The 57671-nt window shown below is 38.5% G+C and carries 52 protein-coding genes and 1 tRNA gene (2 of these 53 only partly in view); 22 read left to right on the top strand and 31 right to left on the bottom strand.

Going from position 1 to position 57671, the window contains the following annotated elements; translation table 11 throughout:
- Positions 1-1473 carry the 3' portion of an AAA family ATPase gene (locus tag WG906_RS04790; protein ID WP_339991385.1) on the top strand. It extends 861 nt beyond the left edge of the window, so the window shows 1473 of its 2334 coding nt (coding positions 862-2334); the start codon falls outside the window, past its left edge; the stop codon is at positions 1471-1473.
- A 525-nt stretch (positions 1474-1998) separates the two neighbouring features.
- Here the strand turns inward: WG906_RS04790 and WG906_RS04795 are convergent.
- The 9 genes from WG906_RS04795 to WG906_RS04835 form a co-directional block, all read right to left on the bottom strand.
- A complete protein-coding gene (locus WG906_RS04795) occupies positions 1999-5814 on the bottom strand; it encodes a hypothetical protein (RefSeq protein WP_339991386.1) in 3816 nt (1271 codons plus the stop codon).
- Positions 5815-5946: 132 nt separating this feature from the next.
- Positions 5947-6813, bottom strand: a complete 867-nt coding sequence (locus WG906_RS04800) for a DUF4238 domain-containing protein (protein WP_339991387.1) — start codon at positions 6811-6813, stop codon at positions 5947-5949.
- Between the two features lie 11 nt (positions 6814-6824).
- Entirely contained in the window at positions 6825-8078 is a 1254-nt protein-coding gene (locus tag WG906_RS04805; RefSeq protein WP_339991388.1) for a hypothetical protein, read from the bottom strand.
- A 375-nt stretch (positions 8079-8453) separates the two neighbouring features.
- Complete coding sequence (locus WG906_RS04810; RefSeq protein WP_339991389.1) at positions 8454-10304, bottom strand: FRG domain-containing protein; 1851 nt, start codon at positions 10302-10304, stop codon at positions 8454-8456.
- Positions 10305-10415: 111 nt separating this feature from the next.
- A complete protein-coding gene (locus WG906_RS04815) occupies positions 10416-12626 on the bottom strand; it encodes a hypothetical protein (RefSeq protein ID WP_339991390.1) in 2211 nt (736 codons plus the stop codon).
- Positions 12627-12980: 354 nt separating this feature from the next.
- Positions 12981-14186, bottom strand: a complete 1206-nt coding sequence (locus tag WG906_RS04820) for an SIR2 family protein (RefSeq protein WP_339991391.1) — start codon at positions 14184-14186, stop codon at positions 12981-12983.
- Positions 14183-14389: a hypothetical protein gene (locus tag WG906_RS04825; protein WP_339991392.1), complete on the bottom strand. Its 207-nt coding sequence runs from the start codon at positions 14387-14389 to the stop codon at positions 14183-14185. Before WG906_RS04825 ends, WG906_RS04820 begins: the two co-directional genes overlap by 4 nt.
- Before the next feature lie 927 nt (positions 14390-15316).
- Positions 15317-16408 (bottom strand): hypothetical protein, encoded by a 1092-nt coding sequence (locus WG906_RS04830; RefSeq protein WP_339991393.1) that lies wholly within the window; start codon positions 16406-16408, stop codon positions 15317-15319.
- Positions 16409-16421: 13 nt separating this feature from the next.
- Positions 16422-16697, bottom strand: a complete 276-nt coding sequence (locus tag WG906_RS04835) for a hypothetical protein (RefSeq protein ID WP_339991394.1) — start codon at positions 16695-16697, stop codon at positions 16422-16424.
- A gap of 170 nt (positions 16698-16867) precedes the next feature.
- On the opposite strand from WG906_RS04835, the gene WG906_RS04840 reads away from it, so the two are divergent.
- Complete coding sequence (locus WG906_RS04840) at positions 16868-17047, top strand: histone H1 (RefSeq protein ID WP_339991395.1); 180 nt, start codon at positions 16868-16870, stop codon at positions 17045-17047.
- Between the two features lie 62 nt (positions 17048-17109).
- On the opposite strand, the gene WG906_RS04845 is transcribed toward WG906_RS04840, so the two are convergent.
- From WG906_RS04845 to WG906_RS04860, 4 genes are all read right to left on the bottom strand, one after another.
- Positions 17110-18021, bottom strand: coding sequence for an RteC domain-containing protein (locus WG906_RS04845; RefSeq protein WP_339991396.1), 912 nt, complete (start codon positions 18019-18021; stop codon positions 17110-17112).
- 298 nt (positions 18022-18319) lie between these two features.
- Positions 18320-21184: an ATP-binding response regulator gene (locus WG906_RS04850; RefSeq protein WP_339991397.1), complete on the bottom strand. Its 2865-nt coding sequence runs from the start codon at positions 21182-21184 to the stop codon at positions 18320-18322.
- The gene (locus tag WG906_RS04855) at positions 21156-22139 is read right to left on the bottom strand and encodes an NAD-dependent epimerase/dehydratase family protein (protein WP_339991398.1); all 984 of its coding nucleotides are present in this window, start codon (positions 22137-22139) and stop codon (positions 21156-21158) included. Before WG906_RS04855 ends, WG906_RS04850 begins: the two co-directional genes overlap by 29 nt.
- Positions 22140-22338: 199 nt before the next feature.
- Positions 22339-22809: a JAB domain-containing protein gene (locus WG906_RS04860; RefSeq protein WP_339991399.1), complete on the bottom strand. Its 471-nt coding sequence runs from the start codon at positions 22807-22809 to the stop codon at positions 22339-22341.
- A 1013-nt stretch (positions 22810-23822) separates the two neighbouring features.
- On the opposite strand from WG906_RS04860, the gene WG906_RS04865 reads away from it, so the two are divergent.
- The 6 genes from WG906_RS04865 (at position 23823) to WG906_RS04890 (ending at position 28074) form a co-directional block, all read left to right on the top strand.
- Complete coding sequence (locus tag WG906_RS04865; RefSeq protein ID WP_339991400.1) at positions 23823-24110, top strand: hypothetical protein; 288 nt, start codon at positions 23823-23825, stop codon at positions 24108-24110.
- 226 nt (positions 24111-24336) lie between these two features.
- Positions 24337-24900 carry a recombinase family protein gene (locus WG906_RS04870; RefSeq protein ID WP_339991401.1) on the top strand — a complete coding sequence of 188 codons (564 nt, stop codon included), beginning with the start codon at positions 24337-24339 and terminating at the stop codon, positions 24898-24900.
- 107 nt (positions 24901-25007) lie between these two features.
- Positions 25008-25517, top strand: coding sequence for a Riean_0653 family protein (locus WG906_RS04875; protein ID WP_339991402.1), 510 nt, complete (start codon positions 25008-25010; stop codon positions 25515-25517).
- A 186-nt stretch (positions 25518-25703) separates the two neighbouring features.
- Positions 25704-26243 carry a hypothetical protein gene (locus tag WG906_RS04880; protein ID WP_339991403.1) on the top strand — a complete coding sequence of 180 codons (540 nt, stop codon included), beginning with the start codon at positions 25704-25706 and terminating at the stop codon, positions 26241-26243.
- Positions 26244-26517: 274 nt separating this feature from the next.
- On the top strand, positions 26518-27027 hold the full coding sequence (locus WG906_RS04885; RefSeq protein WP_339991404.1) for a Riean_0653 family protein: 510 nt from the start codon (positions 26518-26520) through the stop codon (positions 27025-27027).
- A gap of 186 nt (positions 27028-27213) precedes the next feature.
- Positions 27214-28074, top strand: a complete 861-nt coding sequence (locus tag WG906_RS04890; RefSeq protein WP_339991405.1) for an alpha/beta hydrolase — start codon at positions 27214-27216, stop codon at positions 28072-28074.
- Positions 28075-28433: 359 nt separating this feature from the next.
- On the opposite strand, the gene WG906_RS04895 is transcribed toward WG906_RS04890, so the two are convergent.
- The gene (locus WG906_RS04895; protein ID WP_339991406.1) at positions 28434-29753 is read right to left on the bottom strand and encodes a site-specific integrase; all 1320 of its coding nucleotides are present in this window, start codon (positions 29751-29753) and stop codon (positions 28434-28436) included.
- Between the two features lie 196 nt (positions 29754-29949).
- Positions 29950-30022 (bottom strand) — tRNA-Phe (locus WG906_RS04900).
- A 158-nt stretch (positions 30023-30180) separates the two neighbouring features.
- On the opposite strand from WG906_RS04900, the gene WG906_RS04905 reads away from it, so the two are divergent.
- The 3 genes from WG906_RS04905 (at position 30181) to WG906_RS04915 (ending at position 33172) form a co-directional block, all read left to right on the top strand.
- On the top strand, positions 30181-31488 hold the full coding sequence (locus WG906_RS04905; protein ID WP_339991407.1) for a 4Fe-4S dicluster domain-containing protein: 1308 nt from the start codon (positions 30181-30183) through the stop codon (positions 31486-31488).
- Positions 31489-31494: 6 nt separating this feature from the next.
- Positions 31495-32310, top strand: a complete 816-nt coding sequence (locus WG906_RS04910; protein ID WP_339991408.1) for a (Fe-S)-binding protein — start codon at positions 31495-31497, stop codon at positions 32308-32310.
- A 376-nt stretch (positions 32311-32686) separates the two neighbouring features.
- Positions 32687-33172 (top strand): ABC transporter ATPase, encoded by a 486-nt coding sequence (locus WG906_RS04915; RefSeq protein WP_339991409.1) that lies wholly within the window; start codon positions 32687-32689, stop codon positions 33170-33172.
- Between the two features lie 65 nt (positions 33173-33237).
- Here the strand turns inward: WG906_RS04915 and mtgA are convergent, their stop codons facing one another.
- The 4 genes from mtgA to rpsF form a co-directional block, all read right to left on the bottom strand.
- Positions 33238-33966: a monofunctional biosynthetic peptidoglycan transglycosylase gene (gene mtgA / locus WG906_RS04920; RefSeq protein ID WP_339991410.1), complete on the bottom strand. Its 729-nt coding sequence runs from the start codon at positions 33964-33966 to the stop codon at positions 33238-33240.
- 95 nt (positions 33967-34061) lie between these two features.
- Positions 34062-34505 carry a 50S ribosomal protein L9 gene (gene rplI / locus WG906_RS04925; protein WP_339991411.1) on the bottom strand — a complete coding sequence of 148 codons (444 nt, stop codon included), beginning with the start codon at positions 34503-34505 and terminating at the stop codon, positions 34062-34064.
- 13 nt (positions 34506-34518) lie between these two features.
- On the bottom strand, positions 34519-34782 hold the full coding sequence (rpsR, locus tag WG906_RS04930; protein WP_255905249.1) for a 30S ribosomal protein S18: 264 nt from the start codon (positions 34780-34782) through the stop codon (positions 34519-34521).
- Complete coding sequence (gene rpsF, locus WG906_RS04935) at positions 34782-35144, bottom strand: 30S ribosomal protein S6 (RefSeq protein ID WP_339991412.1); 363 nt, start codon at positions 35142-35144, stop codon at positions 34782-34784. Before rpsF ends, rpsR begins: the two co-directional genes overlap by 1 nt.
- Before the next feature lie 397 nt (positions 35145-35541).
- Between rpsF and WG906_RS04940 the strand changes: the two genes are divergently transcribed.
- Complete coding sequence (locus tag WG906_RS04940) at positions 35542-37350, top strand: DNA polymerase III subunit gamma/tau (protein WP_339991413.1); 1809 nt, start codon at positions 35542-35544, stop codon at positions 37348-37350.
- A gap of 59 nt (positions 37351-37409) precedes the next feature.
- Here the strand turns inward: WG906_RS04940 and WG906_RS04945 are convergent, their stop codons facing one another.
- Positions 37410-37868: a hypothetical protein gene (locus tag WG906_RS04945; protein WP_339991414.1), complete on the bottom strand. Its 459-nt coding sequence runs from the start codon at positions 37866-37868 to the stop codon at positions 37410-37412.
- 142 nt (positions 37869-38010) lie between these two features.
- Between WG906_RS04945 and WG906_RS04950 the strand changes: the two genes are divergently transcribed.
- The 3 genes from WG906_RS04950 (at position 38011) to WG906_RS04960 (ending at position 42766) form a co-directional block, all read left to right on the top strand.
- Complete coding sequence (locus WG906_RS04950) at positions 38011-39246, top strand: NADP-dependent isocitrate dehydrogenase (RefSeq protein ID WP_339991415.1); 1236 nt, start codon at positions 38011-38013, stop codon at positions 39244-39246.
- A 143-nt stretch (positions 39247-39389) separates the two neighbouring features.
- Positions 39390-40295, top strand: coding sequence for a prohibitin family protein (locus tag WG906_RS04955; protein WP_339991416.1), 906 nt, complete (start codon positions 39390-39392; stop codon positions 40293-40295).
- A gap of 86 nt (positions 40296-40381) precedes the next feature.
- Positions 40382-42766, top strand: a complete 2385-nt coding sequence (locus tag WG906_RS04960; protein ID WP_339991417.1) for a TonB-dependent receptor — start codon at positions 40382-40384, stop codon at positions 42764-42766.
- A gap of 91 nt (positions 42767-42857) precedes the next feature.
- On the opposite strand, the gene WG906_RS04965 is transcribed toward WG906_RS04960, so the two are convergent.
- A complete protein-coding gene (locus WG906_RS04965) occupies positions 42858-43094 on the bottom strand; it encodes a hypothetical protein (RefSeq protein WP_339991418.1) in 237 nt (78 codons plus the stop codon).
- A 517-nt stretch (positions 43095-43611) separates the two neighbouring features.
- On the opposite strand from WG906_RS04965, the gene WG906_RS04970 reads away from it, so the two are divergent.
- A complete protein-coding gene (locus tag WG906_RS04970) occupies positions 43612-44283 on the top strand; it encodes a hypothetical protein (protein WP_339991419.1) in 672 nt (223 codons plus the stop codon).
- 42 nt (positions 44284-44325) lie between these two features.
- On the opposite strand, the gene WG906_RS04975 is transcribed toward WG906_RS04970, so the two are convergent.
- The 3 genes from WG906_RS04975 to WG906_RS04985 form a co-directional block, all read right to left on the bottom strand.
- A complete protein-coding gene (locus WG906_RS04975; protein ID WP_339991420.1) occupies positions 44326-44577 on the bottom strand; it encodes a hypothetical protein in 252 nt (83 codons plus the stop codon).
- Between the two features lie 65 nt (positions 44578-44642).
- Entirely contained in the window at positions 44643-45062 is a 420-nt protein-coding gene (locus tag WG906_RS04980) for an SRPBCC family protein (RefSeq protein WP_339991421.1), read from the bottom strand.
- A gap of 154 nt (positions 45063-45216) precedes the next feature.
- Positions 45217-45987, bottom strand: coding sequence for an NYN domain-containing protein (locus WG906_RS04985; protein WP_339991422.1), 771 nt, complete (start codon positions 45985-45987; stop codon positions 45217-45219).
- Positions 45988-46135: 148 nt separating this feature from the next.
- Here WG906_RS04985 and WG906_RS04990 point away from each other — a divergent pair, with 148 nt between their 5' ends.
- Positions 46136-46591, top strand: coding sequence for a VOC family protein (locus tag WG906_RS04990; RefSeq protein ID WP_339991423.1), 456 nt, complete (start codon positions 46136-46138; stop codon positions 46589-46591).
- Between the two features lie 75 nt (positions 46592-46666).
- The gene (locus WG906_RS04995) at positions 46667-47122 is read left to right on the top strand and encodes an SRPBCC family protein (protein WP_339991424.1); all 456 of its coding nucleotides are present in this window, start codon (positions 46667-46669) and stop codon (positions 47120-47122) included.
- 284 nt (positions 47123-47406) lie between these two features.
- On the opposite strand, the gene WG906_RS05000 is transcribed toward WG906_RS04995, so the two are convergent.
- From WG906_RS05000 to WG906_RS05020, 5 genes are all read right to left on the bottom strand, one after another.
- Complete coding sequence (locus tag WG906_RS05000; protein ID WP_339991425.1) at positions 47407-48189, bottom strand: RMD1 family protein; 783 nt, start codon at positions 48187-48189, stop codon at positions 47407-47409.
- A gap of 660 nt (positions 48190-48849) precedes the next feature.
- Entirely contained in the window at positions 48850-49140 is a 291-nt protein-coding gene (locus WG906_RS05005) for a peptidoglycan recognition protein family protein (RefSeq protein ID WP_339991426.1), read from the bottom strand.
- A gap of 265 nt (positions 49141-49405) precedes the next feature.
- Entirely contained in the window at positions 49406-49858 is a 453-nt protein-coding gene (locus WG906_RS05010) for a DUF1569 domain-containing protein (protein WP_339991427.1), read from the bottom strand.
- Between the two features lie 425 nt (positions 49859-50283).
- Entirely contained in the window at positions 50284-50679 is a 396-nt protein-coding gene (locus WG906_RS05015) for a (deoxy)nucleoside triphosphate pyrophosphohydrolase (protein WP_339991428.1), read from the bottom strand.
- A gap of 7 nt (positions 50680-50686) precedes the next feature.
- Positions 50687-51298 (bottom strand): LURP-one-related/scramblase family protein, encoded by a 612-nt coding sequence (locus WG906_RS05020; protein ID WP_339991429.1) that lies wholly within the window; start codon positions 51296-51298, stop codon positions 50687-50689.
- Between the two features lie 133 nt (positions 51299-51431).
- Between WG906_RS05020 and WG906_RS05025 the strand changes: the two genes are divergently transcribed.
- On the top strand, positions 51432-52286 hold the full coding sequence (locus WG906_RS05025; RefSeq protein ID WP_339991430.1) for an N-acetylglucosamine kinase: 855 nt from the start codon (positions 51432-51434) through the stop codon (positions 52284-52286).
- 53 nt (positions 52287-52339) lie between these two features.
- Here WG906_RS05025 and WG906_RS05030 read toward each other — a convergent pair whose 3' ends face one another.
- Entirely contained in the window at positions 52340-53041 is a 702-nt protein-coding gene (locus tag WG906_RS05030; RefSeq protein ID WP_339991431.1) for an NUDIX hydrolase, read from the bottom strand.
- Positions 53042-53150: 109 nt separating this feature from the next.
- Between WG906_RS05030 and pfkA the strand changes: the two genes are divergently transcribed.
- From pfkA to gap, 3 genes are all read left to right on the top strand, one after another.
- Positions 53151-54134, top strand: a complete 984-nt coding sequence (pfkA, locus tag WG906_RS05035; RefSeq protein ID WP_339991432.1) for a 6-phosphofructokinase — start codon at positions 53151-53153, stop codon at positions 54132-54134.
- Entirely contained in the window at positions 54134-54982 is an 849-nt protein-coding gene (locus WG906_RS05040) for a hypothetical protein (RefSeq protein ID WP_339991433.1), read from the top strand. The genes pfkA and WG906_RS05040 overlap by 1 nt, the downstream gene beginning before the upstream one ends.
- A gap of 82 nt (positions 54983-55064) precedes the next feature.
- A complete protein-coding gene (gene gap / locus WG906_RS05045) occupies positions 55065-56063 on the top strand; it encodes a type I glyceraldehyde-3-phosphate dehydrogenase (protein WP_339991434.1) in 999 nt (332 codons plus the stop codon).
- A gap of 202 nt (positions 56064-56265) precedes the next feature.
- Here the strand turns inward: gap and glgB are convergent, their stop codons facing one another.
- Positions 56266-57671, bottom strand: the 3' portion of a protein-coding gene (gene glgB, locus WG906_RS05050) for a 1,4-alpha-glucan branching protein GlgB (protein WP_339991435.1). It continues 610 nt past the right edge of the window; only the last 1406 of its 2016 coding nucleotides appear in the window; the start codon falls outside the window, past its right edge — the gene reads right to left on this strand; it ends in the stop codon at positions 56266-56268.

A 57671-nucleotide genomic window follows, 5' to 3' on the forward strand; every position in this document is an offset into this window, starting at 1 on the left:
CTGTTTAACCGTAGGCTAGAATCGCTTATGCACAATACTGGATGGGAAAATTTTTTGAAATACTGGTACTTTCTAGAAGGGCGCGATGAGTTGGTTGATGCTGCAAAATTGTTTGGTGACGTTGATGGTCTGTACAAGGAAGTTGAGGAGATCACGGTGGAAAAAATTGATCGGGAAGAATTGAATATACCAGAGAACGTTACCAAAGTTTTACCGGAGGAATTGGTATCCAGATATCACAGTGCACTGGAAGATCTTGAATTTAAACTAAAGCAAGCAAACGGGCTTAAGAAGATCCTGGCTAGCTTGGAAGCATCACGTTCTGCTCTGATCAGAAACTTTGAAAATTACAGGGAGATTTTAGCAGATGGAGTTGATAACAACTGTCCGCTTTGCGGACAGAAATATGGTTTCCTCGAGGATGAAGATGCCGGTAGCTTGATGGCCAATATCGCTTTACAAACGATTGCACTTCAGGGGATTTTGGACGATAGTAACAATGATTTATCAAAAGCACTCCAGTCATTTCGTGAATCTGAAGTCGCTGAGTTGGAAGTACTATTGGACGCTTATATAAAAACCCACCTCATTGACATTAGCTTTGTGCGACAATTAGCCAGGCAAAAACCCGATGATCTTGAGTCTTTGAATAAATCGTTGATGGAAATTGATGTAGAGCCCACTCCTTTTTTGAACAAGGTTGCTTTGTCAAATGCTGAAATAGACCTGGAAGTTTTTCAGGCAGTCTTCACTAGTAAAATGATCCCGATTGAAGGCGGCGTCATTACTTCAGAAATTAAGGAAATCTACCTGCAACTATTTAACGGATCGGAGGATCTTTTTGAGGAGCTTAGCGAAGAGACGGTGGATCGGAAAATTGCTTATGTACAATGGCAACACAGCTTGTATAAGAACACGGTGATCCAGCAGCGAGAAAAAGGGATCGAACAATTGCAACAGCAGTATGACCAAGCCAGTAACTATGTCGAAAAAATGAAAGATTTGGAACAAGCATATTCTTCTGCATTGAGCATTTACCAGAAGAGCTTGATTAGGGACATCGAAATATTGTTTCATATTTACTCGGGACGGATTATACAAGATTTTCAGGGTGGATTGGGATTGTTCATTAAAGAGGATCGCGGTATCAAGTTTTTGACGGATTCTTCAAAGAGCTTTGACGCAGTTTTTACGATGAGTTCCGGACAAATAGCGGCACTCGTCATTTCTTTCACTTTGGCCTTAAATAAGAAATACTCTAGGAACAAGGTGCTTCTCATTGATGATCCTGTACAAACAATGGATGAACTAAATATTGCCGGTTTTGTCGAATTGTTAAGAAACGATTTTGGGGATCGACAAATATTCATTTCTACCCATGAGGATAAAATGTCAAACTATATGCGTTATAAATTTGAGAAGTTTGGCCTTAAATCAAGGCGAGTAAGTATGAAGAGCGCTCAACTAGGTTGATTAGAGTCACTTACGGGAAACTGAACACGTTAATAAAGCTTTAAAGTTTTTTCAGCTTACAATATGGTCCAGTTCCTGTTGTCGCCGGTATAAATGAGACTACCTACCATCTATAAAAATGGATTTAATACTTTTTTTGTCTTCGCATTTCCGTATCTGGACACATAGCGATGCAGAAGGGAAATCGATCCCCTAATTCGGTACAGGTCCCGGACTTTCTTTCTCCAGTTGCTTCTCGCTAACATCCGATGATTCTCTTTCATTCATTTTGGCTTTTGTATCGGCAAACGTAAACCGCTGCGGCAGGCAAGGCCGATCCCTATGGGTTTGGGCTAAAAAATCTTCACACCTTCGCTTTGCTTCCGGATAGTATTTTCGTAGCCTCAACGTCTTGCCTCGCCAAGCCCGCGCTCATTTTTTTTGCCTCTACCAAAAGCCAAAAGAGACGTGTGCCGAATTAGTTTAGTCATCCGTTGTTTGCACATGAACAGTGTTTAAAGCCCACTGACGAAAAGCAAAGGTTAATCATTCGTCGTCACGAAAATTATAACGCCTGTCATATGCAGCACTGCGCCTCGCATAGTCGATCCGCTGGTTCAGAAAGTCTAAGTGACCTAAGAAATTGCGTTTGGGTTCAAGAGTCTGGATGAGTTCTTTAAGACGTGTGTAAATTGCACTGTCCCTTTCCCCCGCTATGAAATCACCGCTATGTAATACCACACCTGAAGCCGTCCAATTAATCTTTTTGAAATCGTCCAAGGCAGGGTTTAGGCGTAGAAATTGCAACGCTAGATTGTCCTTCTGAGCCGATAGTTTATCATTGATGATTTTAAAACAGAACTTCATTTTTTCGCTGTTTTTAAAGTTTTTATCAATGTAGAGGGTGAAAAAATCTAGTTTGCGATTGTCAAAATCGGTAACGCCAGAAATTTGGTCAAAGAGATCTTCTATCGTGCTTTCTATACGCCAATGCGTATTACGTTTTTTAAAAAGATAGTCGACCGCCTTAGTGATTAACCTTAGAAAATTTTCTTGTTTCCAAAGTGAGCCGAGATGCCGTTGTTCCTGACGCCGGAATTTTTTGTCCTTAACAATCGAGGAAAGATACGTTTCAAAAAAGAACCGATCTTGTTTTAAGAGGAATATGAACTGCTTACATTCAAAGTCGAACATATCATGCGCGAAATCTTGGTACAGGTAAATTTCCCGAATTAACTTTGGTTCGTGCTTGAGAAGTTCGTAATGTGATATCAGAAAATCGTTCCTATCCAAAATAAAAGTACAAGCACCTAATTTAGAGCGAGTCAGCAGCGCGTTCAGGTGTTCGGGAAGGAAATTGCCGTTAAACCTCCTGAAATGTTGTTCATTCTTGAACTCTAGGTAAAGGCGGCCTTCAAGGTTAAGCAATATTGAAGAATAGCGGGCGTAATGTTTTTCGGTGATCAGTTCACGGGGAAGGATATCATATAAAGCCAATAATAGTACCTGGCGATAACTTACGTGCGAGTGTTCGATGAGTTGCTCCAGCGGGACGATTAATGCTGGATCAAAGTTTATAATGTTTTTGAACAGGCTCTCATAGCGGGTGGTTCGGACAAAACGTTCGTTTTGGACCGCCTGGGCCAAAAAAACAATAAACTCATTTGGGCTTGTTTCGAAAAAGTGGATAAAAAGAATATTGGTTGAAGATGCAATGTTATAAAAATCCCAATTGTCCGCATCCATACATTCCAGTAGAAACTCGAAAACACTGAGGAACTCCCCCGAAGTATGAAAAGGAAAAGTTGTTAGTAATTCCTTGTGTTTCAATTTGTCCAACCGCTTTTCAATCTTGTCCCAATCTCTACCCTCAAGTTCATATTCGTATCGTTCTTTATTACGAAGCATATTCCAATCCAACGCAGCGAACCACTTATATTTCCAATGATCTGTACATTGCTTTCCGAGTTTTAGCAACTCTTCTCCTATTAGTTTTCTACGTTTCATCTTATCACTAAAGCGCTGGATAAGCAGCAGGTGATCAAGCTGATCCGAATTCAGACAGTTGCTCAGGATAGAAACGGTATGTGGCTCGTCGAATAGAGCTATCTCCTGATTGAAATCCATCCAATAGCCGTCTAACACTGAACGTAAAACATGGACTGAAATCTTTGGATATAGAGGAAAATATATTTCCAATCTCTTCCAATAAAACGTTCGGATCTCCTTGATCTCCTCGGTAAGAACGATATCCACTTTGCCAAAGCGAATCTTGTTTTTTCCTGCAAAGCTGTTTGCCTGGAAATGTGTTTTCAAGAAATGTGGACATAATCGAAAAAACAGGTAATCTAAATGAATTTTTCCAGCCTGTAGCTCCTTTTGGAACAATTGATTGAATTGTGCTTCTCTGTATTGCCAATAGCCAGGATCGGGGTGACTAAAAGATAGTGATCCTTGTATGAGCCGAGCGGCCCGTTCGGCAAGCTCCGGCCGTTTTTCAAGCAGAAAGAACAATAATTCAGTTGCTGTGTCGAAATATGGGCTGACTGCTTCCTGAATTGTCCAAAGAAGATCAAAAAGATCGTCCTTTTCATCCTTGTTCAACACTTGGTCGCCTTGCATCAAAAGCTGTTTTTCCGAGTGTGCATATCCAATCTTATCCTGTAAGGCCAGCGATCGTTCTGGCAAAGGAACAATCTGTTGGTTTAGGTAGTGCAGTGCTTCTTCTGGTAAATAAAACCAAAACGTCTCTAAAAATTCGCGCCTATCCGCCTCCTTTGACCACGAAGCGTGGTATCTCTGGGTAACGAATGGCTTAATCAGGTTTTCCAGATTTTCATAACCGAAGGTATTTACCGCCTCTATCGCGGTATAACGAACGCGGCTTTTGTGCGAGGGAAAGAAATGATCCAGAACGATTCGGTAGTCCAGCACGCAATCAACTAAAAAACACTTAAAAAACAAGTAGGCTGCCAAAATCTGATCGTTGATTTTAACAATTGAGCGATCGGTGTATAGGTTGACGATTTCCTGTTTATCCAATTCATGAACGCATTGCCAAAATTCGTTGTCGGTTACACCGAACTTTGATAGGAGTGCAGAAGTTTCAGTATCCTCTCTGTCAATCAGTTTAAAGAATGAGAGGATTCCGAGAACACGTAAATTATCTAGCTGGAATAGAGTTTTATGCTCGATTTGGAAACGCTGAAAATATCTTTCATAGATATCAGATAAGTTATCCAACTCGCGTAAGGTTGCATCTTTTGCGGCGATAGCTGTCATAATAGCAAGCCTAGGATTACCATGTGCGACATCCAATATTCTACGGATAAATGCATGATGCCGGATGTCAAACGGGGGGGCTTGGATAATCTCTTTCAACTGGTCATCATTCAGCCCGGGAATGGTAATCTGGTTGTGGCCAATCTCCTTCAGTAACGGCAGTATCTCGGGTAGAGCATAATCTCGCACCGTCAGGATAATTTTCAGTGTTGAACGGCTTTCTTGGCAGAATGTCAATGCTTCCCGTAAGTGTGCAATGCTTTTGTTAGCATCATCAATATATAGCAGGTAGTCAGTGTCTTTTTGAATGAGTTTCCGAAGGTCACTAATCACTGGCAGATCTTTGTTACGGATGCAATAGCCTATTCGGCTGCCTCCTGCACCAAAGCGCTTAACAGCTTCGACAGCTATACGGCTTTTTCCTGTGCCCGCTTTGCCGCTCAAAACGGTGATTTGGCAGGTATTCAGTGATTGTTCAGTTCGTTCTAGTTCGCTTTCACGGTGAATAATTGGATTAGATAACGGCGTAGCCACACCGCCCTTTTCGTACTCACGTATAAATTCATCTAGTGGCAAGACTTGGTAGGTGTCTAATTCTATACCTAAATACTCTTTAGCCAAATAGGGATGGAAGCGGTAAATGCTGTGCGAAAGAGTGCTCAAATTAATGAGTTTGAGAGTTACCCGATGCTTACGTGCAAGCTCATACAGGGCTGGTTCTACTGACGGATCGGGGTTACTATTATAGCTGAGAATAATATGATCTACCTTTTGTAGAGGAATATGCGTCCTCTTTGAATCGAAACAGGCCTCGAGGTCTTCTCGCAACTTTTTCAGGAAATCACTTCGCTTCTTCGCATCCTGGGTAGTGTATTGAATGAAAATATAGTCACCGTTGGAAAGCTGAATACGGGTGTCAGGGGTACCGCCCCTAGACTTTTGCTTTCCCTCCGCTTGACCGATGGGATTGATCGAATCGAACTGCTCACCATGTTCATAAAAAAGATAATGATCAACCAGGCGATGGAACGCATCGTCGTTCATTGCTTTTATTTTGCTTTCGATTAATTCAATTGTCATAGGCTCACCTTCGGCGGTGTAATTTCGTCAGATTAAGCAAATTGCGCAACTGAAGTTGTTCACATTACCATATCACCGACAACTGCATTAGATGCAGCTTCTTATAACAATTAAACTTTACCCAAAGCATCGCTAGATAGTATGACTGAAGAAATACTGTCCAATAAATCTGACTTTCTTCATCTTTTCGATTGTTTCATGGAGAAACACTTCGTCCTTACAGGCGACTGTCTTATAAGCATAATTAACTAAATCGGAATTGATCTTAAACACCAACTCATCATCATTCTCATTAATTGTAACGATCCTTGTAGGCCTTTTGCCAATCGCTTCAGAACGTCCTAAAACAAACATCTTATCCGATACTGGGATGCCAAATTGCATAACCTTGCCAGTATCGAAATTTTGCCTCACAAGAAATGCAGTAGTATCAGGTAAAATAAAATGATCGGTCGATTTAATAACTACTATGGAAAATGTGATGGGATCCATGCTTTGCAATAACATGCTGGCTACATCGATGTAGCCCTTTAAGTTTTTATATATCACATCCGGATGCTCTAACTCATCCGGGACATGAGCACCTCGAATTTTAGCATCATTTGCAAGACTATTTAATGCATCGTCGAGGCCAGACTTGTAAAATGGATTGCGATATTCTCCCACCAAAGCCATTAAACCGAGAAAATTTAAATCTTCATAGGCTTTCTGAATTATCGATGGGGCATCTATAAAATCTATGACGACATTTAAATGCTTGGAAAAATTCTCTTCAAACATAACCCGGAGCTCTAGTTCCATCGATGTACGATCAATTGCAGTGTCCCACAATCTGTTATTTAGTTTTTTACAGCTGAAGATTTTTGAAATTCCCGGTCGCGTGTAGAAATTTCGGAGATTCTTGTCGTACAAATAAATCTTATTTGTATATGAATTGAAAAACTCCTTCAAATGACATTTTGAAACATAATGGTGATTCACTGGTTCGTGCTGTGCCATACTCTCGATTACTAGCTAATTGGGGTATCGTTCGCGATGAGCCAGTTTCTTGATATGCCTAAAATAGTGTCTAGGTTTTCCCCTGTATTTTCAATGATTTTACCTTCTTTAACATAGCTATATATCAACCCAAGTTGATTGAAATCGAATATATTTTCTGAGAATGGGTGTTCAAAAAGCCAATATTTGGCAGATGGTAAAGTATGCGGGAATACTTTCGATAGAAAAATTCCGCTTAAGTTTTTTAGCCTCGGGCCCTTCTCTCCTAAGAAAGCCCCGTTACGAGACCTTACCCATTTTTCATCTCGGTTATTAGGGTCTTCTGACCAAGACCACGCTAGATCTCCCCAAACCGCCTTCTGTACATCAAACTGACCAGAAACTTTATAGTCAATCAAATTTAGACAGATGATAAATGGCTTATCTAGTTCTCCATAGCGCTTGGCCTTAAGATCAATCGAGTCTTTAATAGAGTTACCGCTGCCTCCCCAAAAACTTTCAGAGGGGTACATCCCTATGGGCCTTACTAATTCATCAGTTTCAATAGGCACTACAGTGGGCATAGGCTTTACAACAACTCTGAGATCTTCGTTTTCGAAGGTTATTATAGGGATACCGTCAAATCCTAAGGTAGTTAGATCCTGGGTGATCTTTTCTGGGTCAAGCTTTTTCACCTCTGATTCGATATACTTTACCGCTGCCTTTGTATTTGGCTGTTTTTGCGTCTTTATCACAAATGAATCGACGTTTAGCAGGAAGTTGCTTAGTTTGATTTTACTAAACCCGTCATAAAACTCACCGATTTTTCTGTCCAGAGCCTCTTCTGTGGCAGATTTGTTCTTGACAATTTTGGCCTCTACATAGAACTCTAATTCGCCTTTTTTCACTAGGAAGTCGGGACGTTTTGGGGAATTGGGTAATTTAGGATGAACCGTTATGCTGAATTCTAGGCTTTTAAATAATTGAAAGATAAACAATTCATAAAAACTATCATCGAACTTATCTTTAAAGCCACTTTTGAATTCCTTCTTTTCATTTTCAGGATAGTCGTCGAACCAATGATTTAGCTTATCTCTGACGATGCCGATATCTATTCGGGCACTGCGCTGATAATAGTCATATGTCTTTTCATTATGCTTGGAAGAACCTAAGAATGTACGTTCTATATCGTCAAATAATTTCATTTCGCTATTCTGGTATTGAGTTGCGTCTTTGTATCGCCTGTATTTTCTCACTCCGTTTAGCGAGAGCCGATGAAGTAACATGGTCGTAAACCCACTTTTGTTTTTCGGTCAGAGAATCGTATCCCGAGGTTATGACCTGTTGAGCGACCCATAAGCAGGTGTTCCTTCTTCCAGTGAGCCCTCATCAATGAGGTCTTGTATAGCTTCATGAAGTTCGAAATCAATGTGGTCATTAAATCCCATAATCTTTTATTTATAGATTAAATATAGCAATAAAATAAATACATGAATGCTTGATGCCTAGCGCATTTCATTCATCATCTTACCATTACGGTTGTTCGACTTTTCTGGTAAATTGCTTAGAGAATTAAACTAAAGTCCGGATGAATTATTCAATAGTAATTAGCATCGCCAGTGCGGTTAAATGACATTAATTTATTAATTAAAACGTCCTCATCAATGAAATCGATTGACCTTGTTTGCCCCAATGTTTTGGAAAGCCCCTGCTTTTGCAAAATCTAGCATCAGCGAGTATGCTTTATCTTGACTTGGTGTTGGGAATAGGAAGTCGAAGTCAACAACTGTAGCATAATTTTCTGGCTTTAGACGAAATACACAAACAACCATTTCCGCTAATCGATTTTGATGTTCGTTATGTCCCCCTAAAAAAAATTTAGCATGCTGCCTCTCCGGCCTTAATGCAGTTATTCCAAGATCAACCAATTCTTCACAGGTATGCATTGACGCTTTAATCGTATCCGTGACAGCTTGACAAACAAATATTACCGGCCATTTTTCAGGATCAATATCCCAATCTGAAGAGGTTAATTTATTATACCAGGCAAAACTAGAATCATCATAATGATACTTATTCGTAGCAAACCAGGTAGCCACATCTAAACTGGTAGTAATATCTAGACCGTGGCTGGGTATACCATAATGCTGAGCTAAAGCAGTGAGTGCGTGGTCTAATTCTAATAGTGGGCTTTTCTCTTTTTCTTTCCATATCTCATAAGAGTTCGGCCATTTGTAAATTGGATTGAACTCAATTGATTCATTAATAAAGTACTTTAAAGCAAAATGCAGCTTGTCGTAATCAAATCTAAGGCGACTGGCAGCCGTTGGTAACGAGGGTTCTTTGCTACAAGATTCAGCAAACAACAGTTTCTTCACATTTTCGTGTCGCTCCACTGTATACATTGCTGTTTGTCCTCTAAAAAATATTTCATTTTGGTCGTAAATTGGAATCTCTTTTATTAACGACTCCATTTCCCTGATTGAGCCAACATCGATGATTGGGGCACAAAAATGTTTGCATCTTATTAGTTGTTTTACTCCGAGCTTTTTATAAAAGCTGTCATAATGATCACGTAATACGTTACGAGTTCCTAATAATCCTTGGTTAGCAATTTTTCTAGCAAAAAACGGTGTTCTATAATGTTTGTCGATTACTATTCCAGATAGTCTATCCTCCTCATGAATATCTGTCATAGAACGCCCTACCTCCGTCAGTCTTGGAAAATTAACGACATTCCATTCATCTATTTGAAGAGATCCGAATATAAAATATTGCGACGCCTGAGCTTGCATAAGCGGAGCTAGAAGACTGGCAGGAACGCCAATAATGCCGCTATTAGACAATTCTTTGGCTGAAACAGCATCATAACCTATCTGAAGAAGATACTTTTCATTAATAGCGTTTTCGCGTATTTGGGGGCTTGTTGCATAATGGCAAAAATATTGCATATTACTTGCACCACCTATCCAAGCCCCCAATGATGCTGCCGCAAAATGGAAAGCAGTCGGTGCCATGCGGGGGTATTCTGAGAAAACATCCGGTTTGACGCCAGATTTGTTCAATTCATCCACCCTTAGAATTAAGGCCTCATTAAAAAATAAAACCACATTAATGAATTGACCAAATATCATGTTATATGCAACTGGCCAATATGTAGCCTCCTCCCATCTCAGTTTTTCGTTTGATGCAACAGCAAAGGCAGGGTGAATTGCTTCAATCAATCCTTTTAATTCACCACTGCTGCTTACCTTATCTCGGAAATGAGGTGACATACTTAAAACTGTCAGAATTTCCTGTCCTGGTTCAATTTGATGAATTATTCCCCGGAGAGAGTTTATTAAGTATTTTTTTTTATCAGTCGGAACATTCAGAGCAATATCGATATATGAGTTTGGGATTTCTCCCTTCTTCATCTCAATTATATCCGCTAGGTTTTTTGTATCGATTGATAGAAACGGAAATTTCAAATCTTGAAATACCTTAAGAAATGTATCTTCTGATGAATGCATTAAATGATGCTTAGCATTACAAGTTATAAATAAAGACAAAATGTACCTAGACTTTCTTCAAAATCGACTAGGGACCAACGATAGCTAGTGCTTATTCTTTCCTGCGTCTGCCTAGTGATTTGCTATCTCAGGTAATCCGAGCATTGCGCCGAATAAAAATTTCGATTCCGCTATTTTTTGCGCACGCACTTCGACATGCGGCCAAGTAATTCCTCTTTGCACTTTATCCAAGATATCCTGACTGACCTTACCATCTTTATAGGCAAGCAGAACCACATCGGGGCGGATTTCGTTTCCAATCCAAATTAACTGTTTGATCTGTTTTTGATCAAAATCTGAGAAATTCATTTTTGCTTCTCCAACAATGAACTTGCCATCCTGAATAGCGACAATATCCAAGTCGGTTTTCTGGAAATCATCGTGGCTGACATAGATATCAAGGCTAGGCGAATACCCAAAAGCCGTAGTCATTTGATCACAGAAGGGGTCTCGCAGATGATCTAGAATTTTTAACACTACGTAATTGCCACCATAGGCTTTTTTTCGCTTCACCGGATCACTCATCAGATTGTTCAAAACCGTGTCATTAACTTTATAATAGAAGGTGCTTTCTGGTGGTGGTGAAATCCCGAAGGAACATCCCCTGCAAGTCATTCGGTGGCTGAGTTCCTTCAAAGAATACCACAGATTGGATCCGCAATTATAGCATTTGACCTTCAGACCGATGAAGATTGCCTCTACTTCAACAAAGCGGCTAACTGCATAAAGTATCGACTCCACATCTTTTTGGTAGAACTGACAGATAAAGGCATTCTTGTCCTGGACAACATATCCTTCTTCCTTATCTTCCCCTTTTAAACCAATTTCCTTGCTATAAAAATTATAAATACACTTCAGTTCATGCTGAAGGTCCTTGTATGAAAACAAACCATCTCCTTTATCAAGTTTGCCATACAAATTTGGTGTTATTGAATTAGTGATAGCGGTGTTTGGAGACTGATCATCCAACTGCCAAGCCTGTTTTATTTTTTGATATCTTCCAGTTCCGGTAAAAATCTCGAGCCAGAATTTATCCAGCACATAACGCTGAACAAACCACCAATCGTCACTAAATAGTTTCATGAAAGCAGATAAATATAGTCCGGCGCCACTCAATTTACATTGTAATAATCCAATGGGACGCTCTATGTTTCCTGCTACATCTCGAATCTGCACTCTCCTAAGGAGAACCTCTGCTACTGGGGGCAACCGTAAGTCTATTCCTCGTATAATGCTGTCTACGTGAAAGGTTAGCGCATTATATTTATTAACACGTGCCGGTATGTCACTAACGTTTCTTCGTAAAAGACTATAATATGGGAACCGGAATTCACTTAGGTCTGAGGAACCAGAATTGTTAATCCGGATATCTAGTTCAAATTGGCCGTGTAAGCGAATATGATCTCCAATGGGATATTCAGGAACAAAAATAAATCCCTCATTCCCTTGTAAAAGTGTTTTAATCCACGCCTGGTGAATACTTTGATCAACCTGAAAATATTTTTCAGGAAACTGCGCGTTGTCCAGTATTTTAAAACTGACACGAAAATTTTTCGGGTCGCTTTTAGACGTGATTGTCAAAAGCTCACCTGCAGTTAAGCTTCTGGAAGTTACGTATATATTGTTTTGCCCAGCATTGTGGGAAAGCACCTGATGGAAAAAGGGATCATTAGCCAATAATTCGAATTCAGCATTGGAAACAGCTATTTGTCTAAGTTTCATTGAGGGACTTTGATATAACCTCCGATTCCAGTAGTAAATAAGGTCATCAAAGCACTGGTCCTCATCATAGATAATAAGCTCGAATTGCTCCGCCTGCCATCTTTCCGGCCGCAAAATTTCGTTTCCTAAATAACACTCGCATAACAAGTTCTGCATAAATCCCGACTGAGACCACATTAGGGAAAGTGCCTTGTCAATGTTATCTGAGTAAATTCCGACCTTGCCTATTTCCTGCAGATACCCATCATCTTCAACATACAATTCACGTACACCAAAGTTCATTGATAGGAAATTTTTTAAAATATGATCAGGACAGTTAATAAAATATGGCAGGCTAACTTGACGTCGCTCGGCTAATTGATATTTGAAAAAGTGATCGATAAAGGCAAAAGGATTTACACCCGATAGGTTCAGAATTCCATTTTCAGGAATAACTGAATATGTTCTAGGATAAACTTTTAATCCGCATTTTTCGAGTTCCCTAGGATTCAACGATTTGCTGTGATATATTATATCTGGGTCGATCTGCTCTAACAAATCCATCCATTCTTTCTCGATCAAATTTCCACTTACAGGCACAATCGGATTATATGTCCCACCCCAGATCTTATAATTATCGCATATGATCTTTTTAATTTGAACAGTAGGAGTACTTTTATCTATTAAAAAAGCAATCCTTGTATTTCGAGTCTTGCTGAAAATATAAGTCTTAAGTTCGTCCATCTTTCCTTGAATTCAAGGGTTAAATTAATCAAAACTTTCAGCATTGTTAATTTGGCTAATGAGGGATGATAATCCAGCTGATTATATTATCTCTTGAATATTTCTTTCAGATACAAAGTAAGTTGAATTAGTTACGGAAAATTTCAGCTTGGACAAGTTGGTTTCGCAGCGGTATCGGATGTAAAAAACGCCCTATCGTTCAAAGAGCATATCTACATTGAAATCGCTAGTGAAGAACTCTTTATATACTTTGATGTGAGTTGAAGGAATACCATAATCGTAAATAAATCGCTCAACTATTGTGTCTGGCGTGGGGTTTAGAATCACTACTTTGGGGAAACTGTGACGTTTTACGAAAGCTTTTTTGAATAACAAATCGGTCTGTTTGTCTGTAATCGGAAAAGAATAACCGATGATGAAGATTGTGTCTGCCTGTGATAGACTTTCTTCAGATTTCTTCCATAACGAATTATACAACGTGCCGAAGTAGCTGTAATCCTTATGCTTAACAGGTGGAATAATTAATGGCATGGAGTCTAAACCCTTGTCTACTGAAGTTGGTTCCGGCATAGTTTCCGGTGTTAGGGTAATTCGTGTAAGCAGATAACCCTCCGGTAACGGCTTTCCATCGACTGGTAGATTGGGTGGATAATAACCATAGGAATAATCAGAATAGCCGCTCATATAGCGCCCTTTGTAACAAGCATAAGGCTCTACATTCGACTCATAAACATACAACTCATTTATATCAGTATTTTGAATCGAATTCATCTTGCCATCTTCAGCAATAATGTAGCTCGTGAGCCAATTTGTCGAGCCATGCAGTTTAAGTAATAGCGGTGCAGTGCTTTCTTGGTCAGTGCTTTTGTTCCATTCATTTCGAAAAATAAGTTTGGGTTTGACAAAATATCCGGATTCCGGCGTCCAATCTGTGCTCTCTCTTAAAGCGCGATCCATCAAAGTATCCCAATTAAATGTAATGACCACATCATTCACTTTCAAATTGCTGCATAAATTAAGGTGGGCATTTGATACGGGGCCATTTTGAATCTCATTAATAACCGAAGCAAATAAGAATGACAGTTGTGTATAGGCCGAAATAATCACGACATCGTCAGGCTCAGCATCCCCGGATCTCGACAAGGCATCAATCAGTTTTTCTTGAATTTCACTGTGCAGGACTTCAATATCTCCATTGAAATCCGGGAAATTTTCAAATTCGATGCTATGAAAAGTCTTTAAATAATTAAGTATCATTCCAATAAGAACCCACGGGTTTTTCGAGATTTCCAGATGACGAAACGTTTTAAAGAAATCGTTTGCTATCGGCATTCGTTGTCTAGTAACGGAAGCGTCATAGCTTTTCGAGGCGCCTGCGCCGAGTATAAGTACATTCATGAGCTAGGATATTCTTTACTACTCCGTTCAAATCTATCGGGAGCCACCAATATACCCAATCGTTTCTGATCCTCTTTGGTTTGTCTTTCTAGTTCCTCATTCCATCCGCTGCAATCGAAGTATAAAAGATCTTCCGAAAAGTTTTCAGGTTCAACACCGGATTCCATCGCTACACCTATAACATGCTTGGCCTCAGGGTACATCAACCGGACAATATAACAAGTTATCTCCAGATAATTTCCTCTTACTGAACGTACTCAACATAACTGGCATCAAAAAGGTTTTACACGTCAAATACAAAATAGAAGGATTAGATAATGTTGTTGGAATGCAGTTATTATGATAATGGAGTTGTTTAAACTGTTGGAAAATCACCAATTGAACTCGTTGAATTGTGTTGGACGAATTGATAGCGCAAATTGCTAGGGGAGCGCAAATCAGTAAAGCCACGTTCATCCTCAAAAACATTCTTTCACTCTCGCTTATATCCACAGTGATCGGCTTTTTTCTAAAGTCCCAAACCCAAGTTTAGAAATGCTTGAGATAATAGCAGTCATATGGCTATAGTCGGACCCTTTATGGAGTAAGAAACAATTGGAAGCTTTAATACTTCTACTAAATAAAACTTGAGCTTATTAAGATACCGGGTTCAAAAGACACAGTGTAGAATTGGCATTTAAAATGTTAAAAAACACCAGTTACCACTATCCTCTAAATATTGAAAAATCATGAAAGTAAATGTTAATCCGCGCTACGGCATGAGACAAAATTCAAGGTATTTTTTTCCACCTAGAAACTTAGATGATTTTTTTCTTTCAGTCAGTCTGACACTTTATTAAGAATTATTTATATTATAATATTAATCGAAATATCGGACATCCAACCTTGATAACAATCCCCAGAACACACTTTCTAAATCAAAATACCGGACATCTAATCGATAAAATCAAACTTCCGGACATTGGCATCGAAATACCGGACGACTATATCAAATTACCGGACATGTAAATCAAATTACTGGACATACTTATCAAAATACTGGACATGTAAATCAAAAAGTAGGACATCAATATCGAGTTACCGGACATGTGACCCTTCCTAAAAAAACTTGACAGATTTTGGGTTAAAAACTAGATTTTACTTACAGGATCTGTTAAAGCCGTTAAAAAGTTTCCGGAGCGAATTAGATTAGCAGCCAAGGCGGTAGATATGCTTTTATGAAATGCAGCATAATACGCATTTACAAGGACCTGTGCTTTTAAAGCAGTATCAAAATGGGAATTTGCAAGCCAGCTCTGAAATGGATCTTTATCTGTTACCAGTTGTTCATTGATGGCCTGCTTATTAAAAACACTATACAAGCCTTCCAATAAACGACAATAAAAACTATGCTCTTTAAGAAGCAATTGCTTATTGGAACTTTCAGGAAACCTTAAGTTGACTATATAGCCTTCTCTTCCTTCAGAATTCAGATAATCATACTTAAACGGAAACTTTCCGTCTTTTTGAATAAAATCTAGGAGACGTGACAGGTTTTGTTTTTTATGATAGGGTTTGGAATCATTTATATTAGCCAGGTAGCAAAGCCTGTCGAGGGGAACGGAGGTTTGACCAAACGACGTATTCACCGATAATAAGACATGATTTAATTTTGAAAGATAAAGCAATAATCGTTTACGGCCTTCTCCTCCCCTTCCCTTACCCACCAATTTATACGACTCAGCATTAACCGTATAATAGCGATATAAAAACCCGTTTAGAAGTTCATCAGACAAGCGGACATCATACACCTTTTGCTCTTTGGATTTCCGGTCGAAGTTTAGTTTTAGATCTTTTAATATTGGAAAGTTTTGCATCTGAATTACCTGCCCGTTCCCTTTCACTTCATACCTGGATGAGAAAATAATATTCTTCTCCAACATCGAATACAGGGCGAAATCCATCACCGTATTGAAAACATAGCCTTCAATTTCAGGAGCCTTTTTAACAGCTGATACAAAATCAGGATGAATAACTGCAAGTTCTTGCCGTCTTCTGCCTGTAGCTGTACAAAACTCTTGCAGGGTAAACCGGGTGTAGCCGAAAAGATCTGTTTTAAGTTTAGCAGAAATAAAGATGATGAAATCCTGCACTATCCCCGACTGGCTTCCGAAAGATCGCTCAATATCCTTGATATTATCAGCCACCGCACGGTCTATTCTGCTTATAAGTGGATTATTCATAAGAAGGTGGCATTTATAAGTAGCGGAGGAGGTAGATGGATCTGGATATAACTTCAACTTCCAAACGTTCTATCCGCCAGGCAGCGGAGTTATTTCCGTCTTTTCGGGGAGTAAGCAGTCCATTTTCGATCCAGTGCTCGATATTGGCACGTCCAAATTGCCGGCAGGCTTCTGACTTTTTTAGATAGGGCTTCAGCTTGCCTGTTTTTACTAATGCCCTTATAGCTCCTAATTCTGCAGCTTGTTCGATAATAAGCTGCAGAAGAAATGTAGAGATTTCAATATTCATTGGTATTCTTCTAATAGGTTAATCATTTCTGATATAAAACAAAAATGGAAACCCAGGCAGAAATCTATTAGGTGGAATAACGGTGCACCCTGGTATTTTTAAATCAGTGATCCCTCTACGTTTTTGAAATATTTTATAACTTATGCGACATAAATGGCGTAAAAAGCATCATGAAAATTTTTAATCAAATAAAAGACCTTATTGCATCTGTAGAACAGGATGCTGACAAATTTTACAACAGTGGAAATTCTGCTGCCGGAACCAGAGTTAGAAAAGCCATGCAGGAGATCAAAAACCTGGCATCGGAAGCAAGAAAAGAGGTGACTGAAATTAAGAATAAAGCAAAATAAGATTTTTGTCATCTTCTATAAGTTGAAATCCCAGGCCTGCACCTGGGATTTCTTTTTTTAAGCTAACTTTTCACCCCGATTTCATTGTCTATCCTTTCAAGAACAGATTCCTTCATTCGATCAATAAACTTGGTATAACTGCTCCGTTTTCTTTGTGATATTTCAGTCCAGCGCCGATGAGCCCTGCCAATGTTGACTTTAAATGCGTCTTCTAACCATTTGATTATTTCAGAAATACTCGCATTTCCGTTATTTAGTTGCCCGGTTAACCAGATTCCATAAGCAACCTCCACTAAGTTTATTGAATCACCAGTCCATTGTAAAGAGTTGACATTTCTTTCTTTCGCAGCAATGTTGAATCTATTGGGCGTTTGGAGCACCAATATTTCCTGGATAATCATAGCCTGCAATCTTTCATACGCTGCAAATTTAGCAAAGAGGTAATCAAGAGGTGTTGAAAATCCAGGATCATTGTCTTGTACTTCATGCATAAAATTTGTTGTGAGGCTTGTGCTTCTGAGAAAATATAAATGATCAAGTTCAACAAATCCGGAGCGATAATAATGATAATAAAACGAATTTAAATTAAAAAACCGTTCAAGATATTTTAACTCCGCCTGGTAATAGGTTATAACAGTTTCAGGAGTTCCCTTAGGCTTATTAAATTCTATCTGGTATTTTTCAAATTCAAATATCTTATCGGAATATAAAGCTGGTTTAATTTTTTTGAAAAAATAGATTTCTTCTGTCTGATCAGTAAAAGGTTGCTTTTTAATTCTATTATTAAGTTCCTTTAGATTCTTCTGTATAAGGTCTACTGAAGACTTTAATAGTTCAAGAGGGTCAGAAATCTCCGTGTTAATTTTGCTCAATTGGCTTTTTTGCTGCTCCAGCAGTTGATCATAGGATTGATTAAGCATGTTTCTATAGGTTTGATTAGTCTGCCTGGCCTGTTCACTGGCGACAACTTTCACTCAGCAGATGTGACAAAATTGCTCAGGCGAGAATGAAATATAAATACGTAAGTCCTATGAATTGCCTACGTAAATTGACGTATTTACTTTTTCGGATAATAAATCCAGCGAAGTGTTGAATTAAAATCCTATTAATTCACGTACGTGATTAGTAGTATGTGCATACGTAAAATGACGTATTCAGTGTCTTTTAGACTAACTACAACAGCACGTTTTCAACTTTCGTCAGAATCTCTACAACAATTACTTTGGCAAATCAATACGTATTTACTTTGCAACTCAATCGAGAAGATCAGACCTATTTCCCCTTTATTTTTTTCACTAGCTCCATTCTATTTCCAACTTCAGTCTTTTGAAAGATATTGTGAATATGTGTAGAGACCGTCCTGTCCGATATAAATAATTTCTCCGCTATTGATTTATTACTCATTCCATCGAGAATACAGTAAATTATCTCCGACTCCCTGTCGGTGAAACGATACTGTCTACAGGCGAGCTCAAAGCTTGGCGAATCCTTGAGTTGGACGTGCTTATCGTTAAAATCATTTTGCTTTAAACTAGAGACGGCAAAATTTGCAATTAATTTCTGCTGATTCTCTATTGTATCAAGAAGCGATTTGATTTTCATTTGTAACTCTTCATACGAAAAAGGCTTTTGAATCCAGTCGATAGCGCCTAATCTCAAACCTTTCAGCTTTTCCGGGTGAGTTGCCTTTGCTGTAAGAAATATAATGGGAATATGGTTGAAGGATTTAGTTTCAGATAAAATTCGGGCGAACTCAAAACCATCCATTTTATCCATCATAATATCCGAAACGATTAAATCGGGCTTTGAGCTTCCATTTTGCAAAAGCCTTAAAGCTTCAGCTCCGTTGAAAGCATAATAGACATTATAAAGAATGCATAATTTCTTATAGAGATAATGCAACATTGCCTTATTGTCTTCAACCAAAAGAATAGTAGGTCGGCCCTCCGAATGAGGCACTTCCAAAAATGATGGATTCTCAATATTGTATATAGACAGATCCGACTTTGGTGTTTCAGCAACGAATTCATCCTTATTCAAACGATGAGCATTTAGGGTAATGCTGATTGTTGTACCGCTTTTTTTGTCCGGGTTACTTTCAACTTTTATGGTCCCGTTTAAGCTGTCTGTTACCTTCTTTACAATTGGAAGGCCCAATCCCATACCCTGTAAATTTGTAGTTTCATGATTAATTTGAAAATAAGGCTCGAATACTTTTTTCTGCAAGTGTACTGGAATTCCTTTTCCCGAATCAGAAATTGTGAAAACAATCTTATCGCCAGCTGTCAAGAGTATCACTTTAATACTTCCTTCTTCACTGCTAAACTTGACTGAATTTTCGAGCAGATTATTTACGATCCTATTTATAGCATTCGGATCTGCTTTAATTAAGACATCGGACTCAATTTCTGCTTCACACTTTAACTTTTGTTTCTGGCAATAATGCTCGAACAACATCAAACTTTCCTGTAGAATGGTACTGAAATTACAAATCTGATCATGTTTGTAGACGCCAATTCCTTTATTAAACCTTTCAATATCAAACAAGCTAATTATATCTTTTGTCAGCTTATTCACGGCAGTTTTAATAATATTTAGTTCATGAACTGATCCATAAGTATTGATATACTCCTCCAGATAATTATTTACTAATGTGAGGGGCGTTTTAGTCTCGTGAACCAGATTTATAAAATTGGTACGTTGTTGTTCATTCAATTGCTCTAATTGGTGAGTCCTTTCCTTAACCTTTTCGGTAAGGTTTGCGTTCAATTCATTAATTTGTTCGTTGCTGATCTGTAATTGCTTTACAAGTTTCTCTGCTTGTTCCGCACGGGAGATTGCATTCCGCTGTTGCTGCATCATCGAATCAAAAAGCTTTATTCGCTGCAACTGGTCGCTTCTATTTGTTTTCGAAAAGAGCAATATTTGCTCCCAAAAGCCCCACAGGTTTTTCACCTCTGTTTTGTCGACGTAATTTATCCCGAACAGGTTATAAGGGGCATTAAAGAATTCCCCTTTTTCAACGACAATACCTGATTGGGGATTTATGGTATCATAGAAACTATAACTATCAAACAACGTTTCATCTACTCTATAAACAATTATGCCCTTTCTACTTTTAAGTGTTCCATCTAATTGATCCTGAGATAAAGTTTGAAGTTCTACCGGATCTGAATAATCATATATGTCCGTACTTTTAGGGAACTGGTATCCTGCCAATAACCGTCCCGTTAATCTAGAAAAGGCAGAAAAGTCACTATTTTTATTCTTTTTTCTTAACAGAACCCTGTGAGCGATCAATTTATTATTTACATAGATTGGAGCTTCTAGGCCCTCACCAACATTAACCTGCAATCCCAAATAGGCATAATCTTTCTTAAGTACATCAACAAGATTAAACTGATAGAAATATGGCTTGATTTCTCCAAATACACCTCTATTTTTTTTAGCAACTAATCCTGCAATGATTCCAAACACTAAAAATTCGTGATCAAGATGAATATCGTTGTGTAATGAGAAGTTGTTAACGTACTTAGTCTGAATCAATGTTTCGCTACCCCTTTCTCTGTTGAAGGTTCCTACAGGTCGCATAATCATGTCATAGTTCATCTTTCTGATTTCCAGATGCATTAACTCCAGACAGGAACGGATATTTACCAGGCTGAGCCTGAGATTTGCAGTATTGAGAACTGTATTATTTAAAAGATAGGTGTATTTACTAATATTGTATAAAGTTCTTGGATTGCGATTTCCAAGAAGCTCTCTAGCCTTTTCGCAACATAGGTTAAACGCACCAATATCTACCCAACGTGAACCATTTCTAAGGAAGGGCTTTGTATATATCTTATTATACTCTTCCAGGGCAGCATAGATCTCCTCATCCAGTCCATTGCTTTCTGCAGCTACAGAATCGCAAATATTAATGATGTTGATACTATTGGTCTGCCTGTTTCTTTTCAGCTTCCTAATGTATATGTCTTTGGTAATATCCAGCTCATCTTCATTAATATCATGAATATCCCTTACTATGGTAAAATCTTCTTCTTTGCTTATTCCAGCATCAGGTAACTTATAATCTTTATGGTTTTTATAGCTCTTTCTTATAAATTCAAGGATTTCTTCGTCGGTAATGATCATATAAAAGGATATTTTTCACAGAATGTTCAAACGGAGAGATCGTATAATTTAGATGTTCTATGGCTTTTGAGGAATTTAAAAAGGTATACCGGTTTCCAGTGAGATAATTATCACGTGTTAAAATGGATATGTTGAAAACGGGATTTAGGAAGTTATCATTGACCAGACTTAGTGCGCTTAGAAAAGGTTTTTTAACCAAACGGGTCCGTCTGTAATCCAATTCATTAAAACAATCAAAAACTGCTGAAAATGCAAGGTTATTCCCACCTAAGTTAAAGATATATTGAGAAGGACTTTTGATTAATAGGTCGATGGCAGATACGTAAGCCTTCGCCACTTCTTCTATCTGAGCAAAACTTGCCCCTCCCCTTAAATCGGCTATAAAACCCTTTTTATAGAAATTATATAAATTGGTTAATGTCGATATCAATGTACTTGGGCGCAGAATAACGTAAGGAATTTTAGATGCAATTATTAATTGATCTGCTTCAAATTTGGACTGTGCATAATTACCCCGATACACATTTTGTTCATCAAATTCCTCACTAAAACAAATAGGAACCACTGAACTGCCATAGGCAATTGCTGAACCAGTATGAATAAGTGGTTTATTGAATCGTTCGCAGCTGGTAATTAAATTCCGCACTCCTTGAACATTTACCGATTGCAGATTGCGAGCATCCTCTGCACGGTAAGAAACCATTCCACTACAATTTAAAATGATATCTGCCCATTGAATTGATGGATTAATATCATCAAATAATAAATCTCCGTGATATTTAATTAGATTTTGGTGCGCTGCTGTTCCATTTGCTTTTCGCACTAACAATCGAACCTCTAATGTGTCATTATGAGTTATTAATTCGTTTAAAACGCCTTTTCCTAATTTACCTGTTGAACCGATAAGAAGCACTTTCGTTTTTGAAGTCGTTTTACTTTCTATTTCATTAATCATAGGTTGAAATCTGTGTAGATGTCAGATATCGTTTAATGGTAGATTAAACAGGCGCAAAGAAAGTAAATTTCTTTAAAATAGGGAATAATAAATTTTAAGTCGCTAACTCGGAGAATTAAACACCGGAGAGATCTATTTAATCATCTTACACGAGATACAAAACAAAACATCAGACTTAAAACCTTAGTAAAAAAAAGGGCTATAAAAGCCCTTCATCTGCAAAGGATAAATAAGATTCTGAACTAATTATAATGTGATCCAGTACTGAGATATCTAACAAATCTCCTCCGGCTTTTATTTTTCTTGTAAGGCTAATATCAGCTTGACTCGGCTTTAAGTTACCCGATGGATGGTTGTGAGCGAGGATTACACTTGCTGCACAGGCTTTTAATGCTGTACCAAAAATCAGCTTCGAATCAGCTACTGTGCCTGCCATTCCACCTGAGGATACTTCATAAATACCTAGAACTCTATTTGCTCTATTTAATAAAAGAACTTTAAACTGTTCCAGTAATTCCAATTTATTAATATCCCAGCTTGCAGCGAGAATGTTAAAGCAGTCTTTAGAACTTGAAATGGTTGGTCTTTCGGATGCTTTAAATTTTGGCCGGTAAGACACGTTAATTTCTGATACTTGGAATATTGAAATCTGATTTTGAAGCTTTTCCATAATTAGCTGTTTTAAAGGTTAAAAAATTAATTATGGTGCTCCAAAGGCTCAGGGCAATCAAGGGCAAAAGGAAAAGGAATAAATAGACATGAGGGAATGCTTGCGGGTTTATGCCGGAAGCTTTTGCCCGCTACAGCAGCCCTTGGCCTAACTTTGTGCCGATAATTTTGAATGTTTTTTAATTTAGATAATCATGCCCTTCTTCCGTCTTGATGTAAGCAATATCACTTACTCATAATTGTCCGAGCGGCTGATTTCCCACTGTGATCAAATCAGGATACTTTTCAATCCAGTGTTTTAATAGGCAGTTTTTAAATAACTATGCTTGGGGTTTATTAATAGTTATTCTGCACCCAGGAACTCAAATATCACATTTCTGCGACCTTAATCTGCAATTCCTGTAATTCCTGTTTCATTAAATAATTGAGCTTTCGCGTACCTAAATGGCTCATTTTACTCGGAACCGCATCATGATATCTTTGACCATGTGATCGTGGAAAAACAAAATATACAATAAGTAATCTTTAAAAAAGACCATTTAAGGTATGAACAGAGCTGTTGTCTCCCTTAAATAAGGTTCAATCAATTGTACGTTTTCAAATTAGAAGCTGATTCACATCATTTCAATAAACCAATCATCCTTTTCATAGTCAATTAACAATTTATAACGTCACTCATAGTGTTAGCCTTAGTATAAAATACGAGCAGACTTTAGTATAAAAATATTAATATTACAAAATGGACCTGTTCAAGTTTCCCTTTTTGGCAGATGTTTGGGGCACATTTTCCGATATAGCAATCTTACTTGCTACAATTATAACCGCACGCTATTTATATCTTACCTTAAAATCACAAAAAGACGTTCAAAGGCTTCAAGTTACCGTAAATTCTCTGATACTCTGAAACCGGTTTTCAAATATGAAATAGTAACAAGGAGCGTGGCGTTAGTTAATAGTGAGTCGACAACAACTGCAGTTCTCTTAAGAATAATAAACATAAGCAAACATAAAGCTATGAAAGTAAGGGCTGGTTTCACTAAAGTTGAAAATTTAAGTGATTTTCACGGGAGTGAATTACCCCATTTATATCCTGGTACTCATCTAGCAATAGCGTTTACTGTTACTTCAAACCACAAGGATTTGCTCGACGAAAATAATGTGGTAAAAATACAAGTCACATATAGCGATACATTTAAAGCAACCTACCTTCAGAAAGTAGAATACATAGATGCACTTTTTGATTATCAAGGAGCCTTGAATTCACAAGACCCAATCTTATTAGACGAAACTGTAGTAGTATAAAAAATATTAAATCTTTTCTTTTTCGCGTTTTACCAGATTTACGAAGTCAGCCAGAAGTAACCTCTAAAGGTTTACCTCTTTGATGATTCATTTAAAGGAAGGTATTTTTAGAATTAGAAAATTCGGTGATTTGAGTCTACCGATCTTAACATAAGTGTCTTCTAAAACCGTCTTATTAATCTATGTTTCATTATCTTTATTGGAAACGTTTTTTTGCAAATCTTAAATGAAGATTGGATACGCCAGGGTTAGTACCCAAGACCAGAACTTAACGCTGCAAATTGACGCACTTAAAAGTGCAGGGTGCGAGCTCATTTTTGAAGAGAAGATTTCCGGAAAGTCTAAAGAACGACCTCAATTAGAAAAGATGATTCACAAGCTTCGAAAAGGGGATGTTGTAGTCGTATGGAAACTTGACCGACTTGGACGATCTCTTCGCGATCTTATTGATTTAGTCTCAGGGTTTAAAGATCAGGATGTAGAGTTTGTTAGTATACAGGATAGCATTAATACAGCTACAGCAACCGGCCGATTTACCTTTAATATTTTTGCATCCCTTGCAGAGTTCGAACGGGAAATAATCAGTGAGCGAACAAAAGCGGGTTTGACAGCAGCTCGATCCAGAGGACGAGCGGGCGGGCGACCAAAGGGGTTAAGCAAAGCATCGATGAGTAAGGCAAAAGCAGTTAAAATTCTCTACGACAAAAAAGAAAAGTCAGTGGATGAGATAGCGAAGGATTTAGGGATAAGCAGGGCGACGTGCTATAGGTATCTGGATCTTGCGAAATGAAGGAACCGCAAAAGTATTTAATGGGTGCATAACATCAAGATTTTTTTTAGGCAAGTATGACTAACTGCACGGCTTCTTAGTATTTACAAACCCTTAAATTTTGAAATATGAAACAGATAATATTTTTAATAATAGCCACATCCGTTGTTTTAAATATACAAGGATGTAAAAAGGATGATAAACCCAGTCAAATTGGTGCAGATATAATGACTGCAAAAATTGATGGAATCGAATGGAAAGCACAGCATTGTTGGAGTTGTGTAGAAGGGGGAAAAGGATTACGAACAGTTTATCTCCCTGAGGAAGGAAAATTTAATGTCTTAGGTCAAATGGTGAAAAACGATATTAATATTACCATGACAATAGACATGTCTGGGGTTAAGGACGTCGGAACGTATGAATTGGGAGCAAACACAGGCAGCCAAAATTACGCTAAAGTTTTTAACGATAAGTTAGATAGATTGTATTATACAACAAACCCAGCAAGTGGATCAGTAACCATAACTAAGTTAAGTATATCTGAAAAAATTATTTCTGGGACCTTTGAGTTGACAGCCTCAGATCTATCTTCAAATGGTATTAATGTAACACATGGAGTCTTTGATCTCAAATTTTGAAGACTTGTTTTCGTTTTTTAGAAATTGTGACTTTTTAAATTAATGTAAGCAGTCTCAATTCGGCGAAGACTTACTTGGACTCCTAATTTGTTTGACTCTTGAATAACCTAGAACTTAAAGAAACTTTTTTTATCTTAGGCTTAACATTGATATTAAAGCATGAGAGCATTTTCCTTGTTTTTAAGTTTGCTTCTAGTCATTACCTGTTTATCATTCGAACGCGCGGATGATCTTTTATCGGTTACAAATGCTGGATTCGAAGGGGTTAGAGATACAGTTCTTGCCCCGCCGGTAAATTGGAAGAAAAATGGTATGGATAGCATCGTCTGGGGAACTGATGAGGATAATAAGCATTCTGGAAAGCGATCATTAATAATTCGAACACCTCCTAACGCGACATCACCGCAATATTGTTCTTTTAACCAGCGGCTTCCAATTAGGGTTCTCAAGCCAACTCGCTTTGTCGTTACTGCTTATATCAAAACAGAACTTCAGGCTGGCAACATAGGGCTATGGGCACATGCAAGAAACAAGTGGGATCGTAAAACAGGTTTTGAGGAAGTGAAGGTTAATAAAGTACGTACCGGTTGGACTAAGTATTCTCTGTCAATCATCCTCGACAATGAAACCTCCGATCTTTACCTTGGTGGATATATAGACGGCCGTGGTACGGTATGGTACGACGACTTTGTCATTGAGCAAAGGGACGAGATTATAGCAAACTGAATTTAAAACTCAAGAACCCATTTTCTTGCACACTCCCGAATCGCCTTCTTTTGTAACGAGGATGCGGCGACCTTTGGGAATCTCCACGTTTAACTAAGCTTTGTACAGGGCGACTGTCAAGTGCTTTCTTTCCGCCATTTTCGCAGAGCCTTAACCGCTAGTCTCAGAAAACGATCAGTTAGCGAACAAAAGCAGGTTTGACAGCAGCTCATTCTAGAGGGCGATACTTAACCAGGGAACTTTTATTAACAACTTTATTAACAACTAACCCGTTATGAAAACATTCTCCTATATATTATTCGTATCCTTAGTTCTTTTCTCATCTTTTAATTGCAAAAAAGATGATTTACCAAAACCTACACAAACCGGGGCAAATATCATGGCAGCCAAAGTAAACGGAAAAACATGGGAAAAGAAAGCTTGCTGGAGTTGCACAGGTGGTGGAGACGGATTAATTGTAGATTATGATGACAGCGATTTTTTTGCTGTTACAGGAGAAAATCCAGATCAAGAATTACAAATCGGGTTGGCGATTAAATCATTAAAAAGCACAGGTACTTATCAATTAACTAGTAAAAACTTAAATTTTGCTAGACTATTCAAAAGTAATGAAGGAAAATATTATTATACATCTATTAATAATACAGGCATAGTTACCATTACCAAACTAGATCTTACAAAAAAAATTATTTCCGGAACATTTGAACTTACTGCTGAAGATGAAAATAACCCAACTAATACCATTAGAGTTACAGGTGGAAGGTTTGATGTCACTTTTTTTTAAATTAAATGTAGCAGTTCGTTCCATTACCATTAGTTGTTAGTCTCAAAAAACGATAGGTTCCGCTAAAGAAAAGATATATTGATACCTTGGTATAATGATATCATTCTCAAGAAACGATCGCCGACTTAATAAAAAAGAGCTATTATTGAAAAGTATTAACACTACTATCTTATACTTTTAAATAAGATGAAACACCTAAAGAGTCTTCTTCAAACAGCAAGAACATTACCTAAAGATAATAACCTAGAATATCAAGATATTCTTTGGAAAGTAATTTGTTATTCTCCGAAAATGCCCGTCCGCCTTCAGCAGCAACAACTATTAGATGAGGCTGAAAAACAAGTACTGCATGTATTTGATCCTCATTTCGCTAAAAAAAAACTAACAATAAATACTTTCCGCTGGGGTAAAGGAAGTAGGAAAGTGCTCCTTACCCACGGCTGGGGATCAAAAGCAATTGATTTTTCTGATTTAATAAAACGTCTAAAATCTATTCCCGAACTAGAAATAATAGCTTTTGACGCTCCTGGTAACGGTAGCTCTGACGGAGAACTCTCTAATCTTCTACTGTATATTGAGTCAGTAAAAGAAATCATCCTTGCCTTTGGAGCTCCCAATATTTTTATTGGACATTCACTCGGTGCAATGGCCAACATAATTGCCGCTCAAGAAGTATCTATTAAACCTCAGCTACTCCTTAGTATCGCCCCCATCATTAGGCTCAAAGAAAATTTTCAAGCTACGCTCAGCTTGGTGGAAGCTCCTTTAACAGCTCAAGAAGAGTTTTTTTCTGAATTTGAGAAATTGTTTAACACCCCTACTTCCTATTTCAATCTGGTAGAATTGTATCAACCATCTTCCGATGTTAAAAACATAGTTTTCTATGATCCGGGGGATGTCATCCATCCCAATAAATACCTTCAGGAACTTTTAAATTGCAATCGTGAAATTATTAGTAAAAGTTACCCTAATGTAGGGCATGATAAAATAATTAAGGATAATGAGGTTATCAACGATATAGAAGAGGCTTTGCTTGAAGCTTCATAGTAAGGATCTATATCTTAATGTTGTCTCACAAAACGATGGATTGGAAGTAAAACCACGCTATTTCGTTATCTTAGACATGCAGGAGTAAGCATTAACGGATAGGTAAAAAATCTAGTTACACAAAACTGACTAGTCCTGAAAAAAAAATTGACACATTAATTTGATAATTTGGACTAAAATTTCGACCTCGGAGGCAAGAGATTTCGAGGTTTTTTTGTTCCATTTTTGACTTTAACTTGTTGTGGATGTGTTGCATTGGCGTTAATAAATGACAACTTATATGCGGCCTAATAAGCATCTGGTGAATAACCATAGACAATGATGGCCTTCTTCTGTCTTTATATAAGTTACATAAGTTCTTAAACAACTCGTAAAAATCCTCGCTCGCTTTTCATAGTCGAATTAGGTATTTCTCGCTCTACACATTCACTATCTAATAACCTTAAAACTTTAGCCTGAACCTCATCAACTATGCTCCAGTCTCTGGAGATATAAATATCTGTCACCTTATTTGCTGAATCAACATGGTTTAGAGCCAGGGCAACATCATCCTTACTGAATCTGCACTTATTTCTCGCTAAGTCCCCAAAAGCATGTCGGGCATCATAAAACTCTAAATTCTCTATTCCCGCTTTTTCAGCAATCTTTGCCATACCGATGCTTAACGCTCTATCTAAAGAATTATGGTTGCAATATTTACTCTGTAAGGTCCCAGTATATTTCTCAAGCAAAGGCCTTATCTCCTTTGATATAGATATGCTAATGAATGCTTTATCCTTTCTTCTCCCCCGTGTTTTGGCGCGGTTATAGCTTATTCTATCCTCGTTTATGCATTCAGAACTAAGTTCCCATAAATCTCGTGCATTCATGCCACATAAATAAAAACTAAGCATAAATAAATCCCTGGCTTGCTCCTCCCTGCTTTCAGGAATAACTTTGCAGTCGCGAATATCTATCAATTGCTGAACATTCAATTTACGTTTTTCTGAAGCTGGTGCATCCTTTACCTTATACTTCTTAAACGGATAATGTTTTACAACAACCTCGCCCTTATCTTCGTCGTTATAATGATCTCTTACATTATTAAAAAGGATTCTTAAATCTCTCATATGATTATGAAGGCCCGTTTCAGTCAGTCCCTGCATTTCTCTTTCTACCGGATTTCCGAACTGATTAAATCTTGAGATAGTACGTGAACCCTTTAAATACTTCTCATATGACCTAAGCATATTTGCAGAGATTTCCGTTACTGGTATAATTTCACTGTTAAAATAATCTTTGAGACTATTTAAAACAGTTACCATGTTAGCCGCACTTGCCAATCGCTTCTCAGCCTTAAGTTCCTTAACCTTATTTTCACCAAACTCTATGAGGTTAATCTCTTCCGCCTCTTTTTGCTCCCCTGAAATTAGCCATTTCGCAAGGCCGTCAGCATCAAAACATGAAACCCGTTTTCCTAATTGACTAATCCGGCATCGATACTCATCAAGCACTGGATTCATGAGCTGTATTATTATGGGGTCCTTAATTGTCCCATTGGTTTTTACTTGCTTGCTGGTTACCCAATGTTCCGTCGGAATATACTTTGGCTTATCCTTATGCCAAATTCGAATATTTACATTATAGGTTCCATCCTTCTTTTTATTACTTTTTAAAATTACCGCTGATATTGTAGCCATAAGTAGTATAAAGTTTAATTCAATGAAAAATGATCAGAATTCATTAAGGTTTTCATTAAGGTTTCTTGATAAATTTAGCAGAAATACCTGTAAAACTCAAACAGGGCGCTAAGGGTGAACCCCTGGGCAGGTATAGAAAAAGTGCTTTTAAAGCACAAAAAAAGCCTGATTTAATGAAAAATCAGGCTTTTTGAAGTGGTACCAGCTGGAATCGAACCAGCGACACAAGGATTTTCAGTCCTTTGCTCTACCAACTGAGCTATGGTACCAGCCCCTTTGGGACTGCAAATGTAGCGTCTTTTTTCATTTATAAAAACATTTTTTAAAATAATCCTATATTACTTTTAACCTGTATTTTTTTCTAATTTATACCCGTTAAATTCGCTACTCTTTATAACAGCAAAATTTGGCTAAATATTTGCCTGACATGATCGCACAAGCACTTTTTCTAATTTTATTACTTTCGGCAATTATACTTTTTACAAAAAATGTAAAAAAAATAATCCGGAATATAAATCTTGGACGGCCTTTAAACAGGTCTGATAATCCTTCTTTACGGTGGAAAACTATGCTCAAGGTTGCCTTCGGACAGACAAAAATGGCAGCCAGACCCATTCCCGCTCTTTTACACTTCTTTGTTTATGCAGGCTTTATCATAATAAACATCGAGGTGCTGGAAATCATAATAGATGGTATTTTCGGTACTCATAGAATCTTTGCCGATCCACTGGGCCCCTTTTACAGTTTCCTGATAGCATCCTTCGAATGGTTGGCCCTGAGTGTTCTGCTTGCTTGTATCTTGTTCCTCATCAGAAGAAACCTATTAAAGGTTAAGCGTTTCTTTGGTATTGAAATGACATCATGGCCCCGGTCAGATGCCAATTACATCTTATATTTCGAGATCATCTTAATGTCGGCGTTTTTATTAATGAATGCATCCGATTATAAACTTCAGCAATTTCTTACATCTGCACACCTAAACGCATCGGCATTTCCCATAAGTTCTGTTATAACCGGAATTTTACCTTCAAACATCGATAGTCTTATTTTATCAGAACGCTTTTTCTGGTGGCTCCACATTGCCGGAATTTTTATATTCCTCAATTACCTGCCTTACTCCAAGCACTTTCATATTATCATGGCCTTTCCTAATACGTATTACTCAAAGTTAGAGCCCCGCGCCGAAATGAATAATATGGCAGTTGTTACCAATGAAGTTAAAGCTATGCTTGATCCTTCCTACCAGGTATCAGAAACGAATCATACAGGGAGTTTTGGAGCCCGAGACGTGCAGGATTTACCATGGAAAAGCCTGATGGATGCCTATACCTGTACAGAATGCGGAAGATGCACGTCCGAATGTCCGGCAAATATTACAGGTAAGTTATTATCTCCACGGAAAATTGTAATGGATACCCGCGACAGGCTGACTGAAGTTGGTAATAACCTCGATAAACATGGAAAGGATTACTCAGATGGAAAAAGCCTCTTAGACGATTACATTTCACGGGAAGAGCTTTGGGCATGCACCACTTGCCAGGCCTGCATTAAAGCTTGTCCGGTAAATATTGACCCGATGTCGATTATACTCGATCTAAGAAGATATATCGTTATGGAGGAGTCGAAGGCCCCTTCTAGTATTAATAATATGCTCAGCAATATCGAAAATAACGCTGCTCCCTGGAAATATTCGGCATCCGACCGTTTTAACTGGGCGCAAAACAAAAACATATAAACTACTATGGATATAAATCCAACTGAAACAGCTAATACATTGGTGATTCCTACTATGGCAGAGATGGCTGCAGGCGGAAATCAGCCGGAGATTTTATTTTGGGTAGGGTGTGCAGGAAGTTTTGATGACCGCGCGCAACGCATCACACGTTCAATCTGTAAGATACTTCAGCATGTAGGTATAAACTATGCGGTGTTAGGCACCGAAGAATCGTGCACAGGAGATCCGGCCAAGCGGGCTGGCAATGAATTCTTATTCCAAATGCAGGCCATTTCGAATATTGAAGTATTGAACGCCTACAACATCAGCAAAATTGTAACAGGATGCCCCCATTGTTTTAATACCATTAAAAATGAATATCCGGGCTTGGGGGGTAACTATGAGGTGATTCATCATACCCAGTTAATACAGCAGTTAATTGATGAAGGTAAGTTAAAGGCAGCCGACGGCGAGAGTTTTAAAGGGAAGAAAATAACCTTTCATGATCCGTGCTACCTTGGCAGGGGAAATAAAGTTTATGAGGCCCCCAGACGGGCTTTGGAAATCCTGGATGCAGATCTTGTAGAAATGAAACGCTGCAAAGTAAACGGATTATGTTGCGGAGCCGGAGGAGCACAATTATTTAAAGAGCCAGAACGCGGAACAAAAGATATTAATGTAGAAAGAATTGAAGAGGCAATTGAAACAAAAGCAAGCATAGTTGCGGCAGCCTGCCCTTTTTGTATGACCATGCTTCGCGACGGAGTAAAGCACCTCGAAAAAGAGCAGGAAATTGAAGTACTCGACATTGCAGAAATAACAGTGAGAGCAAATGGGTTATGAACCATTTGAAAAAGAAGAGCTTAGCTTTTAATACTTCTTTTGTAAACGAATTTCAAAAAGCCAGGCATTAACTTAAAAAACTCTACGGCAAATAATTTGAAGTTTGTCATTATAGGTGTGTTGTGTGGCTTCAAATGTATGCTCAAAAAACTAATAAAACAATACCCAAACGCATCTATATTTAAGAATTGCATAATAAATCTGATGTTTAAACATCAATAATATATCTTCAACTCCCCCTGCATTAACTCCATATTTAATTCAGAACCAGTGGGGGAGACATAGATCATTATTTAACCAAAAAGGTTTTTACATACTTAAACATTTTTGGTTGCTTATTAACCCATACGAATTTAAGAATTCGTAAATTTGATTTATGGAAATCTCGAAAAACTCCAGAGTTTGGATATATCAGTCTAACCGTCCTTTTTCTTTAACTGAAGAACATGGCGTTAAAGAAAAACTAAATGACTTTACAAGCCAGTGGCAGGCTCATGGAAATGCGCTTACGGCTAAAGCAGAAATCCGCTACAACAGATTTGTAATTTTAATGGTAGATGAACAACAGGCAGGCGCGACAGGCTGCTCTATTGACAAGTCTGTAAATCTGATGAAACATATTGAAGAAGAATTGGATATCAACCTTTTCGACAGGTTTAATATCGCTTATCGTGATGAAAATGGAATCAAGTCCTGTAGCCGGGAAGAATTTGAAAAATTGATTACTGAAGGTAAAGTAACAGAAGACACCATTGTCTTTAACAACCTTGTTCAAACTCTTGCAGAACTTGAACAAAACTGGGAAGTACCTTTAAAAAACAGCTGGCATGCACGAGTATTTGGCAGTCTGATAAACGCCTGAACTAATCCGGTTTTCCTTTTTTAATTTTGACTTTTTAATTTTGGCTTCTAAATTTTTAATTATTATTAGTCAAATTTTAAATACCTGATCCTTCTCATATTTCGAAGAATGAGGTATTGCTTGTGATAAATATAAGCGGTAGGTTTTGTCGGCTTCCAGCGCCTCGGATTCGGCAATACTGCTATCAGGAGAGCTGCCTGTGCTTTACTTAACTGAGTGGCAGGCTTATGATAATAATATTGAGTCGCTGCTTCGGCCCCATAGATCCCATCACCCATTTCAATCACATTCAGGTACACTTCCATAATGCGCTTTTTGCTCCAGAGCAATTCAATTAAGACAGTAAAATACGCTTCAAATCCTTTTCTGATCCACGATCTGCCAGGCCACAAAAAAACATTTTTGGCAGTTTGCTGACTGATAGTACTTCCTCCACGCATGGGTTTACCGGCCTGGTTCTTTTCATAGGCCTTTTGTATCGACTCGGTATCAAAGCCCCAGTGCTCTAAAAAGTGCGCGTCTTCGCCGGCCATGGCAGCGTACTTTAAATTAGAGGACAATTCATCAAAATCTCTCCATTTCTTTTCGAGCTTCCAGTCTTTCCCGTTTGCCTTTCGCTCAAATCCACGTTGCACCATTAACCAGGTAACGGGGGGATTAATAAAGCGACACAGTAAAACCCAGACGATAGTAATTGCAAAAAACCAGATTAAGGCTCTTTTTACTATACTGAAAAATTTAGAAAAATTAAATGAAGATGATTTTCGGACCGACTTGCTTCTTTTACGCGCCATTTGCACAAAAATAAAAAAGACGCTCGTTATGGAGCGCCTTCTTTTGATTTAGTATTTACCGGATAAATTGATTAATCCGATAAGTAAAATTAGTATTATTCAGCGACTACTTCAAAAGGAACCTGAACTTTAACTTCTTTATGTAAGTTAAGATTAGCGATATACTCGCCAACAAATTTAGGTTCAGTTTCAAAAGTAATTCTTCTGCGATCTACTTCAAATCCTTCTTTCTTCAATGCATCAGCAACCTGAATTGTGTTTACAGCACCAAAGATTTTACCACTTTCGCCGGCTTTAGCGCCAACTGTAAGTTTAACACCTTCTAAACGGGCAGCAATTGCAAGAGCATCATTTTTGATCTTATCTTGTTTAAACTGTGCTTGCTTAAGGTTTTCTGCCAATACTTTTTTAGCGGAAGATGTAGCTAGAGTAGCAAAGCCTTGCGGGATAAGGTAATTTCTGCCATAACCTGGCTTTACAATTACTACATCATCCTTCTCACCAAGGTTTTTAATATCCTGTTTTAAAATAATTTCCATTTCGCTTACCTCCCTATTTTAATGAATCAGTTACATAAGGTAATATACCAATATGACGGGCACGCTTAACAGCCTGAGCTACTTTACGCTGGAACTTTAATGAGGTTCCTGTAAGACGACGAGGTAAAACTTTACCCTGATCGTTGATAAACTTTAAAAGAAAGTTAGCGTCTTTGTAATCAATATACTTGATTCCGTTTTTCTTAAAACGGCAATATTTTTTACGGTTATCCTCTACTTTAGGGGCAGTAACGTATTTTATTTGATCTCTTGCCATTATCCTGCAACCTCCTCAGTTTGTTTTTTCTTATTGAAAGCTCCGCTACGTTTTTTCTCGCTGTAAGCAATTGCATGCTTATCAAGAGCAACGGTTAAGAAACGCATGATACGCTCATCACGTCTGTATTCAATCTCCAGTTTATTAATTAATTCACCCGGAGCCTTAAATTCAGTTAGGTGATAGTATCCTGTCGTTTTCTTTTGGATAGGATACGCTAGTTTCTTCAAACCCCAATTATCTTCATTGATAATTTCGGCTCCGTTATCAGATAAAATACTGCGGAATTTAGCTATTGCTTCTTTCGCAGCTTCATCAGACAACAACGGGGTAAGAACGATTAGTGTTTCGTACTGTTGCATTTTCTAATTTTTTGTTAATTATTACCCTTTTTAAGGGGAGGCAAATGTAGCAATAATAATTATTACAACAAAGCATTTTATCAAAAGCATTTCTGTGCTAATCAGCCCTTTGATACATACATTTCATAAATAATATTCGGCTGATGATCTGTTTAAACTCTGTGCAAATAAATAAAGCGCCCGGAGGGGGGCGCTTTCAAACCTAACCTAAACTAAATTACCTGATTGATAGAATAATTAAAACCTAATCCTTATACTTTATATAATATAAATAGGTTACAAGTATCCAAACTTATTTTCTTGTCTAATACCTTATTTTTTAACCTGATAAAGTAAAAAGCTCAATAATCTCAAATCCATTTTTATAATCTCACATCTTCTCTTTATTTTAGAGGCGATGGATAATTTCATAGTGTCGGCGAGAAAGTACAGGCCCTCAACGTTCGAAAGCGTTGTAGGTCAGCAACATATCACAAACACCCTAAAAAATGCCATCAAAAACAATCAGCTTGCACAGGCATTTTTATTCTGCGGGCCCCGTGGTGTTGGTAAAACAACATGCGCCAGAATCCTGGCAAAAACGATTAACTGCCAGAATTTATCGCCCCAGGTGGAAGCCTGCGGAGAATGTGATTCCTGCCGTTCATTTCAGAATGGAAACTCATTCAGTATTCATGAATTAGACGCTGCGTCTAATAATTCGGTAGATGATATCCGCAGTTTAATTGAACAGGTTAGGATACCACCCCAAACCGGCAAATACAAGATCTATATTATAGATGAGGTGCACATGCTTTCTCAGGCGGCGTTTAACGCCTTTTTAAAAACCCTGGAAGAACCTCCCTCCTATGCTATCTTTATTTTAGCAACAACAGAAAAGCATAAAATTTTACCCACTATTCTTTCAAGGTGTCAGATTTTCGACTTTAACAGGATACGGGTTGAAGACATGGCCAGTCACCTGGCCTTAATTGCAAAGAAAGAAAGTGTAGAATACGACAACGACGGCTTACACCTGATAGCTCAAAAAGCAGATGGTGGCTTACGCGATGCCCTTTCAATGTTCGATCAGATAGTAAGCTTTTCGAACAGAAATGTAAGCTATAAGGCGGTAATTGACAATTTAAACATCCTCGATTACGATTATTATTTTAGTATAACTGACAGCTTGCTTCAGGAAGACATTGCTAAAACACTACTGACGTTTGATGAAATTCTGGCGAATGGCTTCGATGGAAATAATTTCATCAATGGTTTAGCCGCCCATTTCAGAAATATACTGGTAGGTAAAGATTCCTCAACCTTAAAATTACTTGAAGTAAGTGAAGGTATCCGCCAAAAATATTTAGAGCAATCTAAAGCAGCCTCATCTTCCTTTTTACTGTCTGCTTTAAATATTGCCAATCAGTGCGATCTCAATTATAAAAACAGTAAAAACCAACGGCTGCAGGTCGAGCTTTCGCTGATAAAAATCTGCCACATACCATCAGCGTTAAACCTTTCAGCTTCTGCAAACGCAGAGGGATTAAAAAAAAAACCTGATTCCGCAATAAAAGCCGGATCCGGAGTTCAAATTCCGGAACCCGAAAAGACGAGACAAGCGCCTGAACTTCAGGCAGAAATGGTCCATCTACCTGCAGAAACAGCCCCTCTACCACTGGCTTCTGCACCTTCAATAGATAAAGTTTCTCCGCAACTTCCGGTTCCGGCAGAAAAACCCAAAATATCTGTAAAGTCTTTAAAGTCGACTCCATCAATCATTCCCAATTTAAATGATTTAAGCGGTCCGGTTAATATCGCAGAAGAGGATACTCCTAAGTATGTATCCGGCGACAGCCGCATGCCGTTCAGCTCTGATGATTTTTTAAAACTCTGGAATACCTATGCAGCCGAAATAAAAAAAGCGGGCAAAATTAATATGTTCACCATCATGACCGCCAATCCGCCAAGGGTGCTTGACGATTTTAAAATTGAACTGGTAATTGACAACCGAATTCAGGAAGAACTTTTAATAATTGAAAAGATAGATTTGCTGAATTTCCTGAGGGTTAAGCTCGAAAACTTCGGCATAGACATTTTAACCCGTCAGGCAGAGCAAAACGAAAAGAAAAAGCTATACACATCTCACGAAAAATACCAGTATATGCTGGCTAAAAACCCAAAACTTGAAGAGTTTCGAAGAAAGTTCAACCTGGATGTGAACTAAGAGAGATATTAAGAAAGCAGAAAGCTGATTCCACCTATCGCTTTCTGCCCGTTCCTTATTTATTTCAAAAATGTATTATCGTCTTCACCCGGGGTATGCTTAGGATAACCCTCTTCATCCAAATCATCACGGTTATCTTCCGGAGTCATCGATAATTCTTCATCCAGAGGATCGAGCTGAACTATTTTTCCGCTATCTATATGCATGCCAAATTCGTCGGTTTCCGGAACTTCGGAAGCATCGTCATTTGCCCGGTGATATTCATCATTTGCTGTAATATTAGCCTCATCAAAGTCCGAGTCAGAATCGCTTCCGTTTCTTACTGAAGTGGTATAAGGATCCGGATGATCATAATCCTCATCCTCACTCTTTACATCAAGTTCAAAACTATCTTTTTCAGGGTCATAGGATAAATCTTCCTTATCTGAAGTCGCACCTATTTCCTCATTCACTTGGTTTTCATCATCCGGATCGTCATCATTAAAGCCGGGGTATGATTTATTTCTTGGATCTGTCATTTGTTTTCTATTTTATTATAAAAGGAACGGGGAAGGTAAATGTTTGTCAAATCTTAGCTTTTCAACAAGCTGAAAGTGTTCTTAATACAAAATTTATATCTTTGCGGCTTCACAAATTAATTACCATACAAAAAATCATACAATGTCTGTACAAAAAATCAAAGTAGCTAATCCGGTAGTCGAGCTGGATGGGGATGAAATGACCCGTATCATCTGGAAATTTATTAAAGACAAACTGATTCTTCCATACCTTGAAGTAGATATTAAATACTACGATTTAGGTATCGAATATCGTGATGAAACCAATGACCAGGTTACTATTGATGCAGCTAATGCGATAAAACAATATGGTGTGGGTATTAAATGCGCCACTATTACTCCTGACGAAGCTCGTGTAGAGGAATTTGGCTTAAAACAAATGTGGAAATCGCCTAACGGAACAATCCGTAATATCCTTGATGGTACGGTTTTTCGCGAGCCGATTGTAATGAGTAATGTACCTCGTTTGGTTCCAAACTGGACAGCTCCTATCTGCATCGGACGTCACGCGTTTGGTGATCAGTACCGCGCTACCGATTTCGTAACTAAAGGTAAAGGTAAATTAACTATAAAATTCACTCCGGAAGATGGTGGCGAGGAGCAATCATTTGAAGTGTATAACTTTAAAGGTGACGGTGTTGCTATGGCAATGTATAATACTGATGAATCCATCATCGGGTTTGCACGCTCTTGCTTTAACCAGGCCCTGATGAAAAAATGGCCTTTATATCTTTCAACAAAAAACACTATCCTTAAAAAATACGATGGCCGTTTCAAAGATATCTTCGAAGATATCTACCAAAAAGAATTTAAAGCTAAATTCGATGCGGAAGGCTTAATTTACGAGCACCGTTTAATAGATGACATGGTTGCTTCGGCGCTGAAATGGAACGGAAACTTTGTTTGGGCGTGTAAAAACTATGATGGCGACGTTCAATCGGATACTGTAGCCCAGGGATTTGGTTCATTGGGATTAATGACTTCTACGTTGGTTACTCCGGATGGAAAAACCATGGAAGCGGAAGCTGCACATGGTACAGTAACCCGCCACTTCAGAGAGCATCAAAAAGGTCGTCCAACTTCTACTAATCCAATTGCATCGATCTTTGCATGGACCAGGGGATTAGAGTTCCGTGGGATATTAGATAACAACCAGGAGCTTATTGACTTTTGTCAGAAATTAGAGCAGGTGTGTATCGAAACCGTAGAAAGCGGAAAAATGACAAAAGATCTTGCTATTACTTCTAAACCAAAAGTAGAGCATGGCACTGATTATTTGTATACTGAAGAATTCTTAGATGCGATCGATCAGAATTTAAAAGCGAAATTAGGTTATTAAAAAACCTTTTAATATTTAGAGAGGCTGCTTCCCCAGGGAGGCAGCCTCTTTTTTTATATAGCAAAGCCGGGTAGGGGCTCCCTTAATACATCTTGTTTAAGCTCGCAATTAAACGCTATATTTAAACCAAACTAAATCACAGCATGTTTTTAATCATTCTTGGAACCCTTATTTTCATTGCCGGCTTTATCTTATCACAGCAGAACAGTCCTTCTGTGCGCTACGCTTCTGTAATACGGATAATCGGTGTATTGGTAATACTTGCAGGGGCTTTAACCTCCATGTTTAAAGTAATAGAAGCCGGCCAGGTTGGTGTGAAAACGGTTTTTGGAAAAGTTGATAACGATGTACTGTACAGCGGATTAAACATCATAAACCCCATTGCCAAGGTTACTTCCTTCGATGTTAAAACTCAAAACTACACGATGTCCGGAATGCATGACGAAAGTATTAAGGAGGGTGATGATGCCCTGAGGGTGCTTTCTGCCGATGGATTGGAAGTGATCATCGACCTCTCCGTTTTATTCAGAGTAAAAGCAAGTTCCACCCCCTACATTCTTCGCGAAATAGGAACAGACTATTTAGAAAAAATTGTTCGTCCTGTCTCACGAACAGCTATCAGAGACAATGCGGTGGCCTATGATGCGGTGGCCTTATACTCAAGCAAGCGCGATGAATTCCAGGATAAAATTTTCGAAACTATTAATAAGAGTTTCGAAAAAAGAGGTTTGGAACTGGAGCAACTACTGGTAAGAAATATCACTCTTCCTGCCTCAGTAAAAGCAAGTATCGAATCTAAAATAAATGCTGAACAGGACGCTCAAAAAATGACCTTTGTACTTCAGAAAGAACGCCAGGAGGCAGAGCGCAAGCGGGTTGAAGCGCAGGGAATCGCAGATTATCAGAAAATCTTGTCGACAGGATTAAGCGACAGGCAATTACAGTATGAAAGTATACTGGCACAAAAAGAAATTGCCAAATCTCCTAATTCTAAAGTTATTATAATGGGTAACAGTAAGGGAACTCCTATTATTTTAGGAGGTAACTAGCCAATAAAAAATTTTAATTCAAATGCCTTGCAACTTTTCATTATAGATTTCATCTAAATATGGACACTATGTAAAAGCCGTGCAAAATGAAATCTATCCTTAACCTTCTCATAAGCCTTACGTTCTGTTACTCATTAAACGGGCAAACTATTTCCGGAAAAGTAAGCGATGAAAAGCAAAAACCTGCCGAATTCGCTTCCGTACTTCTACTGAAACACTCAGATTCTTCCTTAGTCAAATCAGCGCTTAGTGATAGTAAAGGTGAATATTCATTCAGCAATATTTCCAATGGCCGGTATATTCTTGCAATCTCGATGATTGGCTATAAAAAGGAGTCCAAAATACTAGATGTTTCTGCATCCTTAATCACTGTACCTCCTGTTATACTCAAATCGGAAGGAAGTCTGCTTAAAGAAGTTAGTGTGACTGCAAAACGTCCATTTCTCGAACAAAGGCCGGATAAACTGGTAGTGAATGTAGACGGAAGTGCCGCCGCCGCAGGCTCTACAGCATTAGAAGTTTTACAGAAAGTTCCTGGTTTAATTGTTTCAAACGATAAAATAACTATGGTAGGAAAAGGCAGTCCTACTATCTTAATTGATGGAAGGGCTTCCCAATACACGGATATTACCCAGGTGTTGAAAGATGTGAGCGCCGCTAATATTGATAAAATTGAAGTAATCGGTAATCCGGGCGCCAAATACGATGCAGCCGGAGGCGCTGTAATAAATATCATACTGAAACGTAATGCCAACCTCGGAACCAATGGCAGTATAAGCCTGGCGGGAGGAGTGGGTTTATACAGTAAAGATGAAAGCCGGTTAGACCGCAATTTTTATCGTTTAAATCCCTCACTTAGCTTAAATCACCGAAAAGGCATAATCAATTCATTTGGGAGTTACAGCTTTTTCCACCGCAACCAGTACGACCGGGGAACATTCAGCAGAATTATTGACGGGAAACAGCTGGTGCAGGAGAATTATTCACCTAATGATGCCGACAGTCATAATTTCAGACTTGGAGCAGACTTTTATACTGATAAAAAAAACACATTCGGGCTCATCGTCAGGGGCTTTATACGCGATGGACTGAGAGAAGCAGGAAATAACACCAATGAATTAAACGGAGAAGGAGGACCCTTACTAAGCACCTTCAAGACACTAAACAATACAAAAAGCAAACGCAACAATTTCTCTGGGAATGTAAACTGGAAGCACAGTTTCGACACACTTGGAACCGACTTGAATATTGATTTTGATTATTCCAATTTCAGCATAAGGAACAATAGCGTTATCACGACGACAGAAGGAGCCAATAATTATACGAATACTCAATTAATTGACAATCCGGTTCAATTAGCAGTATTAAAATTAGATTATTCAAGAACTTTCGGAAAAAATACTTCGCTGGAAGCCGGAGGGAAATCAAGCATGGCAACGATTGATAATTTCCTTACCTACACAAAAAGCGGCATAGTGGATCCGGACAGAACAACCGATTTTAAATACCTTGAGAATGTAAATGCCGTCTATACCTCTCTTCAGCAAAAATTAAAAAAATGGGAAGTCAAAGGTGGTTTACGTGCTGAGCAAACTGTTGCCAGTGGCGAACAACGGTCGGTTAAAGTGCTCGACAGAAATTACATTCAACTTTTCCCTTCTCTGTTTATTACCAGGGTTATTACTTCAAAGTTTTCTACAATAATGCAATACAGCCGAAGAGTAAACAGGCCGAGTTTTCAGCAACAGAATCCTTTCATAGAATACATTGATTCTCTAACATACACACAAGGAAACCCAACTTTGAAGCCAGAAACTGCAGACCAGTACAAGTTATCATTAACCTACCAAAGTCAGCCTTTTTTCGCCCTTAGTTATAACAAAAAGCATGATGTAATATTTGACAATGCTCCCAGGCAAGACGGAAAGTTAACCTATACCACAACAGAAAACCTGGGCACGTTTGATAATTTTGCTGCTGAACTGAACTTCCCGCTTAACCTTGGTAAAAAAATAAGTGGTTATGGAGGCAACCAGGTTATTTTTAATCGCTACCAGGCAGACTATCTTGGTGGCACCTATCTGAAAAGCAAATGGAACTGGCTTGCTTACTGGCAGATTGCTTATAAGCCTGTCTCATCTGTCAACTTTGAAGTTTCCGGATATTATATGACTAAGTTCTTAAATGAATTTATTACTATCGACAATCTGGGAAGCCTAAATTTTGCTGTGCAAAAAACTTTTTGGGATAAAAAAGCGAAATTAAGCCTGAATATAAATGATATTTTCTTTAGCGATAATACCTCCGGAGTTTTAAAATATCGCGAAATAGATCTAAGCTTCAGGCAGGCATACGAAAGCAGAAATGCGAGATTAACATTTAGCTACTCTTTTGGAAATCAGAAACTGGCGGCCGCCCGGACGCGAAAAACAGCTTCTGAAGATGAAGCCGGCAGAGTAAAAGACAAATAAAAATTTCCCTCAGCGCAAACAGCCCGGGAAATATCATTGAATATAACGACGAATCGAACCCAGACAATATCTTAACTGAAATACTCTGCAATCAAACATGCGCCTCTGCAGGTACAATATTAGAGGATTCAAGGTATTCCATGCAATTATAAAAAGACAGGCGATTATTTAAAATTTCAATATTGCGGGTTTCGGTATTGTAATAAAACTGGTTATTACCCATGAACCCTTCATGATGACCTCTTGCAATCTCCTTCTTTAAATCTTCAAAAGACTCATATCTTTTGAAAAAGCGTTTTCTTCCGTGGCGTTTAAATAGAATATACATACCTTTTTAACATTGAAAATTAAGAAATGATGAAAAGTTTTAACAATCAGGTATTTGCCTATAAGTATTGTGGTTTATACTTAAACCCCGGGTGTAAAATATCCTTTCTGTATCTGGATTCTTTTTTTATAAAATAAATGCGTATGTATAAAACATAATCTGATTTAAACAGTTAATAATCAATAAGAAACCTAAGCTGAGAATGGAGTTGATGTATGGTGAAAGAGAGTCAGCAATCCCCAGACATATCTTAAAGGTTAACCTTTTTTAAGAAGGGACACCTGCCCTGTTTAGCAGTCAAAAAATGCAGAGATATAAAAACCTGAATGTTTTTATATTTTTAAATTTCTATCGTTTTATATCACTGTATATATAAAGATTATTACCAATCTTGCAGCTGGTAACAATTAAAAAAAAATGTGTGAATTTTTTTCACACCTAAACTAAAATAAACCTTTTTATCGTTTATTTCGTATAAAGAAGAAGCTGACATGAAAAGATCTAAGATCAGTACATTATGAACAGTAAGGACAGAATGCAAAATTCTGAGTATCAACAAAATATTGAAATGGGTCTCACCTTTTTTCATAATCTGCAATTCGAAATGTTCGCCTTTGCGTTTAGCCTTTTGTTTGCCGGTGAGTTGAAAGACGTTGGCGACAATGTACACAAAGATGAACCATTGATTTTAGATCCTGATCTGTTGGCCATGTCTACCGATAAGAATGTGCAACTACTTGGCGCATTAAGCAAAAGCCTGAGTACTAAAACCGCAACTCTTGCTAATCTTAGCCGAAATAATTTAAAAACTGAAACCGAAATACTAAGGAATACTGAACCCAAAAAAACATCTAATAGTTCTCCAATAGAAGATAATGACTACGATAAAATGTTTTTAAAATGCGTGGGCATTCTAATTGAATACAGCTTTGGTATAGTGGTAATTTTAGAAACTTTTGTATCTAAAGCTTCTGATCAGGCAATCGACATTAAAGGCAGAGGAGCTGATTTAATTGACAGGATTGATACATTAAGACCATACAGCGATATTAATATGACCTTATTGCTTGATATGGCGGCAAGCTTAGAATCAACCCTGTCTCAAATATTATTTGAAGATGCTTCAGGCCGGGGTTTGCTTAAAGATAAATCAGCACTCGAACTCATTGATCTGTTTAAAGGCGAATAAATTTTCTATCCGGCTTAAATAGAATAACAAGTTTTCCAAAAATCAGTCCTCCTGCTTTTCTAAAAGCAATTCTTTCACTTCGCCACTACGTTCCACACGTATTACAATTTCTTTATCCCGCAAATCCAGTGTATTTGCTATTCGAAGCAAATGCTCATAAATCTTTTGGCAAACTACTTCAAATCGTTTATGATCATCAGGTACCAGTATTACAATTACACCGCTTTGTAAATCAATCTCGTAATCATTAAAAGCTAAAACAATCTCATTGTAATACTGGTAAAATATATTCATAAAACCCGGGCCGTAGTTAGCAAATATACTTTTTAAGTATACAAATAGAAATCAGATTAGATACTTTAGTTTGCTTCAACATAGCTCTTAAAATTATCTAAAATAGCCTGCCAGCCATTCTTCTGCATTTCTTCCGGATTAGTATCTTCTGCTACAAAAGTTTCAACTATCCCGGTTTCACCTGCATTGTCTGTAAATTCAACCCTTACTGTTCTGTCATCCAGCAGAGTATACTCAATCAGTTTATATTTCTCTACATTGGCATAAACACCTTCGAAGTCAAAACTCATGCTGCCATCCTTTGCGGCCATAGTAGTTTTAAATTTCCCATCCTTCCTCAAATCATTCTCGGCATGAGGGGCATGCCAATCGCTGGAGGCATTGCACCATTGTTTAATATGCTCTGGTCCATTCCAAAATTCCCAAACTTTCGATACAGGTGCCTTAACCGTGGCCGCTACAGTAATTTTTGTTTTAGTTTCCATAATGATTTTTTTATTTAACAAAGATATTGAGTTATCGAAGCATAAAAGACTTCCAAGCCGACAAACAGAGGGGTATTTTACGACAATGCCCTCGGCAAAAACTTCTTAAGGCTTATGGTATATCTGACGCTTTAGGTTATTGTTATAACTCCCCCTACCTATTCTTTATATAGATATGTTTTATTCCCTTATTTCCAGTATCTCTTTCATCAATTTCTATTGAAGAAATAGAACGAATCAGGGGAGTAAGTTTCATAAAACCGAAATTACGGGGATCAAAATCTGGTTGCTTTTTTATAACGAGACTACCTACGTCGGCCAGATAGGCCCAGCCAGTGTCGTCAGCTACATCATTGATGGTACTGGAAATCAAACGTATTGTTGATTTACCCAGGTGGGGTTCTCTTGCAGGAGTAGTTTTGCGAATATCCTTTCTGGCAGTCACTTCTTCCGGTTTAAGCTCTTCCGATTCCTTTTCCTTCTCTCCTCCTAAAATCTCAATATAGATGAACCTGTCACAGGCTACAATAAAGGGATGAAGCGTTTTTTTCTGTCCGATACCAATTACGGTCATTCCAGCTTCACGCAAACGGGTAGCAAGGCGGGTAAAATCACTGTCGCTGGAAATAATACAAAAACCATCTACCTTTCCAGAATATAAAATATCCATGGCATCAATAATCATTGCAGAATCTGTTGCGTTTTTCCCCGATGAGTAGCTGTACTGCTGTATTGGAGTTATGGCATTTTCCAGAAGCACACTTTTCCATCCGGATACAGTGGGCTTGGTCCAGTCGGCATAAATTCTTTTAGTTGTGGGATTACCATATTTGGCAATCTCTTCCATAATCCCCTTAATATTAGAATAGGGAACATTATCGGCATCAATTAAAACGGCTAGGCGAAGATCGGTTGAGTGTCGCATTTTTGGGTAAGAGTTTTTACTAAGTTAGGAATTTAGGTTGACAAGCCTGATAATCATGCCCGACGCAAACGCCCCTTAATTTGTCGCTAATATGCCTGTATTCCGTTTAAAAGATTCTCATCTTTGATATATAAATTTTAAAAAGCTTATGCAAAAGATAACACCGTTTTTATGGTTCGAAAGCCAGGCTGAGGATGCCATGAAGTTTTATACTTCTATTTTTAAAGATTCGGAAGTTATAAGCACTATGCCCGGACCCGGAGGCTCAGTAATGGGTGTTACCTTTCGGATCAATGGGCAGGAATTAACAGCTTTTAACGGCGGGCCCCATTTTAAACTCACTGAAGCCATCTCTTTATTTGTAAATTGCGAAACACAGGAAGAAATAGACGATTTATGGGAGAAGCTTTCTGAAGGCGGACAGAAAAGCAGATGTGGCTGGCTAAAAGATCAATTTGGATTATCATGGCAACTGGTTCCCCCTGTCCTAGGCCAGATGCTTCAGGATAAAGATCGCGTAAAAGCCGACAGGGTGATGCAGGCTATGTTAAAAATGGACAAACTCGACATCGCTATTTTAAAACAGGCCTACGAGCAGGAATAAAGATATTATTTGAAAATTTCAAAAACCTTCGCTCGCTGAATTTATTGACTATTTAACACTAAACATCTAATTATCATGGAAAAGCAAACATTTAATATCCTGATTAATGCCTCTCCTGAAAAAGTATGGGACATCCTTCTGGGCGAATCAACTTACCCCCAATGGACCTCTGTTTTTGCTGAGGGATCAAGCGTAGAGACAGACTGGAAAGAAGGCAGCAGAGCATTGTTTCTTGATGGTAAGGGGCAGGGCATGGTATCGGTTATTGCAAAAAACATCCCGAATAAATACCTTTCTATTAAGCATCTCGGCATGATTAAAGATGGCGTTGAAGACATGGAAAGTGAAGAGGTAAAAAAATGGTCGGGCGCCTTAGAAAACTATACGCTTAAACCCCTTAATGGGAGCACAGAATTGATTATAGAAATGGATATGGCCGAGGAATTTAAAGATTATTTTCTTACTACCTGGCCAAAGGCATTGGATAAAGTAAAGGAACTTGCGGAAATGCAGCATCATGAGGTGGGCTAAAGAGCTTATCGGTATGAGTTAATTACTATTTATTAAATCCCCTAAAATATACGGCTTGCATTGCCCTCGGGGAGAATGCAATAGATAAAGTTTATTGGTTGGAGACACCAACCACGGCGACCAAGCTAAAGCGCTATGTGCGGCTGGCCTTTCTCGCCCAGAGGGAGAGAAAGGTCAGCCTCTCCCTTGCAAACGCAATATTTCCAATTTAGGCTATCCAGACACCCTCTGATACTGCCTGCTTAGCTGACCATTCTGAAAAATAAACCTTCGCCTCTTCCTTACTAAAACAGCTTTTCTATAAATACATTCAGCACTTCTATCAGTATAAGAATGATGATGATCCATTCGAGCATTGTACTGTGGCGGTATTGCAACAACGTGCGAAAAAGCTCAAGGTTATCTTTAACAATATTTAAACCCTCCTGAATATTGCGGAACCGCTCCTGAAGGTCGAAAGTACGCTTCATCGCCAGGTCTATTTTATTGAGGTTCTCATCATCCCAGGTTTCGGGTGGCGAATCAAAAATATACAGGTTCTCGGATATGCGGTTTTTCAACAACAGTGTTTTCCCAATATACTTTTTAAGATTCTTTCCCGAGATATTCAACCGTCCCTTATTCTCCAGGATCTGGGTATGATAATTAGTCTCTTCCAGAAGTTTAGTGGTTTGTTCGTAATAATAATCCAGAGCCACCGATTGTGCAACATTCAGCATGATCAGCCGAAGAACCTGAATATCAGAACCTGCTATCGAGATTACATTATAGCCGATTTTATTCTCGCCGGCATTTGTTTCTATCTCGTACTCCTCAGTCAGGTTTTCTTCAAAGAGGTTTTTGCAAAAAGGTGAAATCAGTCGAAGAAAAGAAGAAATTTTAATGGGATCGCAATTTAAAAAACAAACTACCCCGTATTTAAAAACATAAATATATTCGCCTGTTTCTGTTTTATAAAACAACTCCTCAGAATCGCTGTAATACAACTCAGCCTTAAACGCTGATTTGAAACTCTTTACATCAATACTATCTGCAATCTGGTAGGATAAAACACGCTGGGTGGTCATTTTAATTGTATTAATTAAAACCTATTTCCTTATTGATAAAATAATTAAACCATGGGTTTTGTTTTGTTTGCTATTGGATAAGGCCGTGCTTCCTGATGTTAGGCTGAGAACTTTTTCAAAGAAAAATAAAGAAATGACATCGGGCGATATACAGGCTAGCCCGCTTTGTCATTCCGACCCAGGGAGGAATCTTCATCAGGCATATTTCCCAGGATCTCTCCTGCCGTCGAGATGACAAAACGCCGTATTTAAAACTGCCTGAAAATGAACAGATAAAAAGGCATCGTTATAAGTAATGAACTTTTGCAAAAAAAATACAGGAATAGCATCGGGCGATATACAAGCTAGCCCGCTTTGTCATTCCGACCCAGGGAGGAATCTTTATCAGGCATGTTTCCTAAGATCTCTCCGGCCGTCGAGATGACAAAACGGCCTTGATAAATGAAGGTTCGTGTATGAGACGTGATTGCGAGGTTGAAGCAGAAGATTGAGCATTAGAGCCATGGCAATCTCCTTCCGACAAGGATGGGTAGGAAGTTTATATTGCAGGTACTTATTTGATAAGCATGTCTATGTTGCTGGATGCAGATTCGTGTACAATTACCCCACCCGTCATTCCTGCGCAGGCAGGAATCTTAAAGCAGAGCAAGATAGTCCTGGTTATATTATAAGTGCGGGTGCTTGTATGACAACCGCAGGTCCGTAAATTGCATTAAGATGTACGATTGATTTTCTGTGAGCGCGGGTCATCTCATCTCCGCCTTCGTCGAAGTTTCCGAAATGTTCTATACAAACGGCGCCGGTATTGGCTCCATAAATGCCTGCGGGGATACTATTAAGTGGCCTCCATAAGACAATTTTTCCGGAGGGGAAGGTGGTGATATGATGTCCGATATCTTTCCAGTCACGTTCATTTATGTGGGTGTTCCGCATAAATTCGAGCCAGTACATTTCATCGTTCTGTGCGCTGAGGTTTCGATAGCGAGGTTTCCAGGTGTGATGATTTGAATAAAATCAATGGGTCTTGAAAAGTTTTTGTGCAAAATGTAATTGATAAATTCTGCACATGTATAAATACGAAATTGTGCTAAGGCCATGATAGATATAGGTAAATCTTCAAATTCTTTGGAATGCCTTTCCTGTAGCATGAATAACATCAATCATTTAGGTGCTCATAAGCAATGCCTCCCAAAAAGATCCATGCTATCAGATATTATCACACTCCAAACTGAGCTAAATGGTGATCCAGATGTTTGTAAAACATATTGTTCCATTCGGAGACCGATAAGATGCCAAAAGAATGGGATTCTTTTTTATCAAAATGCGCCTCTCCAAGTTCCTGGGTTTTGATAATATGATCGATTAAACGTTTCCTTTCCAGATCGAATTTCTTTTCATCCTTGATAATAAAGTAGGGTGCCGTCGGGTTATTCCGTTTATACGGAGTTTCGCTTACTACCACTTTTTTAACAAAGGTTTTAAGGATAAACTTCATTAAAACATTCGGCTTTTTGTGTTTATGCTCATAAACTAATTCGTAGGTTACATTGCAGTGTGCCAGCATTTGTGCTACATTCATCTTACCCCAAAGAGGTTGAGATTCGGGTTTTAGCTGGTTAATGCGGCTTACAAACTCGTCAGCGATACTTTTTTCGAATATATTTTTCATCAGTATATAATTTATTTTTAAAGGTTATGAAGCTTGCATGAGCCTGCCCGAAAAACAGGCGGGCTTAGTAAGCTCGGTTTGTGATCGGTATGCTCATGCAGGTTTCATTTGAAAAGATTTAAGATGTGAGACTTGAGATATGAGAACCAGACTATTTTCATACAGGTTTGTGTTTTGAATAAAGCTCAATTTACCTTATCTACAATCAATTTTCCAAAAACTTATTCATAATACTGGAGTACAGACCTTTGCAGGGATTAGGGCAATAACATAATTAAACCCGGGTGAAGCGATACCGGCCCCGGGCCTAATGCCTGCAGGCGTATTAGCCAAACACGGGGCTGCATGTTCCACAGCGACGCATGTTGCTTTTTTAATATCTTATAAATAATGTTTTTAAACGCATCTGTGCAGGCGCTTTGACATTATTGAAGCTGGCTTATCTTTAAGATCTCCTTGACAACAGGGATATCTGCTTCTGCCCAATCTAAAGTTAATAATTGACCCGGCTTGAGCCAGCGATAGTCCTGATGTTCGTGCAAGGTGATTTCGCCTTCTGTTATATGACAGATAAAGGGAATTAGGCGGATGGTTTTAGTTCCGTAGGTATGAACAACCGGACTTAAACTGGCTGTTATCCGGATATTGACACCTAACTCTTCTTTAATCTCTCTAACTAAAGATTGCTCCGGAGTTTCCCCCGATTCTACCTTTCCTCCCGGGAATTCCCATTTTAAAGGCAAGGGCATGGTGGCGCTGCGCTGGGTTACCAGTATGCCTTGGTTTTGATCGGAAATAATAGCGCAGGACACGTCTATCATGAGAAAATCACTCTTTCAGCACCATATCAATACACATCACGGCAGCCAGAATAAGCAGCCTTGCTTTATCACCTGGCGGCACTACCTCATTTATTTCCAGCATATAATTATCGGCAGAAGTAAACAACTCGCGACCCAAACCCGCCCATTTCTTGCGTACTGTTGCCAGCACCTGGTCTCCTTTACTGAAATTAAACTCCCAGCTGCTCCATTTTCCTTTAAGGATGCAAAGGGTTTGGCCCATGGGATCCTGCACTTCAAATTTCCCTCCAAAAGAAAGCATGCGCTGGCGGAAACGCCCTATTAAGACTTCGTTATGATCGAACACTTCGACAACCGACCGGAAGATTGTAACGCCGCGTTTTACCCGAACTACAGGCAATCCCTGAACATCCTTTATGCAAATATTAAATGGCGTTTGGGTTTTATATTCTGTAAAGCGGAATATTTTAGTGATAATTCCAAGATCAGGTTCGCGGCAGTGCATAATGGTTTGCTTACTTGCCGGATCGACAATATCGAAATTATTAGCAGCCTTAAAAATACCGCGATGCTCTTTTACGAAAAACAGGTTTTTATTTAAAATGGGATTCATGTTCAGGTTCAGATTGGCCGGCAAGATATTTATTTTTAAGAGATTTAGACCAAGACCCGGTAAGAAACTCCGCTTTGAAAACAAAAAAACATGAATATCTAAAGAATGACATTCAATCCCGAAGAAATATTTAATTTAGACACTTTAAGCAAACACTATGATTATAATAGCCGACGGAGGATCTACCAAAACCAACTGGTGTCTTTTGAATGATGAGGGAAAGAAAATATATTTCAATACAGAAGGTTACAATCCTTATTTTGTCGATAAGGAATATGTAATTGAATCGCTAAAGAAAAATCTTCCTGAAGATTTACAATACAGTAAAATAAGCGAAGTAAACTTTTATGGAGCCGGCGTGCATAATGAGGAAAAAGCCAATGAGCTAAAAGAAGCGTTCCAGGTAATTTTTCAAAGCAGTAAAATATTTGTAGGTCACGATCTTTTAGCTGCTGCCCGTGCCTTGTTAGGAACTTCCAAAGGCTTTGCCTCTATTTTAGGAACAGGCACCAATACCTGTATTTATGATGGTCATGATGTAAGTTATCAAATTGACTCCGGAGCTTATATTTTAGGTGACGAAGGAAGCGGTTGTTACATCGGTAAAAAATTGCTTATTGACTATTTAAGAGGATATATGCCGGAAGCAGTACGCGCAAGCTTTTGGGAAACATACAAACTTACTCCGGATGATATCCAGGAAAATGTATATTCAAAACCCCTGGCTAATCGTTTCTGTGCCCAGTTCAGCAAATTTGTATACGACAATACCATAAATATTGAATACACACGAAACCTGGTAAAAACATCTTTTGAAGATTTCTTCAAAAATCTTGTAAGCCATTATCCGAACTATAAGGATTATGAATTGAATTGCATTGGTTCGGTAGCTTATAATTTCAGAAACGTTTTAGAAGAAGTTGCCAATGAATATGGCATGAAACTGGGCAAACTTATCAGGTCGCCTATAGATGATCTGGTAAAATTTCACATTGAAAATCCATCCGCATAAATCAAAAAGACCTGTAAGGTTTTGAAGATCTTACAGGTCTAAATAATAAAGCATTATTCCTCTTTCATAAAAGAAAGCTCTTTCTGGAACAGCTTGGCATATTTTCTTCTGTCGAATTTATATAAGGTTGCGGCCCTGTATGAAACCCCGCGTTGTTTTTCGTCGAGCTCCCTGAGAATATCATAGTTCAGCATTTTTTTCCTGAAATTTCTCTTATCCAGCTTTCTGTTCAGGATAGCTTCATATACATGCTGCAACTGAGTTAATGTGAACTTTTCCGGCAACAATTCGAAAGCTATGGGTTGATAACTGATTTTCCGGCGAATTTTCTGAAGACTTTTTTCAAAAATAGCTGAGTGGTCAAACGCTAATTTAGGAAGTTCAGATACCGGATGCCAAAATGCTTTCTTAGCAAAATTAGTTATAGGCTTTAATTCCTTATGACCTGTAAGCCTGATCATGGCATAATATGCCACAGTTATAACCCGTCCTTCCGGATGGCGGTCGACTTCACCGAAAGTATAGAGCTGCTCCATATAAATATCGCGCAAGCCGGTGAGCTCATACAAAATGCGCTCGGCGGCAACATCGATACCCTCGTTATGCTGAACAAAAAGTCCCGGCAAAGCCCACCAGTCTTTAAAGGGCTCAGAGTTACGCTCTATCAAAAGAATTTTTAATTCACCTTCCTGAAAACCGAAGATGACACAATCTATTGTAAATACAGACTCAAAAATAGGCAGAGGTGGTTGCAAAATTACTAGCGCTTGAATGTTAATATTACACAAAGGTGAAAAAAATTATTGCAATAATTTTACTTAGTGTAAAAAATACACCTATATTCGTAAAAAAAAACTTTATCACTTGAGTTCAATCAATAAAATAGGTGTTTTTACTTCAGGCGGCGATGCCCCTGGAATGAACGCATGTATACGTGCAGTAGTCAGAACAGGCTTATATTTAGGCAAAGAAATGGTTGGGATCCACCAGGGATACCAGGGCATGATCGAAAAAAAGTTCAGCGATATGGACTCGAAATCGGTTTGTCATATCATTCAACAAGGAGGAACAATCTTAAAAACAGCTCGTTGTCTGGAGTTTCGTACTCCTGAAGGCAGGGCCATAGCATATAAAAATTTACAGGAGAAAGGAATTGATGCCTTAATTGCAATTGGCGGTGATGGCACTTTTACGGGTGCTGAAGTATTATCACGGGAATATGATATTCCTGTTATATGTATACCAGGAACCATAGATAACGATTTATACGGAACCGATTTTACTTTAGGATACGATACTGCCACCAATACAGTAATCGAAGCCATCGACAAAATCAGGGATACGGCGGCATCGCACGATAGATTATTTTTTGTTGAGGTTATGGGTCGCGATTCAGGATGTATCGCCCTTAGGGCAGGTGTTGCCGGCGGCGCGGAGGCAATTTTACTTCCTGAAATGGAAACAGGAATTGACGACCTTATTAAAAAGCTTGAAGACGGAGCTGATAAAAACAAAACTTCCAGCATAGTAATTATTGCTGAAGGCGAAAAAAATGGTGGCGCATATAATGTGGCCAAGCATGTCAAAGAAAAATTCAATTTCTACGATATCAAGGTAACCATCTTAGGGCACCTTCAACGCGGTGGTTCTCCCAGCAGCTTCGACAGAATCCTGGCCAGCCGGATGGGTTTCGCGGCTGTGAATGCATTAATTGCAGGCGAAACACGCAAAATGGTGGGTCTGAGAGGAAACAAAATGCACCTTACCGAACTTACCGAGGCAATAAATAATCATTCGTTTAACCTTGAGGAAGACTTGTTGGAAATGTCGCATATCTTAGCGCTTTAATGATAGCAGTCGTTTACAGCGGTTCCCGTTTTGCAGATTGGAAACTTTCTGACAAAGGAGAAATTATTTCCGAATTTAAAACAGCCGGGATTAATCCTTTTTTTCATGATGAAAAAACTATAACCCATCTTTTAAATAAAGCCACGGATTTGATTTATCATGCCGAAGAAATAAAGCGTATTTATTTTTTTGGGGCGGGGGCCTTTTCTAAAGGAAGGCAAAAAATTATAGAGGATGCCTTCACGAAATTTTTCAGGTACAGTAAAGTTGTTGTTGAGCACGATCTCTCCGCTGCAGCTATTGCAACCTGCGGAGACAAACCAGGCCTTGTGGGTATTTTAGGAAGCGGATCTAATGCGGCTTACTTTAACGGAAAGAAAATTAAAGAAAATAATTTTGGACTGGGTTATATTCTAGGCGATGAAGGTTCGGCCAACTGGATGGGGCGCGTATTATTAAGAGATTATCTAATAGGCGACCTGCCCAAAAAACTTCTTCAGGCTTTTACACATAAATATTCTTTAGACCGGAAACAAATTCTGGATAAGGTTTACAAGCAACCCTCTCCTGTTCTTTTTTTAAGCACCTTTGCCGATTTATTACTCGATCATCAAAACGAAGATTATGTCAAGAACCTGGTAATAAGTGGTTTTGAGTGCTATTTCAAAACTTATATTATTCCGCTTGCAAAACAACATCAAAACTTACCTTTGCATTTCGCCGGAACTATTGCTGCAGGCTTTGAACCCTGGCTAAGGGAGGTTGCTCAGAGACACGAATTTAATATAACCACGGTTATCAAAGAACCGATATATAATGTGTTAGAATATTACGAGAACAAAAATTAAATCATATGGATATTCAAAAGCATAAGGTAAATTTGCCAGCTAATGATATTCATTACTTTAGAAACAAATAAATAATAATAAAATGAAAATTGGAATTAACGGTTTCGGCCGTATTGGCCGTTTAGCTTTTAGAGCAGCTTCATTACGCAATGATATAGAGGTTGTTGGAATTAATGACCTTGTAGAGCCTGATTACATGGCTTATATGTTAAAATACGATTCAACTCATGGTAAGTTTGAAGGCACTATAGAAGTAAAAGACGGCAATTTGGTGGTAAACGGAAAAACTATCCGTGTTACTGCAGAAAAAGATCCTGCCAACTTAAAATGGGATGAAGTAGGTGCTGAAGTTGTTATTGAATCAACCGGTTTATTCTTAACTCAGGATACTGCTGGTAAACACCTTCAGGCTGGTGCTAAAAAAGTTGTTATGTCTGCTCCTGCAAAAGATGATACCCCTACTTTCGTAATGGGCGTTAATCATAAGGAATTAAAAGCTGATCAAAACATCGTTTCCAACGCATCTTGTACTACGAACTGTCTTGCTCCTATAGCGAAGGTTTTAAATGATAAATTCGGGATTCTTGAAGGTTTGATGAGTACTATCCATGCGGTTACAGCAACTCAGAAAACTGTTGACAGTCCTTCTGCGAAAGACTGGAGAGGTGGACGTGGTGCTTACCAAAACATTATTCCTTCTTCTACTGGTGCTGCCAAAGCAGTTGCTTTAGTTATTCCTGCTTTAAAAGGCAAACTAACTGGTATGGCTTTCCGTGTGCCGGTTGCCGACGTATCTGTAGTAGATTTAACCGTGAAGTTAGAGAAATCAGCTACTTACGAGGATATCAAAGCAGCTATGAAAGAAGCTTCTGAAGGTGAACTTAAAGGCATTTTAGGTTATACTGAAGATGAAGTTGTTTCTTCTGATTTTATTGGCGAAACCCGCACTTCTGTGTTTGATGCTAAAGCTGGGATCGCTTTGAATGATAACTTCGTTAAGGTAGTGTCATGGTATGACAATGAGTGGGGTTATTCAAACAAGATCATTGATCTTGTTCAATTGATCGGAACTTTAAAATAAGCTATAATACGTATCTGGAAGCCCTGCAAAAATGTTGCAGGGCTTTTTTTATGGTTCGCCTTTGCAAAAGTGGGCCCACCGACCCACCCGAACATGATGATTCTGCAATAAATTGTCATTGCATGTCTATTCCTGAAATAAGCTGAAAGTAAAAAGGCTACCTTATTCAGATAGCCTTTTATATTATTATTAGAAAATCAGATTACCAAAACTTAGCTGTCCTGTTAAATCTTTTTAAAACCATACCGGTTAGTGGAGGCAGATTAATTAATGCCGACTGAGGTTTACCCTGCCATTGTACTGGCTCTGATGAAAAACCTTGCTGCAGTTCGAAACCGCTTCCATAGAACTTCTCTTCATCAGAATTGAATATAACCTCCCAATCACCATGATGGGGCAAACCAACACGGTAATTTGGACGCGGTACTGGTGTCATATTTAAAACAATTACCAGTTTATCATCCGCATGATTACCCTTACGGCAATAAACAAGTACAGACTGCTCCGATTCATTAACCTCTATCCATTCAAATCCGTCCCACTCAAAGCTCTTTTCGTATAGGGCGGTTTCATCTTTATATAAATGGTTTAATCCTTTTACCAGTTCCTGCATTCCTTTATGAGGCGCGAATTCAAGAAGATGCCAGTCCAGAGATAAATTCACATTCCACTCAGAAGTCTGAGCAAATTCATCACCCATATATAACAGTTTAGCACCAGGATGGGTAAACATATAAGTATATAACAACCGAAGATTAGCAAAACGCTGCCATTCATCACCTGGCATCTTATAGATCAGGGATTTTTTTCCATGCACTACCTCATCATGGGAAAGAGGCAGCATAAAGTTCTCTGTGAAAGCATAAACCGTACTGAAAGTAATCTGATTATGATGATACTTCCGATGAATTGGATTTTGTTCAAAATACTTGATTGTATCGTTCATCCAACCCATCATCCACTTCATTCCAAAACCCAGACCGCCTGTAAAAACAGGTTTGCTTACGCCAGGAAATGCAGTTGATTCTTCAGCGATGGTTTGTACATCCGGAAATGCAGAATACACGGCAACGTTAAATTCCTTTAAAAAGCTAATCGCTTCAAGGTTTTCTCTTCCTCCAAATTGGTTAGGGATCCATTCTCCTTCTTTCCTGGAGTAATCGCGATAAAGCATTGATGCTACTGCGTCTACGCGTAAGCCGTCAACATGGAAACGATCGAGCCAGAATATTGCATTACTTATCAGGAAGGAACGGACTTCGTTCCGGCCATAATTGAAAATATAAGATTTCCAATCTGGATGAAAACCTTCTTTCTCATCGGCATGCTCATATAAATGCGTGCCGTCGAACCGGTATAAACTATGGATATCGCCTGGAAAATGCGAGGGCACCCAGTCTAATATTACTCCGATTCCATTTTTGTGAAACTCTTCTATCAGGAACATTAAATCCTGCGGAGTACCATACCTTGAAGATGCCGCGAAATAGCCGGAAACCTGATACCCCCAGGAAGGGTAAAAAGGATGCTCCATAATCGGCATAAACTCAACATGGGTGAAGCCCATTTCTTTAACATAGGGCACAAGGCTTTCTGCCAATAAGCGAT

The organism is Pedobacter superstes, from assembly GCF_037622515.1.
In the GTDB taxonomy this organism is placed as follows: Bacteria; Bacteroidota; Bacteroidia; order Sphingobacteriales; family Sphingobacteriaceae; genus Paradesertivirga; species Paradesertivirga superstes.

Excerpts from the sequence above, each read along its gene's own strand:
- WG906_RS04795 (WP_339991386.1), bottom strand. The coding sequence starts at position 5,814 with ATGACAATTGAATTAATCGAAAGCAAAATAAAAGCAATGAACGACGAT.
- WG906_RS04800 (WP_339991387.1), bottom strand. The coding sequence starts at position 6,813 with ATGGCACAGCACGAACCAGTGAATCACCATTATGTTTCAAAATGTCAT.
- WG906_RS04805 (WP_339991388.1), bottom strand. The coding sequence starts at position 8,078 with ATGTTACTTCATCGGCTCTCGCTAAACGGAGTGAGAAAATACAGGCGA.
- WG906_RS04810 (WP_339991389.1), bottom strand. The coding sequence starts at position 10,304 with ATGCATTCATCAGAAGATACATTTCTTAAGGTATTTCAAGATTTGAAA.
- WG906_RS04820 (WP_339991391.1), bottom strand. The coding sequence starts at position 14,186 with ATGAATGTACTTATACTCGGCGCAGGCGCCTCGAAAAGCTATGACGCT.
- WG906_RS04825 (WP_339991392.1), bottom strand. The coding sequence starts at position 14,389 with ATGTACCCTGAGGCCAAGCATGTTATAGGTGTAGCGATGGAATCCGGT.
- WG906_RS04830 (WP_339991393.1), bottom strand. The coding sequence starts at position 16,408 with ATGAATAATCCACTTATAAGCAGAATAGACCGTGCGGTGGCTGATAAT.
- WG906_RS04835 (WP_339991394.1), bottom strand. The coding sequence starts at position 16,697 with ATGAATATTGAAATCTCTACATTTCTTCTGCAGCTTATTATCGAACAA.
- WG906_RS04840 (WP_339991395.1), top strand. The coding sequence starts at position 16,868 with ATGAAAATTTTTAATCAAATAAAAGACCTTATTGCATCTGTAGAACAG.
- WG906_RS04850 (WP_339991397.1), bottom strand. The coding sequence starts at position 21,184 with ATGATCATTACCGACGAAGAAATCCTTGAATTTATAAGAAAGAGCTAT.
- WG906_RS04855 (WP_339991398.1), bottom strand. The coding sequence starts at position 22,139 with ATGATTAATGAAATAGAAAGTAAAACGACTTCAAAAACGAAAGTGCTT.
- WG906_RS04860 (WP_339991399.1), bottom strand. The coding sequence starts at position 22,809 with ATGGAAAAGCTTCAAAATCAGATTTCAATATTCCAAGTATCAGAAATT.
- WG906_RS04865 (WP_339991400.1), top strand. The coding sequence starts at position 23,823 with ATGAAAGTAAGGGCTGGTTTCACTAAAGTTGAAAATTTAAGTGATTTT.
- WG906_RS04870 (WP_339991401.1), top strand. The coding sequence starts at position 24,337 with ATGAAGATTGGATACGCCAGGGTTAGTACCCAAGACCAGAACTTAACG.
- WG906_RS04875 (WP_339991402.1), top strand. The coding sequence starts at position 25,008 with ATGAAACAGATAATATTTTTAATAATAGCCACATCCGTTGTTTTAAAT.
- WG906_RS04885 (WP_339991404.1), top strand. The coding sequence starts at position 26,518 with ATGAAAACATTCTCCTATATATTATTCGTATCCTTAGTTCTTTTCTCA.
- WG906_RS04890 (WP_339991405.1), top strand. The coding sequence starts at position 27,214 with ATGAAACACCTAAAGAGTCTTCTTCAAACAGCAAGAACATTACCTAAA.
- WG906_RS04895 (WP_339991406.1), bottom strand. The coding sequence starts at position 29,753 with ATGGCTACAATATCAGCGGTAATTTTAAAAAGTAATAAAAAGAAGGAT.
- WG906_RS04905 (WP_339991407.1), top strand. The coding sequence starts at position 30,181 with ATGATCGCACAAGCACTTTTTCTAATTTTATTACTTTCGGCAATTATA.
- WG906_RS04910 (WP_339991408.1), top strand. The coding sequence starts at position 31,495 with ATGGATATAAATCCAACTGAAACAGCTAATACATTGGTGATTCCTACT.
- WG906_RS04915 (WP_339991409.1), top strand. The coding sequence starts at position 32,687 with ATGGAAATCTCGAAAAACTCCAGAGTTTGGATATATCAGTCTAACCGT.
- mtgA (WP_339991410.1), bottom strand. The coding sequence starts at position 33,966 with ATGGCGCGTAAAAGAAGCAAGTCGGTCCGAAAATCATCTTCATTTAAT.
- rplI (WP_339991411.1), bottom strand. The coding sequence starts at position 34,505 with ATGGAAATTATTTTAAAACAGGATATTAAAAACCTTGGTGAGAAGGAT.
- rpsR (WP_255905249.1), bottom strand. The coding sequence starts at position 34,782 with ATGGCAAGAGATCAAATAAAATACGTTACTGCCCCTAAAGTAGAGGAT.
- rpsF (WP_339991412.1), bottom strand. The coding sequence starts at position 35,144 with ATGCAACAGTACGAAACACTAATCGTTCTTACCCCGTTGTTGTCTGAT.
- WG906_RS04940 (WP_339991413.1), top strand. The coding sequence starts at position 35,542 with ATGGATAATTTCATAGTGTCGGCGAGAAAGTACAGGCCCTCAACGTTC.
- WG906_RS04945 (WP_339991414.1), bottom strand. The coding sequence starts at position 37,868 with ATGACAGATCCAAGAAATAAATCATACCCCGGCTTTAATGATGACGAT.
- WG906_RS04950 (WP_339991415.1), top strand. The coding sequence starts at position 38,011 with ATGTCTGTACAAAAAATCAAAGTAGCTAATCCGGTAGTCGAGCTGGAT.
- WG906_RS04955 (WP_339991416.1), top strand. The coding sequence starts at position 39,390 with ATGTTTTTAATCATTCTTGGAACCCTTATTTTCATTGCCGGCTTTATC.
- WG906_RS04960 (WP_339991417.1), top strand. The coding sequence starts at position 40,382 with ATGAAATCTATCCTTAACCTTCTCATAAGCCTTACGTTCTGTTACTCA.
- WG906_RS04965 (WP_339991418.1), bottom strand. The coding sequence starts at position 43,094 with ATGTATATTCTATTTAAACGCCACGGAAGAAAACGCTTTTTCAAAAGA.
- WG906_RS04970 (WP_339991419.1), top strand. The coding sequence starts at position 43,612 with ATGAACAGTAAGGACAGAATGCAAAATTCTGAGTATCAACAAAATATT.
- WG906_RS04975 (WP_339991420.1), bottom strand. The coding sequence starts at position 44,577 with ATGAATATATTTTACCAGTATTACAATGAGATTGTTTTAGCTTTTAAT.
- WG906_RS04980 (WP_339991421.1), bottom strand. The coding sequence starts at position 45,062 with ATGGAAACTAAAACAAAAATTACTGTAGCGGCCACGGTTAAGGCACCT.
- WG906_RS04985 (WP_339991422.1), bottom strand. The coding sequence starts at position 45,987 with ATGCGACACTCAACCGATCTTCGCCTAGCCGTTTTAATTGATGCCGAT.
- WG906_RS04990 (WP_339991423.1), top strand. The coding sequence starts at position 46,136 with ATGCAAAAGATAACACCGTTTTTATGGTTCGAAAGCCAGGCTGAGGAT.
- WG906_RS04995 (WP_339991424.1), top strand. The coding sequence starts at position 46,667 with ATGGAAAAGCAAACATTTAATATCCTGATTAATGCCTCTCCTGAAAAA.
- WG906_RS05000 (WP_339991425.1), bottom strand. The coding sequence starts at position 48,189 with ATGACCACCCAGCGTGTTTTATCCTACCAGATTGCAGATAGTATTGAT.
- WG906_RS05005 (WP_339991426.1), bottom strand. The coding sequence starts at position 49,140 with ATGTACTGGCTCGAATTTATGCGGAACACCCACATAAATGAACGTGAC.
- WG906_RS05010 (WP_339991427.1), bottom strand. The coding sequence starts at position 49,858 with ATGAAAAATATATTCGAAAAAAGTATCGCTGACGAGTTTGTAAGCCGC.
- WG906_RS05015 (WP_339991428.1), bottom strand. The coding sequence starts at position 50,679 with ATGATAGACGTGTCCTGCGCTATTATTTCCGATCAAAACCAAGGCATA.
- WG906_RS05025 (WP_339991430.1), top strand. The coding sequence starts at position 51,432 with ATGATTATAATAGCCGACGGAGGATCTACCAAAACCAACTGGTGTCTT.
- WG906_RS05040 (WP_339991433.1), top strand. The coding sequence starts at position 54,134 with ATGATAGCAGTCGTTTACAGCGGTTCCCGTTTTGCAGATTGGAAACTT.
- gap (WP_339991434.1), top strand. The coding sequence starts at position 55,065 with ATGAAAATTGGAATTAACGGTTTCGGCCGTATTGGCCGTTTAGCTTTT.